Annotated in this window: 42 protein-coding genes and 1 pseudogene; 32 read left to right on the top strand and 11 right to left on the bottom strand. The window is 36.0% G+C overall.

Annotation, left to right across the window (positions count from 1 at the left end; all coding sequences use genetic code 11):
- Positions 1–111, top strand: a 111-nt coding sequence (locus ACTJJ9_RS20355; RefSeq protein ID WP_440768848.1) for an IS3 family transposase, incomplete at its 5' end; no start/stop codon positions are given.
- A 50-nt stretch (positions 112–161) separates the two neighbouring features.
- Here the strand turns inward: ACTJJ9_RS20355 and ACTJJ9_RS20350 are convergent.
- The 3 genes from ACTJJ9_RS20350 to ACTJJ9_RS20340 all read right to left on the bottom strand — a co-directional run bounded on the left by ACTJJ9_RS20350 (position 162) and on the right by ACTJJ9_RS20340 (position 1,880).
- The gene (locus ACTJJ9_RS20350) at positions 162–623 is read right to left on the bottom strand and encodes a hypothetical protein (protein ID WP_145584668.1); all 462 of its coding nucleotides are present in this window, start codon (positions 621–623) and stop codon (positions 162–164) included.
- A 334-nt stretch (positions 624–957) separates the two neighbouring features.
- Positions 958–1,572 carry a hypothetical protein gene (locus ACTJJ9_RS20345; RefSeq protein ID WP_145584666.1) on the bottom strand — a complete coding sequence of 205 codons (615 nt, stop codon included), beginning with the start codon at positions 1,570–1,572 and terminating at the stop codon, positions 958–960.
- 11 nt (positions 1,573–1,583) lie between these two features.
- Positions 1,584–1,880, bottom strand: coding sequence for a hypothetical protein (locus ACTJJ9_RS20340; protein ID WP_145584664.1), 297 nt, complete (start codon positions 1,878–1,880; stop codon positions 1,584–1,586).
- Between the two features lie 293 nt (positions 1,881–2,173).
- Here ACTJJ9_RS20340 and ACTJJ9_RS20335 point away from each other — a divergent pair, with 293 nt between their 5' ends.
- Positions 2,174–2,611: a GNAT family N-acetyltransferase gene (locus ACTJJ9_RS20335; protein WP_145584662.1), complete on the top strand. Its 438-nt coding sequence runs from the start codon at positions 2,174–2,176 to the stop codon at positions 2,609–2,611.
- Positions 2,612–2,765: 154 nt separating this feature from the next.
- Here the strand turns inward: ACTJJ9_RS20335 and ACTJJ9_RS20330 are convergent, their stop codons facing one another.
- On the bottom strand, positions 2,766–3,755 hold the full coding sequence (locus ACTJJ9_RS20330; protein WP_440768846.1) for a LacI family DNA-binding transcriptional regulator: 990 nt from the start codon (positions 3,753–3,755) through the stop codon (positions 2,766–2,768).
- A gap of 84 nt (positions 3,756–3,839) precedes the next feature.
- Between ACTJJ9_RS20330 and ACTJJ9_RS20325 the strand changes: the two genes are divergently transcribed.
- The 6 genes from ACTJJ9_RS20325 to ACTJJ9_RS20300 all read left to right on the top strand — a co-directional run bounded on the left by ACTJJ9_RS20325 (position 3,840) and on the right by ACTJJ9_RS20300 (position 9,326).
- The gene (locus ACTJJ9_RS20325; protein WP_095299642.1) at positions 3,840–4,691 is read left to right on the top strand and encodes an HAD-IIB family hydrolase; all 852 of its coding nucleotides are present in this window, start codon (positions 3,840–3,842) and stop codon (positions 4,689–4,691) included.
- Positions 4,692–5,025: 334 nt separating this feature from the next.
- Complete coding sequence (locus ACTJJ9_RS20320; protein WP_186324311.1) at positions 5,026–6,270, top strand: MDR family MFS transporter; 1,245 nt, start codon at positions 5,026–5,028, stop codon at positions 6,268–6,270.
- A gap of 24 nt (positions 6,271–6,294) precedes the next feature.
- Complete coding sequence (locus ACTJJ9_RS20315; RefSeq protein WP_145584656.1) at positions 6,295–6,708, top strand: DUF6892 domain-containing protein; 414 nt, start codon at positions 6,295–6,297, stop codon at positions 6,706–6,708.
- Positions 6,709–7,032: 324 nt separating this feature from the next.
- The gene (locus ACTJJ9_RS20310) at positions 7,033–8,046 is read left to right on the top strand and encodes a S66 family peptidase (protein ID WP_145584653.1); all 1,014 of its coding nucleotides are present in this window, start codon (positions 7,033–7,035) and stop codon (positions 8,044–8,046) included.
- Positions 8,047–8,150: 104 nt separating this feature from the next.
- Positions 8,151–8,435, top strand: a complete 285-nt coding sequence (locus tag ACTJJ9_RS20305; RefSeq protein WP_145584651.1) for a hypothetical protein — start codon at positions 8,151–8,153, stop codon at positions 8,433–8,435.
- Between the two features lie 66 nt (positions 8,436–8,501).
- Positions 8,502–9,326, top strand: coding sequence for a CbrC family protein (locus ACTJJ9_RS20300; RefSeq protein WP_145584649.1), 825 nt, complete (start codon positions 8,502–8,504; stop codon positions 9,324–9,326).
- Between the two features lie 77 nt (positions 9,327–9,403).
- Here the strand turns inward: ACTJJ9_RS20300 and ACTJJ9_RS20295 are convergent, their stop codons facing one another.
- The gene (locus ACTJJ9_RS20295; protein WP_255452012.1) at positions 9,404–9,898 is read right to left on the bottom strand and encodes an Imm6 family immunity protein; all 495 of its coding nucleotides are present in this window, start codon (positions 9,896–9,898) and stop codon (positions 9,404–9,406) included.
- A gap of 1,014 nt (positions 9,899–10,912) precedes the next feature.
- Between ACTJJ9_RS20295 and ACTJJ9_RS20290 the strand changes: the two genes are divergently transcribed.
- The 11 genes from ACTJJ9_RS20290 (at position 10,913) to ACTJJ9_RS20240 (ending at position 31,876) form a co-directional block, all read left to right on the top strand.
- A complete protein-coding gene (locus ACTJJ9_RS20290; protein ID WP_186324310.1) occupies positions 10,913–11,338 on the top strand; it encodes a lectin-like domain-containing protein in 426 nt (141 codons plus the stop codon).
- Positions 11,339–11,367: 29 nt separating this feature from the next.
- Complete coding sequence (locus tag ACTJJ9_RS20285; protein ID WP_440768847.1) at positions 11,368–22,410, top strand: isopeptide-forming domain-containing fimbrial protein; 11,043 nt, start codon at positions 11,368–11,370, stop codon at positions 22,408–22,410.
- A 245-nt stretch (positions 22,411–22,655) separates the two neighbouring features.
- Positions 22,656–23,612, top strand: coding sequence for a magnesium/cobalt transporter CorA (gene corA, locus ACTJJ9_RS20280; protein ID WP_145585171.1), 957 nt, complete (start codon positions 22,656–22,658; stop codon positions 23,610–23,612).
- A 499-nt stretch (positions 23,613–24,111) separates the two neighbouring features.
- The gene (locus ACTJJ9_RS20275) at positions 24,112–24,567 is read left to right on the top strand and encodes a DUF3574 domain-containing protein (RefSeq protein WP_249922030.1); all 456 of its coding nucleotides are present in this window, start codon (positions 24,112–24,114) and stop codon (positions 24,565–24,567) included.
- A 244-nt stretch (positions 24,568–24,811) separates the two neighbouring features.
- Positions 24,812–25,255: a hypothetical protein gene (locus ACTJJ9_RS20270; protein ID WP_440768845.1), complete on the top strand. Its 444-nt coding sequence runs from the start codon at positions 24,812–24,814 to the stop codon at positions 25,253–25,255.
- A gap of 174 nt (positions 25,256–25,429) precedes the next feature.
- Positions 25,430–25,972, top strand: coding sequence for a sigma-70 family RNA polymerase sigma factor (locus ACTJJ9_RS20265; protein ID WP_145585167.1), 543 nt, complete (start codon positions 25,430–25,432; stop codon positions 25,970–25,972).
- Positions 25,956–27,044: a DUF4179 domain-containing protein gene (locus tag ACTJJ9_RS20260; protein ID WP_145585165.1), complete on the top strand. Its 1,089-nt coding sequence runs from the start codon at positions 25,956–25,958 to the stop codon at positions 27,042–27,044. The genes ACTJJ9_RS20265 and ACTJJ9_RS20260 overlap by 17 nt, the downstream gene beginning before the upstream one ends.
- A 313-nt stretch (positions 27,045–27,357) precedes the next feature.
- Positions 27,358–28,266, top strand: a complete 909-nt coding sequence (locus tag ACTJJ9_RS20255) for a DoxX-like family protein (RefSeq protein WP_145585163.1) — start codon at positions 27,358–27,360, stop codon at positions 28,264–28,266.
- A 4-nt stretch (positions 28,267–28,270) separates the two neighbouring features.
- The gene (locus ACTJJ9_RS20250) at positions 28,271–28,882 is read left to right on the top strand and encodes a DUF4166 domain-containing protein (protein WP_145585161.1); all 612 of its coding nucleotides are present in this window, start codon (positions 28,271–28,273) and stop codon (positions 28,880–28,882) included.
- Positions 28,851–30,416 carry a YndJ family protein gene (locus ACTJJ9_RS20245; RefSeq protein WP_145585159.1) on the top strand — a complete coding sequence of 522 codons (1,566 nt, stop codon included), beginning with the start codon at positions 28,851–28,853 and terminating at the stop codon, positions 30,414–30,416. The genes ACTJJ9_RS20250 and ACTJJ9_RS20245 overlap by 32 nt, the downstream gene beginning before the upstream one ends.
- A 200-nt stretch (positions 30,417–30,616) precedes the next feature.
- Positions 30,617–31,876, top strand: a complete 1,260-nt coding sequence (locus ACTJJ9_RS20240; RefSeq protein ID WP_145584920.1) for a glycoside hydrolase family 18 protein — start codon at positions 30,617–30,619, stop codon at positions 31,874–31,876.
- 179 nt (positions 31,877–32,055) lie between these two features.
- On the opposite strand, the pseudogene ACTJJ9_RS20235 reads toward ACTJJ9_RS20240, so the two are convergent.
- The 5 genes and pseudogenes from ACTJJ9_RS20235 to ACTJJ9_RS20215 form a co-directional block, all read right to left on the bottom strand.
- Positions 32,056–32,271 (bottom strand): annotated as a pseudogene (locus ACTJJ9_RS20235) (IS3 family transposase); the annotation flags it as partial.
- A 171-nt stretch (positions 32,272–32,442) separates the two neighbouring features.
- Entirely contained in the window at positions 32,443–33,009 is a 567-nt protein-coding gene (locus ACTJJ9_RS20230) for a CBO0543 family protein (RefSeq protein WP_095301887.1), read from the bottom strand.
- A 491-nt stretch (positions 33,010–33,500) separates the two neighbouring features.
- Positions 33,501–34,541, bottom strand: coding sequence for a DUF4030 domain-containing protein (locus ACTJJ9_RS20225; protein WP_145584916.1), 1,041 nt, complete (start codon positions 34,539–34,541; stop codon positions 33,501–33,503).
- Positions 34,528–35,043, bottom strand: a complete 516-nt coding sequence (locus tag ACTJJ9_RS20220) for an RNA polymerase sigma factor (protein WP_145584914.1) — start codon at positions 35,041–35,043, stop codon at positions 34,528–34,530. The genes ACTJJ9_RS20225 and ACTJJ9_RS20220 overlap by 14 nt, the downstream gene beginning before the upstream one ends.
- A gap of 506 nt (positions 35,044–35,549) precedes the next feature.
- Entirely contained in the window at positions 35,550–36,680 is a 1,131-nt protein-coding gene (locus tag ACTJJ9_RS20215) for a CAP domain-containing protein (protein WP_095301884.1), read from the bottom strand.
- A 328-nt stretch (positions 36,681–37,008) separates the two neighbouring features.
- Here ACTJJ9_RS20215 and ACTJJ9_RS20210 point away from each other — a divergent pair, with 328 nt between their 5' ends.
- The 9 genes from ACTJJ9_RS20210 to ACTJJ9_RS20170 all read left to right on the top strand — a co-directional run bounded on the left by ACTJJ9_RS20210 (position 37,009) and on the right by ACTJJ9_RS20170 (position 42,493).
- Entirely contained in the window at positions 37,009–37,773 is a 765-nt protein-coding gene (locus ACTJJ9_RS20210; protein WP_412964586.1) for a VOC family protein, read from the top strand.
- A gap of 258 nt (positions 37,774–38,031) precedes the next feature.
- Complete coding sequence (locus tag ACTJJ9_RS20205) at positions 38,032–38,583, top strand: sigma-70 family RNA polymerase sigma factor (RefSeq protein WP_095301883.1); 552 nt, start codon at positions 38,032–38,034, stop codon at positions 38,581–38,583.
- Positions 38,568–38,978 carry a PadR family transcriptional regulator gene (locus ACTJJ9_RS20200; protein WP_145584912.1) on the top strand — a complete coding sequence of 137 codons (411 nt, stop codon included), beginning with the start codon at positions 38,568–38,570 and terminating at the stop codon, positions 38,976–38,978. Before ACTJJ9_RS20205 ends, ACTJJ9_RS20200 begins: the two co-directional genes overlap by 16 nt.
- 5 nt (positions 38,979–38,983) lie before the next feature.
- Positions 38,984–40,243 carry an FtsW/RodA/SpoVE family cell cycle protein gene (locus tag ACTJJ9_RS20195; RefSeq protein WP_145584910.1) on the top strand — a complete coding sequence of 420 codons (1,260 nt, stop codon included), beginning with the start codon at positions 38,984–38,986 and terminating at the stop codon, positions 40,241–40,243.
- 223 nt (positions 40,244–40,466) lie between these two features.
- Positions 40,467–40,604 carry a hypothetical protein gene (locus ACTJJ9_RS20190; protein ID WP_186324324.1) on the top strand — a complete coding sequence of 46 codons (138 nt, stop codon included), beginning with the start codon at positions 40,467–40,469 and terminating at the stop codon, positions 40,602–40,604.
- Between the two features lie 54 nt (positions 40,605–40,658).
- Positions 40,659–41,216 carry a hypothetical protein gene (locus ACTJJ9_RS20185; protein WP_255452020.1) on the top strand — a complete coding sequence of 186 codons (558 nt, stop codon included), beginning with the start codon at positions 40,659–40,661 and terminating at the stop codon, positions 41,214–41,216.
- A 34-nt stretch (positions 41,217–41,250) separates the two neighbouring features.
- A complete protein-coding gene (locus tag ACTJJ9_RS20180) occupies positions 41,251–41,499 on the top strand; it encodes a hypothetical protein (protein ID WP_145584908.1) in 249 nt (82 codons plus the stop codon).
- Between the two features lie 100 nt (positions 41,500–41,599).
- Positions 41,600–41,983 (top strand): YkvA family protein, encoded by a 384-nt coding sequence (locus ACTJJ9_RS20175; protein ID WP_095301878.1) that lies wholly within the window; start codon positions 41,600–41,602, stop codon positions 41,981–41,983.
- Positions 41,984–42,067: 84 nt separating this feature from the next.
- A complete protein-coding gene (locus ACTJJ9_RS20170; protein WP_145584906.1) occupies positions 42,068–42,493 on the top strand; it encodes a MaoC family dehydratase in 426 nt (141 codons plus the stop codon).
- A gap of 534 nt (positions 42,494–43,027) precedes the next feature.
- On the opposite strand, the gene ACTJJ9_RS20165 is transcribed toward ACTJJ9_RS20170, so the two are convergent.
- The gene (locus tag ACTJJ9_RS20165) at positions 43,028–43,585 is read right to left on the bottom strand and encodes a CBO0543 family protein (protein WP_145584904.1); all 558 of its coding nucleotides are present in this window, start codon (positions 43,583–43,585) and stop codon (positions 43,028–43,030) included.
- 240 nt (positions 43,586–43,825) lie between these two features.
- Between ACTJJ9_RS20165 and ACTJJ9_RS20160 the strand changes: the two genes are divergently transcribed.
- From ACTJJ9_RS20160 to ACTJJ9_RS20145, 4 genes are all read left to right on the top strand, one after another.
- The gene (locus ACTJJ9_RS20160) at positions 43,826–44,302 is read left to right on the top strand and encodes a GNAT family N-acetyltransferase (protein ID WP_145584902.1); all 477 of its coding nucleotides are present in this window, start codon (positions 43,826–43,828) and stop codon (positions 44,300–44,302) included.
- A 426-nt stretch (positions 44,303–44,728) separates the two neighbouring features.
- On the top strand, positions 44,729–45,301 hold the full coding sequence (locus ACTJJ9_RS20155; RefSeq protein WP_145584900.1) for a DeoR family transcriptional regulator: 573 nt from the start codon (positions 44,729–44,731) through the stop codon (positions 45,299–45,301).
- 12 nt (positions 45,302–45,313) lie between these two features.
- Positions 45,314–46,702 (top strand): PepSY-associated TM helix domain-containing protein, encoded by a 1,389-nt coding sequence (locus ACTJJ9_RS20150; RefSeq protein ID WP_440768844.1) that lies wholly within the window; start codon positions 45,314–45,316, stop codon positions 46,700–46,702.
- Between the two features lie 27 nt (positions 46,703–46,729).
- Positions 46,730–46,930 (top strand): hypothetical protein, encoded by a 201-nt coding sequence (locus tag ACTJJ9_RS20145; protein WP_440768843.1) that lies wholly within the window; start codon positions 46,730–46,732, stop codon positions 46,928–46,930.
- The last annotated feature ends 143 nt before the right edge of the window (positions 46,931–47,073 follow it).

Raw genomic sequence — 47,073 nt, 5'->3', positions numbered from 1 at the left:
AGAAAAATAGAAGATTATATTTACTGGTATAACAATATACGATCAAAAGAAAAATTGACTGGACTAAGTCCGGTTGAATACCGAATTCAATCCAGCCAATCAGCTGCATAATAAAAACTTTAACTTTTAGGGGTAAGCTCCAGAGAGGGCTATTTTGCAGTTTATTTTTTTGTTCTCATTGGTTCAACAATAAAGAGCTGATATACATAATTACAAATTGCAACAGCAACACTTAAAATGAAAAGCTGCTTTCTGCTCATTCGAATCATTCTATATATGCCGAGTTTTTCGGCTATCGTTGTTAATGGATAGGCAAATAAGTAATCAGCAAAAATATTTGTTAAAAGATATAACCATAATTTTTTGTATGTTAATTTAAAAATCCAAAAGTTAATGACAGAAAACGGACCAAATACAAATGAAACATCTGTTGCTAGCTTTGGGAAGATCGGATGTTTTACCTTCCACCAGTTATATTCTCTTGATAACTCACTTATCAAGGCTATCACTAAATCACTAAATACAATCGTTGGCATAAATCGAAAAAATGTATTTCTACCGAGTTTAAATATAGATAACCAAGGGATAATGAGCAGCAAATACATTTTCCATTTTTCTTTCATTTGTAATGCCCCCTATGTATGAAACGAATAGTCAATAATATAGTTTTATCGTATTTTTACCTATATTCATTTTTATATCCATTGATTTGGAAAGTTAATGTCAATCATTCTTCTTGGATATGTAACTATAAAAATGGTTGAGTAAAACGAAAAAGCAGGAGAGTTCAAGTATTCTCCTGCTTTTCCTTTATATTTTATATGGATGTAAGACAAATAAAATACCCAGTGCTTTTTATAAGGATAGACGTATTGATTTTTCTAAAATTATACTATGTCACTTTGTGGGAAAAGTGCATTTACTTTGGAAGCAATTGTATGAAAAGGATGTGCTCCTTTATTTTTTACAGTCATTTGAGTGGGTTTCTTGATTTCTAATAAGAAAACTTTTTAAGGTTTTTGAAAAAAGATAATGACATAATGCGATGATTCCTCCTATGAAATCGGCAATTAGATCGAAATCTGTATCCAATAAGCTAGGTTGATTTTTTATTTTTGGTTTAAATAGTATGTCTTGTGAAAATTCAATGATTTCATAAAACGCACCTAATGCTGTTGAGAGGATGATAAAGAAAATAATGACGAGTCTTTTTTGTGTGATCTTTACCTTTGCAAATTGTTGAATAATATAAAATGCCCATAGTGTCATTGCATATGTTCCAAATACGTGCTGAACGCGGTCATAAAAAGTGGATGTAACATACCAATTAAGTAATTCACCAAAAAAACTATTGCTCATTATCGCTAAGATAACAACGAGGCGAACATATAAAGGGATTACCCATTTTTGTTTAAATTCAAAAATCATATATACGACCCAAAAAAGAAGATCAGACAAAGCAATTCGCATATATTCGAAATTTTTTATCATAAAAAGTCCAATAATACAGGCAGATTGTAAGACGATAAAAATTGAATCAAGGATCAATCTTTTATGTGAATCCTGTTTCATCTATATCACTCCTATGAGCCTCGAATGTTATTTTCTTTTTCGCTCCTAAATGAGATGAGGGTCGTTTTTAATGAAGCATAGGATCCGATAGCAGCATAGCCATAAAACCATCCCATAAAAACACTTGCTAGCAAATCGTGGCGATGACTTATAAAGATTGAAATACTTAATCCTAATATAAGGGCGATTGTTGGGACATACTTTCTTTTTACTTTTAGAAAGAGTTTTATTAGTTGTGTGATGATCATCACAATTGGAACAGCAATTACAGCATCCCAAAAATTTGTATGAATTGTCGGAAAGTCCATTTTAAGCACACCTTTTTACAAATATTCTTCTTACGCTACAATTAATCTTTATAAAAACCAATCATATTTAAAAAACAGCCTTAAATTAAAAAGACTGTTAAAGCATTGATAACAGTCATGGTAATGAGAAAAGTATGGAGGAGCAAAGTCCTTTAGAGCTATTTATTAGAATGGATTAATAATAAGTTTTTATACAAAAGGGATAAAGCGGCAGGAATCTATATCAAAAGGAAATCGATTAAGATAGTATGCTAAACTGAATAAAAGGATTTTGGAAGGAAAGGATTTCATTCATGGATATTAGAAAACCTAGTGACTTGGAACTTAAACAGATTTTGTTGTTTTCACCAGAAGCTATATATGATGGTACATTGGGAGAGATAAAACCTACAAATGAGAAGATTGAACAACTAGTCATCCCCCTCCTTGAAAAAGGCTGCTATTACTTAATAGCCGTAGAAGATGATCGATTAATGGGGTGGATACTATTAGGTGCTAGTAAGGACCAGTTTACTGATAAGGAAAATGGTTTTATTTATGAACTATTTGTTTTAGATGAGTTTAGAGGAAAGGGTCTTTCTAAACAGTTAATGAGAACAGCCATTAACCAATTGAGTCAGGAAGGATACACTGAAGTTCGCCTAAGTGCTTTTGTTGAGAATCGGGCAATTAAACTGTACGAAAAAATGGGATTTGAAAAGAGGACAGTAACTATGAGCCTGTCGTTATGAAAAACTTTTAAGATTACGTATACGGTATTCTACTATAGCTGGATTACTAAATGGAAAAAACGTAATGGATTTAATCCATCACGTTTTTTAAAAATCTAAATAGTGAAAGTTGTGCCGTTATTTCATTCTTTTTCTCAGTGAAGAGTATAAACCACTAACTTGACCCTCTAATGATCACTTCTCCGTTGTAAATCTTTTTGATCGGAGTTTGTTTACTACCATTCATTTTCCTAATGACGTGATCGACTAAGTCATTAGACATCTCCTGAATACGGTTGCTGATCGTCGAAATTTGCGGGCTTGTTACAAGTGATATCGGGTGATTATCAAATCCAATAATTGAAAAATGCTGCGGAATTTGAATGTTTTTATTAACAGCCGATTTAATTAATCCAGCGGCAACGAAGTCACTGCCAGCAATTATCCCTTCGATTTCTAGATGCTCATGAAAGATTTTTTCACCTAGTTTGATTCCATCCTCTATCGTTGATATGTGATTGAAAAGAAAGTCTTTGTTGTAATTCAAGCCCTTTTTATCGTGAGCTAAAATAAACCCCTTTAACCTCGCTTGCTGTAAAGGAGAATCAATATGATCTGAACAGAAGCCTAGCTTTGAAATGCCTTTATCGAGAAGGTATGCTGTTGCTTTCATTGTTACCTCTTCCTCATTTAAACAAAACACATCAAAATATCTTCCACTGTAATCTTCATTACAGGCAATGAACAGCTTATTTTCTGTATACGCTGCGACTTCCTCCTCAGATAATGTAGAGGAGGAGGCTAAGATGATCGCATCAAACTCATTTCTTTGCAGCTGTGTGTATACGTCTATTTCTATCTGTTTGCTTGAAAAGGTTTGATGTACGACAGTTTTGAATCCTTTCGCATAACAAGCAGCAGATAGATAACTAACTAGCTGACTAAAATAAGGATGATTTAAATTAGGGACGAGTATAGCTATACTCTTTGTTTGCTTTTGCCGTAATTGTTTTGCAAGGGAATTCGGAACATATTGATGCTGTTGCATAATATTTAATACTTTGCTTCTTGTTTCAGCTGATACATGTGGATGATTGGAAATCACCCGAGAAACCGTTGATTTAGAAACACCGCTTAGGCGAGCGATATCATAGATTGTGACCATTTTGCACCTCGAAAAAAATTATATTGACCTGGGACCGATACCAGCAATTATAGTTTAAAAAAGTAAAAATTGGGGTGTTGAATAATGAATATTAAGCTGAAAAAACCTTTTTCAAGCTCTCATAAAGTGAACTATTTACTCTTTTTTGATTTTGATGAAACATATTTTCCGCATTCTTGTACAGATGACTTGTTAAAGCATGTCTATGAATTGGAACAATATCTAGAAAACCTTGCACAAAAGCATCATGTAAAAATCGGTTGGGTAACCGGAAGCGACATCAATCAAATTATGCAAAAAATGGAGCGGGCAAATATGTCGTATAGTCCCCATTTTATCGCAAGTAACTTAGGTACTGAAGTATATAACGTTAATGAAAATGGAGAATTGGTTACTAACGTTGAATGGGAAAAGAGATTAAGGAAAGCTGCCTTCTCAAACGACAACGTAAATGAATTAGTCAGAGAATTGTATAATCAATATAAAATAGAGCTTGTCGAGCAAACGCAATTTGGCCAAAAACGTACAAAATGCAACTATTACTATTTTGAAAAATCTGTGACGAAAAGCGAATATGATTTAAAAATTATTCGACATTTAGCGAAAATGAACGGGATAGGAATAAATATAAACCGATGCAACCCAAAAGCAGGAGATCCTGAAGGAGCATTTGATGTTGATTTTATCCCTCTTCATACTGGAAAAAAAGCAATCGTAGAGTTTATGATGAAATACGACCAAGTTCCTTACGATAACACTTTTGCTTTTGGGGATAGTGGTAACGATGTTGAAATGTTAAAAACAGTAAAACATGGCTATTTATTAGGAAATGCCACTGAGGAAGCTAAAGGCTTGCATGATAAAGTATCGATATCTCATTATTCTGAAGGAATATTAGAGGTACTAAAAAAATGTTTAGTTAATAGTTTAAATTAAATATAGGTTTAAAGGTTACGTTGCGGTCTGTATGAACTTTCGATTGCAATGGGGAATACAGCAACTATAGGAAGCTAAACATCATAACGAAAACAATACATCAAAAAAGACGCCTCTTAGTAGAAGCGTCTTTTTTATATAGAAACAAATGTTCGGTTTGTAGGACAATTAAATAAAAAGGGTATATATTCGATTTTCATATTATTAGTATAAACAATTCATAATTATAAGTCTATATCTTTTAAGGAAAATGCTTTAATATTTTTTGTACTCGGCCGAGAACTTAGTGTGTGCACCACTGGAAAGTACGATATTCGTTATGAGGAGGATTTTTGTGCAAATACGATTATGGGACAATAATTTGAAGGTTCGTTTAATCGGAGAGGGTATGTTCAATATGCTTTTTTGGATGTACTTTCCATTTATTACGGTGTATTTTAGTTATGAACTAGGCAATAGCATTGCGGGCATCTTGATGACAGTCCCACCGATTTTTAGCGCGATTGGAAGTCTGCTCGGAGGAGGGTTAACTGATCAATTTGGTCGGCGACCTGTCATGCTTTTAGGGGCTTTGCTTCAGGCGGTGATGTTTATCTTGTTTGCAGTGTCACCATCCCCTTGGATTGATTACATCGCATTCATTGGCATCGGATTTGGGGGAGCGATCTATCGGCCCGCAAGTTCCGCGATGGTAGCTGATTTGATTCCTGCCGAAAATCTTCGCGAGGTATTCGCAACGTTTGCAACAGCTAATAACATTGGTGCCGTACTCGGTCCAGCCCTTGGAGCGATTTTTTTCTTTCAATATCGGCAAGAACTGTTATGGACCTGTGCAGTTGTATTAATTCTTTACTTTATCACGATTTATTTCATCGTTCATGAAACAGCGGCACAAACGAGAGAGAAAAACTCGAAAATAAGCAGTGTATTTAAGGAGCAATGGAAAGGGTATGGAATTATTTTCCGGGATAAAGTATTCTTGATTTATATTTTGGCGGGGATTTTTGCCCTTATTCCGATTATGCAGCTTGATCTCTATTTACCGATCTATATTATCAACCATGTACCAGCGCAACAAATTTTTGCTTGGGAGAATGGTTCCTTCTTGCTATCAAGTACAGATATTTTTGGCTGGCTAGTCGGGTTTAACGGCCTTTTGTTCGTATTGTTTATTCTGCCGGTAACGAAATGGTTTAGACGCTGGAAGGAACGTGATGTATTCATCCTTTCATCGCTTTTGGCCGGTTTCGGTACATTTTTTGTCGGATTAAACTCGAATATTTGGTACTTATTTTTCGTAACCATTATCTTTACGTTCGGTGAAATTGTGCGCTCTCCAGTGACACAGAGCTTTATTAGCCGCTATGCACCTGAACACGCAAGAGGCCAGTACATGGGCGCTGATAGTCTGCAAAATACGATCGGGAAGTTTCTCGCACCATTCATGGTGTTCCTATCAAGCTGGGTACCACCTATTGGAGTTTTCAGTATCATTTTGCTGTTCTCCTTCGTCAGTATCATCCTATACATTCATTTATTTAAAAAATATGAAGAAAAGCCAGTGCAACATGAGATGTAAATTTATAAAAATGGAGGAAGAAAAATGGACAGAAGTGGAATGTTTGAGGATTTTAATTTTAAATTGATTGTGATTGATGCTTTATTAGATAAGGAACCGATTTTTCATGAGGAGCTAACAGCATTAATTAATAAGTACGAAGATGATTTTGAATGGTATTCTGGGGCTGGCCCAATTGCTGAAATAAAGGAATATTTAGAAACGCTTCATTTGGATTCAACTGATTTGGATAAGATAGACTCCCTTTGCTTTGATGGCGGGAATGAAATCTATCATATTGTTAAGCCAGATTGGGATGGGGAGGATGATCTGTTTGATGTCGTATCTGTTGAAGGATTTCAAAATCTGAAAAGTTTAAAAACAGTTGATTATATTTCAATGTGTGACCCCAAAGTGTTAGAGCCGTTTGAAAAGGCGGGAATTGAAGTTCAGTATTAATGAGTGGTAAGTGATGAAACTGTTTAATAGTTTTTGAGATGTAAAGATAGTAAAAGCATCTTCCTTTGTGAAAACATGGGCTATTCCTAAAGCTCCTACTATTTTATCTAGTTCAAGGAATTAAAGTTAATTTTTTTTGGAGGGCATCTATCGCTGAGTTGAACACGGATAGGTGCTCTTTGTTTTTAGGAACAGAGATTCTAAAATATCTCAAATTAAATATTCATAGTGTCTACAAAACAAGCAAAGTTACTTTTCCGAAATAATTCATTGTTCAACTACACTCCATTTGGTAAAATGATGTAAAAAATTGGTGGGATTCAGATGATTAACTATCCATTTTTAGAAAAACATGCAACGATAGGAGTTACAGCACCGTCATCAGGGGTAGAGCCTGTGCTACATGATATGTTTAAACAATCATGTCATCGTATGAAGGAAAAAGGATTTCAGGTCGTTTGCGGTGAAACGGTTTGGACGCAAAAAAAGGCGAAATCCGCTCCTGCTCAAGTACGTGCAGCTGAGTTTAATGAAATGATGCGTGATGATGCGATTCATCTTATAATTCCTCCATGGGGTGGAGAATTGCTTATTGAAACCCTTGAATATATTGATTTTAAACATATAAAAAATAAGTGGTTATTAGGTTATTCAGATACAAGTGCGCTGTTATTAGCAATTACCTTAAAAACTGGAACTGCTACTGCTCACGGAACAAATCTCGTTGATTTAAGAGGAGAATATTCAGATGATACGACTGCAATGTGGCAGACAGTATTATCGACGAAGACAGGTGAAGCTGTCCTTCAGCATTCCTCGGCTAACTTCCAAAAGGAATGGGATCATCAAAATCCATCTCCGTGTGTGTTCCATTTAACAGAACAAACTTATTGGAAAGCTGTTTCTAACGAAAAGGTGATGATACAAGGCCGTTTACTTGGTGGATGTATCGATATAATAAGACATTTAATCGGCACGCCATTTGGTGATGTGAAAAAATTTAGAAACGAATATATAAATGAAGAGCCGATCGTTTGGTTTTTTGAGAATTGTGACCTGTCCACTACAGACTTGCGGCGGTCACTCGTGCAAATGAAGCTAGCTGGCTGGTTTGAGCAATGCACAGGTATTATGTTTGGCCGAAGCAGTGCGAATCCTTCTGTAAATGATTATACGACCCAAGATGTTTATCATGAGCTTTCTGCTGAGCTGAACATTCCGATTGTTTATGATATTGATTGTGGTCATGTTCCTCCACAAATGACGTTTATAAATGGTGCATATGCCGAGATTGAAGTTGAGGAAGGGAAAGGCTCTGTTCTGCAATGCTTTAAATAATGGCTGGCTATGCTAAAGCTTATTGAATTGAATGTGTGAGGCTACTTGAAATAACCAATAGATGAATAGCTCCTGTACAGAGTCTCTATTTATAGGAGGTAAAAATGAGTGTATCGAAAATTATAGAAGTTTATCCAAAACCAAAGGAAATTGAAGTGAAAATTGATTTTACCTTCGATTATATTGCTTTTGATGATAGTGGAGAGGATATCTTACCATTTGAGGCTTACAAAAGGTATAAAAAGCGAGATATGTTAATTGCTGTGGCGAAAATTAAAAGCGATAGCTGTGAATCAGGGTATGGTTTTATTATCTTTGACGAGGAGTTAGAGGAAAGCGGTGTCGTTGATGTGAGTCTTTTTCAAGACGAGAACGCCAAAGGTGATTAGCTGTTTTTGCTAGTTTGAGAGTTTTATAAGAAGAAAATGAATATTTAATATGAAGGAAGATTCGTGATGTCTTATACGTTAACATTAGAAATTAATCTTGCAGAATTGGCTAATCAACAGAAAGGATCATTCTTTTCTGAAGTAAGTAAGTTCATTCCGAAAGAAGATTTCCAACCGTTTAGAAAAGCGGTAAGTAAAAGTACAGAGGTTTATACTGCATTAGATTACGAATACGACAAAATGCTGAACATGAGGAAAATCATTAAGCTTTTGGATGACATGACGACGAAATTTACAATCTATCAGGAAACAGAAAAGGAAAAAGTATCAATAAGCCTTCTTGACCTTGAATCGATCGTAGGAGAGTTTAAGCTTATTCACAAGCTGCCTTATTTTAAATATCATCCTAATGTATATGAAAGTGGGAGTATCTCATACTATAAAGATATATGTGAGGTGTGCAACCGAGAGAGTTCCTTCTTTCATGAAGGCTTTTATGGTGAAAGTGACTTAGAAGAAATTTGTGTTCATTGTATTGCATCAGGGAAAGCAGGGGAGGAGCATGATGTTGAATTTAATAATCAATCCCCAACCTCCTTTGAGGATGCTCATAAAGTTGAGGAACTTCATTTAAGAACTCCTTCGATATTGTCATGGCAGGAAATATCATGGCTAGAACATTGTGAAGATTTTTGTGCATATGTTGGATCAGTTAATTGGGATGAAATTAGCCATCTTGAAAAAGAACTTCATGATGATTTAATGAAAGAAGCATCAGATTATAATCTCGAGCAGGAAGAGTTTAAAAAAGCGTTGAATACATATATAGTTGGTCATTTATTTACTTGCATTCATTGTGGCAAGCACCGATTAACGACAGATTTACCATAATATCAAAGTTTGCGGGGCTGTCTTGAGACAGCCCCTTCTAATCATATAGAGTTATAATTTGATTCGTCCTTTTTCGTTCATTCGCTTCGATACTTTTCCTCAAGTAGCTGTAGTTTTTCGCAAATATCCGGAGATAAATATTGTTTTGCCTCTTTAGATAAATTATCAATGTTAAGCTTTTCATCCTCTGGTGGTAAATGACCATCCCACAAATCTTGAGGGAAATACCTTTCATTAGCCTCACAAGCACATTGATAAGTAAAATAATACAAAGTCCATATTAGTAAATTAGCGGGAACTTCATACTTCTCTTCAAGGCTGTAGATTGCAATAAAATTAAAGCATCCATATTCTACATCATCATCATTACACATTTCATAAATATCTTCCCAATTTATTTTTTTCCCTGTTAGCCATTCTTTCCCCATTTCAATCATCTTTTTGAACTTTTGAAACGCCTCTTTGTACTCGCTATCGTTAAATTCTGTCTCTAAATATTTTCTTGTTTCATCTGCATACGCCAAGCATATTGCTACTCTACTATTAATGCTTGTTTCCATGATATCTCTCATATATGCTAACCTCCCTTGGTCGTCTCTTTTTTATTGATAAAAAATATCTTCTCTATCTTTTAAAATTTTAGAAGATTTATAAATTTGATTTATATAAACTATCAATTTAACTCTACTATTCTTTCTACTAACCTCTCAAGCTATATTCATAACTTTTAGTATTTTTTGTATAAAAATGTCATTCTATAGCGTGAGATTTAGAATTTCTGCTTATCCAAAAGATAGAGCGATTTAAATAAGTCGAAAGTTGTAGTCGGAAAATTCCCCTTTTTGTGACAAAAATTTATTAGAGTTTGAAAATTTTCGCGAAAAAATTATGTAAAAAAGTTGAAGTTTTTGTAATATTAGTTCGAATTTCCCTTGTTTCGCTCGATAAATAAAATATATTATGGAAGTGTCAACGTATAAATATTTCCAATTACTTATATTGATTGTATTTTCAGAATACAGAATGTTATTTACAGCAGTGATTTTCCCTTATTTAAAAAGGGTTATGGTACAAAAGTGCCACAATCGATTTAGGATTATTTATATGTCTTAAGTCTTTATTGATGTCGATTCCCCCCCTCAAAACTTGTTTTTTTGAAAAATATTATCTAGGAAACTGATAGATGTCAGTTAGTAGACAGTTGAGTGCATTTAAAGGAGGTGAGGATTTTTTGTATAGGAAGTCGAGTCTTTTTGTTGCATGATGGATTATCGGGCTTACTGCTTGCAAGGTAGATGAACCAGTCTACTAATAAAAGTGAGGAAGGTAATTTTATCAAGTGATACATATTCAAGAAAAAAAGGTGCAGCAAAAGGCAAATTCTCCAACTGTCAAAGTAGATAAGTCACAACAGGTAAGTGCTAGTAAAAATCTTTCATTTTAATATTTTTATAAGTTTAGAGAATAAATAAAGTTTCCCTACCTGAGTAGAAACTTAGTTATTTTCAAGCTTTGTTACTGGCCTTATAAGATTCTATTCATAGTTGACAGAGAGGAAATTCAATATTGAGGGAGGGGGAAATATATTGAGATCAAAGTCGACAGTCAGTAAAATCTTTAAAATATTTTTAGTTTTTTTAATTGTTATCTCATATAGCTTAAATCAACCTCTTGGTCTTGGTCTCATAAAGACAGAGGCGGCTACTACAGATGATAATTGGCTGACGTATAAGCTTGATGGATTCTCTGGAGATACTGTAGATCAATTGTTTAATGTAATGGGTTCTGCAAGTGTTCCGGAAGGACAAAATTTTATACGATTAACACCTGCAACCCAATTACAAAGTGGAACAGTCATTACGAAAAATAATTTCTGTCCGAAAGACAATTATTCTTTTAGTACAGCATTTTCATTTAAAATTGCTAATACAAGCCCTAATGGAGCGAGTGACGGATTCACCTTTACTCTTCAGGCTAACCAAACCAATCCATTAACTAATGGGGGGGGTTAGGTGTTTATGGTACCGCACCGAGTTTTAGTATAAAATATGATACTTTTAAAAATGATGTTTATAAAGACCCGTCAGATAATAATATTGCGCTTACTGTAAATGGAGAACCGGTCAATCAATCCGGTTGGTATACAGATTTAGATCAGTACAATACGACGAACGGTACTAATTATGAATTATCTAACGGAACTCAATATTATACATGGATTGACTATGATGGATTAAATCAAAACGTTCAAGTCCGATTAGGTACTTCTCCAGATAGAGCGAGTTCTCAAGTAGTGCTAGATGTAAACAGCATCAATCTTGACTCGATATTTAATGGAGCAAAACCTTATGCGAGCTTTACTGCATCAACAGGGTCTCCTAACTATGAGACACACGATATTTATAACTGGTATTTTGTAAACCAATACGCACCTATTGATACGCTTAATCCGCAAAACGATTATAAACAAGCACCTAGCAGCTTGGAGTTAGCGGCATCAACGGATAATGGATATAATGCTGCCGTAACTTTATTAGATCCATTAGGTAAACCAGTTCAGGGGGCATCTCTGGATAGTTTTACCTCAAACGTAGGGGAGCTAACAGGGCCTAACGGAGAGGCTGTGACTGATTTAGTTTCAGATGCAGATGGAAAGATTCAAGCAGAATTGAATAATGCAGGTCATAATCAGGAAGTTACCCTTGCAGCTGCTTATGATTGCTTAACTGACTCTACATCTTTCACTTCTACAAACCAACCGCCAACTGCACCGGATGATACAAAAACGACTGCAGTAAATGAGCCGGTTTCAGGTCAAGTAGAAGGACAGGATCCAGATGGAGACAGCTTAACGTATCGTGCAGGTAATCAACAACCTACTAATGGTACGGTAAATGTAAACGAAGATGGTACATGGACATATACTCCGAACAAGGACTATGTTGGAGACGATACATTTACAGTCATTGTAGATGATGGTTATGGTGGGACAGCAGAAGCAACAATCACGATTCACGTTACACCTACACCAATATTAGAGTCTAAAAAATCTTCAAGCATCGAAAAGAAAGCTGATGGAAATACAGATGCGAGTAATCCGGAAGTTGGAGATACATTACTGTATACAATTGAAACTCGAAACACACTTGAAAATAGTTCGGTCACAAACTTAACAATCACCGATGATATTCCAGAAGGGGTAGAATATGTACCTGGAACATTGACTGTAGATGGTACAGCAGTGACTGATGCACAAAGTGATGATAAAGGTCATTTTGCAGATGGACAAGTAGTTGGTCAATTTGGCGATGTAACGGATACGGAATGGCATACATTGACATTCCAAGTGACTGTAAACGCAGATCAAGCTGGTCAAACGATTGCCAACACAGGCGTAGTAACAGGTGATAATATTACCACACCAGATAAACCAAACACACAAGTGACAATCAAGCCAGAAGGATCTACAAATGCATGTCCAGCACCAATAGCATTGATTAATGGTAGCTTTGAGGAATTAGCATATTCACCTGATGATCCAAGAACTCCTGCTGGACCAGGGTGGACTGGTATCCAGGATGAATATATACCAGGATGGACTACAACCGATTCAACCGGTAGATTTGACATTTTTGTTAAAAGTTTAATGGATAAACTTGCAGATGGTGCTCGTGATAAACATGAGGTTATTCATGGTCAGCAGTTTGCTGAAATGAATAGTTTTGAGAATGCAACCTTATATCAAGATGTTCAAACTACTCCTGGACAAACCATTTATTGGCGCTTAGCTCATAAAGGTAGATATGGCGTAGACACGATGGCGGTGAAGATTGGTTCTAATACAACTGCACCAAATAGTCTTCCGAAAGTTCAAACAATGTCAACAGATAAAGACGCTTGGAAATATTATACGGGAACGTATACAGTTCCGGCTGGTCAAACAGTAACACGTTTTGGTTTTGAAGCCATTTCTTCAGCCACTGGAGACATAAGAGCTGGTAATTTCATAGACGATATTTTCCTTGGAACAGAACCATGTGTCGTTGCAGAAAAAACAGTCTCACCAGATGGAGATGTTTTTGCTGGTGACGAGTTAACGTACGAAGTAAATGTGAAAAACAATGGCGGAGACGTCGCAGCTAATACTGTCTTTGAAGATGCAATTCCTGAAGGTACTGAATATGTACCAGGCTCGTTAAAAATTACAAACGGATCAGGAACAGTTGAATTAACAGACGAAAATGACGATGATGCAGGTCTTTTCGATGGAGAAAAAGTCATTGTTAAATTAGGTGAGTTACAAAATACAACCAATTTACCTGACGGAATGACCGTTCAGTTTAAAGTTAAGACACTTACAACTGATGCAAATAAAGTCGTTACCAACAAGGCGCTCATTAATTATGACAATCTATTAATAAATGAAAGCCAATCAACAGAAACAAATGTAGTAACGAATACAGTCCTACCAAAGCCGCAAATTAATGCATGTCTTAAACCGGTAGCGTTGATTAATGGTAGTTTTGAAGAGGGTCCAGCTTACGGTTCATATAATGGTTCTTTCATGTTCCGTGAATCCGAAGTACCAGGATGGATGACTACAGATGATTCTCAAGGTGAAAAATTAATTGAAATATGGGATTATCAACGGGGATATCCTGCAGGTGATGTAAGGAATTTTCCTGCACCGCCAGATGGGAATAGGTATGCAGAGCTAAACGCTTATGAAAATGGAATGCTTTATCAAGATGTAGAGACGACACCTGGTCAAACACTTTATTGGCGATTGTCTCACATGGGACGCGAAGGGGTAGACACGATGCAGGTTCGTATCGGACAAGCGACAAGTAATCCGTATGATACTGTGCCACAAACTCAAATGTCTACTGGAAATACAGCATGGAAAACTTATACAGGAACTTATACTGTTCCAGCAGGACAAACTGTAACGCGTTTCGGTTTTGAAGCAGTTAAAACTGCAGGTGAAAATCTTGGAGGTTTTGGTTCAGGTAACTTCCTAGATGATATTTTCCTCGGAACAGAACCATGTGTCGTTGCAGAAAAAACAGTCTCACCAGAAGGTGATGTTTTCGCTGGTGACGAGTTAACCTATGAAGTAAATGTAAAAAATAATGGTGGAGACATCGCAGCAGATGCAGTATTTGAAGATGCTATTCCAGAAGGTACAGAATATGTTCCAGGATCTTTAAAAATTACAAATGGACCTGGCACAGGTGATTTAACTGATGGAACTGGAGACGATGCTGGATACTTTGATGCAGACAATAATAAAGTTGTCGTTGAGTTAGGTGATCTGGCGAACACAACTAACTTACCAGACGGAATCACTGTTCAGTTTAAAGTAAAGGCACTTTCAACTGAAACTAATAAAGTCGTTGCCAACAAGGCACTCATCAACTACGACAATCTATTAGTAAATGAAAAGAAAACAACAGAAACGAATGAAGTAACGACTACAGTCTTACCAAAACCGGAAATCGATGCATGTGCGAGACCAGTAGCATTGATTAATGGTAGCTTTGAAGAAGGGGCAGCAAGAGGTTCCTATACTTCTGCGGGAATCTATTTCTATGAATCTGAGGTTCCAGGATGGAAGACGACGGATGATGCCCAAGGCGTAAAACTTATCGAGATATGGAATCATAAGGTAGGGCTACCTTCAGTTGCACCAAACTTTGCAGATCCAGTCGACGGTGACAGATGGGCAGAATTAAATGCCTATGAAAATGGCATGCTTTACCAAGATGTAGCCACAACTCCTGGTCAAACACTTTATTGGCGCTTATCTCATATGGGTCGCCAAGGAGTTGACACGATGCAGGTTCGTATCGGACAGGCGACAAGTAATCCGTATAATACTGTGCCACAAACTCAAATGTCCACTGGAAATACAGCATGGAAAACTTATACAGGAACTTATACTGTTCCAGCAGGACAAACAACAACTCGTTTTGGCTTTGAAGCTTTGAAAACAGCTAGTGGAAATATAGGTGCTGGTAACTTCCTAGATGATATTTTCCTAGGAACAGAACCATGTGTTGTAGCAGAAAAAACAGTCTCACCAGAGGGAGAAGTAAACGCTGGTGATGAGCTAACATATGAAGTAAACGTGAAAAACAACGGTGGAGACATTGCGGCTGATGCATTATTTGAAGATGCGATTCCTGAAGGAACAGAATATGTTCCAGGCTCATTAAAAATTACAAATGGCACAGGAACAATCGATCTAACTGATGCAGATGACAGCGATGCAGGTCATTTTGATGGACAAAAAGTCATCGTAAAATTAGGTGACTTACCAAACGCAACTGATTTACCAAACGGAATGACCGTCCAATTTAAAGTAAAAGCATTAGTGAGTGATACAATTACTCAAGTCAAAAATAAAGCGCAAATCGACTATACGAACTTGTTAACGAACGAAGATAAAGTAGTCGAATCAAATGAAACGACAACACCTCTTACTTATCAGAAGCCTGTTCTTGATTCCAAAAAATCAGCAACTATTAAACAAAAAGCTGATGGCAATACAGATACAGAACACCCTGAAGTAGGAGACACACTTACTTACACGATTCAGACACAAAACACAATCTCAAATAGTCTTGTGAAAAACATGACGATTAAAGACAAATTGCCAGAAGGACTTGAATATGTTCCAGGAACATTGAAGGTTGATGGAGTGGCTGTAACGGATGACGAAGGTGATGATAATGGTCATTATGTTGATGGCACATTCACTGGTCAATTTGGCGACATTTTAGATACAGATGTGCATAAAATCGAATTTGAGGTTAAGGTGCTATCTGGTCAAGCTGGTAAGGATATCAAGAATATCGCAACTATATCAGGTGACAACTTTGATGTACCAAGCAGACCAGAAAATGAAGTAAAAGTATATCCACGTCTTCCAGTGTTAGAGTCGGATAAAACGGCTACGAATTTGGAAGCAGGCAAGGAAGTATTTGAAGTCGGTGACACAGTCGTTTATACGATTAAAACGCGTAATAAAGTATCAGATGGCGTAGTAACTGCCTTAAAGATTTCGGACACAATTCCAGCAGGACTCACATATGTAGCTGGAAGCTTGAAAATCGATGGTCAGTCTGCGACAGATGCCGATGATACTGACAATGGTTATGTTGTCAATAATGCAGTTCAAGGAACATTTGGAGATGTAACAGATACAGAATGGCATACTGTGGAATTCCAAGCGAAAATAAATTCGGGTCAATCGGAACAAGCAATTAAAAATATTGCCACGGTTGAAGGTGGAAATATCACTACCCCGGATAAACCGGAAGAAACAGTTAACGTAACACCGAAAAAGCCAAATCTTGTTTCTGAAAAGTCGTATACAATTCAGGAAAAAGCAGCAGAAAATACAGATTTAGAGCATCCTGAAGTAGGAGATACACTTCTTTACACAATCAAGACACAAAATACGATCGAAGATAGTCTTGTGAAAAATATGGTGATTTCAGATAAATTACCAGCAGGACTTGAATATGTTCCAGGTAGCTTAAAAGTCGACGGAGTGGCTGTATCAGATGCCGAAGATAATGACGATGGTCATTATGTAGATGGCATATTCTCTGGACAATTCGGCGACGTAAGAGATACTGCGGATCATAAAATTGAATTCCTTGTTAAGGTACAATCAGGTCAAGCAGGTAAGGATATTAAGAATATCGCAACCATATCAGGTGACAATCTCGAGACACCAGATAGACCAGAAACAGAAGTAAAAGTATATCCACGCCTTCCAGTTCTTGAATCTGAAAAATCAGCAACGAATGTGGAAGAAGGCAAGAACACCTTTGAAGTTGGCGACACAATCGAGTATACAATTCAAACTCGTAATACCGTTTCTGAAGGTGTTGTAGAAAATCTTGTGATTTCCGATACAATTCCAGCAGGATTGGAATATGTTCCTGGCACATTAAAAGTCGATGGAACAGTCGTAACAGATAGTCAAGATGGAGATAACGGACATTCTGTTGATGGCAAACTAGCTGGACAGTTTGGAGATGTTACTGACACGGAATGGCATACTGTTACCTTCCATGCAAAAGTGAAGCAAGGACAAGCTGGTCAAGTCATTCAAAATAAAGCGACAGTTGACGGTGACAATATTGATACACCAGATGAGCCAACGAAAGAAGTTGAAGTCAATACATCTGAGATCAAATTGTCGAAAGTAGCGGATAAACAATTCGTTCATGTCGGAGACATTGTTACGTACACAATTGAAGCGACAAATGCAGAAACTGGCGCAACATGGAATGGTACGATCAAAGATACATTACCAGCAAATGTAGAGCTTGTTTCAGGTTCAACTGAGTTGAATGGAACAGCATTAGCTGATGGCGATGTATGGAACGAAGGTCAATTAACGGTGAATCCAGTGACTGTAAAAGCTGGTGAAACAGCCACAATTACCTTCCAGGTAAAAGTGCTCGAAAATGCGTTAAACACGACTATTGAAAATATCGCAACTGGACATGATCCAGATCAGCCAATGGTTCCTGAGGAGACAACACCTACTAAAACAGAAGTTGATCCAAGTGCAGGTGAACTAAAAAGCTCTAAAGCTGTATTTAATAGTAATGGCGATGCGATTGATGGCCAAAAAGTTAAAGTTGGCGATGAGCTGACATATAAGATTACAGCAGAAAACATCAAAGCTGCGACAACAATTGTCAACAATGTCAAAGTAATTGATGATATTCCTGAAGGCTTAAGCTACGTACCAGGCACGTTAACTGTGAATGGCGAAGCAAAAGGCGACAGCGCAGTGAATGGCCAAGTGGTAACAGTCGATGATATCGGCAGCCTAAAAGGTGGCGAAAAAGTAGAAGTAGCCTTTACTGTAACAGTAACAGAAGACGCGAAAGGTGAAATCACAAATATCGCAACGGTTGAAGGCTCAGTACCAGGTGAAAATCCAGGTGATCCAGATCAACCAGATGAACCAGAAAAACCAGGAACAGATGTCAAAGTACCAGCTGATATCACATTGTCAAAAGTCGCTGATAAGAAAACCGTGCATGTCGGAGACATTGTCACGTATACAATTGAAGCGAACAATGCGGAAACTGGTGGCATATGGAATGGGACAATCGAGGATTCGTTACCAGCAAATGTAGAGCTTGTTTCAGGTTCAACGACGTTGAACGGAGCAGCATTAGCTGATGAAGACGTATGGAGCGAAGGTCAATTAACGGTGAGCCCAGTGACTGTAAAAGCTGGCGAAACAGCAACAGTTACCTTCCAGGTGAAAGTACTTGAAGGTGCACTAAACTCAACGGTTGAAAATATCGCAACCGCGTATGATCCAGACCAACCATTAGATCCAGATGAACCAGGAAAAGATCCAGAAAATCCAATCACCTCTACACCAACTGAAACAGAAGTTGTTTCAAGTGCGGGAGAATTGAGCAGTAAAAAAGCTGTATTTAATGCCAATGGTGATGTGATTGATGGACAAAAAGTAAAAGTTGGCGATGAGCTAACATATAAGATTACTGCAGAAAACATTAAAGCTGTGACAACGATTGTCAACAACGTTAAAGTAATCGATGACATTCCAGCAGGTCTAAGCTATGTACCAGGTACATTAACTGTGAATGGTGAAGCAAAGGACGACAGCGCAGTGAATGGACAAGCGGTAACAGTTGATGATATCGGAAGCCTAAAAGGTGGCGAAAAAGTAGAAGTAGCCTTTACTGTAACAGTAACAGAAGACGCTAAAGGTGAAATTACGAACATCGCAACGGTTGAAGGATCAGTACCAGGTGAAAACCCAGGAGATCCAGACCAACCAAATGAACCACAAAAACCAGGAACAGAAGTCAAAGTACCAGCTGATATTACATTGTCAAAAGTCGCTGATAAGAAAGTTGTTCATGTCGGAGATAATGTGACATATACAATTGAAGCGAAAAACAGTGAATCTGGTGGCATATGGAATGGGACAATCGAGGATCCATTACCAGCAAATGTAGAGCTTGTTTCAGGTTCAACGACGTTGAACGGAAAAGCATTAGCTGACGAAGACGTATGGAGTGAAGGACAATTAACGGTGAGTCCAGTAACTGTAAAAGCTGGTGAAACAGCGACAGTAACCTTCCAGGTGAAAGTACTTGAAGGTGCACTAAACTCAACGGTTGAAAACATCGCAACCGCGTTTGACCCAGACCAACCATTAGATCCAGATGAACCAGGAAAAGATCCAGAAAATCCAATCACAACTACACCAACTGAAACAGAAGTTGTTTCAAGTGCCGGTGAATTAAGCAGTAAAAAAGCTGTATTTAATGCCAATGGTGATGTGATTGATGGCCAAAAAGTAAAAGTTGGCGATGAGCTAACATATAAAATTACAGCTGAAAATATTAAAGCTGCGACAACAATCGTCAACAATGTTAAAGTAGTCGATGACATTCCAGCAGGTCTAAGCTATGTACCAGGCACATTAACAGTGAATGGTGAAGCAAAAGACGACAGTTTAGTGAATGGCCAAGTGGTAACAGTTGATGATATCGGCAGCCTAAAAGGCGGCGAAAAAGTAGAAGTAGCCTTTACTGTAAAAGTAACAGAAGAAGCTAAAGGTGAAATTACCAACATCGCAACGGTTGAAGGAACAGTTCCAGGTGAAAACCCAGGAGATCCAGACCAACCAAATGAACCACAAAAACCAGGAACAGAAGTCAAAGTACCGGCAGATATTACACTTACAAAAGTGGCAGATAAGAAAGTTGTCAATGTCGGAGATACTGTAACATATACGATTGAAGCGAAAAATAGTGAGACTGGTGGCGTATGGAATGGGACAATCGAGGATCAACTCGCCGATCAAGTCGAGCTAGTCGCAAATACAACCAGATTAAATGGTAAGGCATTAACAGACGGAGACGTATGGAGTGAAGGTCAATTAACGGTAACCCCTGTTACTTTACAAGCTGGTGAAACAGCGACAATCACCTTCCAGGTGAAAGTGTTAGAAAGTGCAGTAAGTACAACTGTTGAAAACATCGCAACAGCGTATGACCCAGACCAACCATTAGATCCGACTGAACCAGGAAAAGATCCAGAAAATCCAATCACCACTACCCCAACTGAAACAGAAGTTGTTTCAAGTGCAGGAGAATTAAGCAGTAAAAAAGCTGTATTTAATGCCAATGGTGATGTGATTGATGGACAAAAAGTAAAAGTTGGCGATGAGCTAACATATAAAATTACAGCAGAAAACATTAAAGCTGCAACAACGATTGTCAACAACGTTAAAGTTGTCGATGATATTCCTGAAGGCTTAAGCTATGTACCAGGCACGTTAACAGTGAATGGTGAAGCAAAAGACGATAGTGCAGTGAATGGCCAAGTGGTAACAGTCGCTGATATCGGCAGCCTAAAAGGTGGCGAAAAAGTAGAAGTAGCCTTTACTGTAACAGTAACAGAAGAAGCTAAAGGTGAAATCACAAACATCGCAACGGTTGAAGGAACAGTTCCAGGTGAAAACCCAGGAGATCCAGACCAACCAAGTGAGCCGCAAAATCCGGGAACAGAAGTCAAAGTTCCAGCAGATATCACGTTGTCAAAAGTCGCTGACAAGAAGGTTGTCAATGTCGGAGATAGTGTGACATATACGATTGAAGCGAAAAATGGCGAAACTGGTGGAGTATGGAATGGTACAATCGAGGATCCATTACCAGCAAATGTAGAGCTTGTTTCAGGTTCAACGACGTTGAACGGAAAAGCATTAGCTGATGAAGACGTATGGAGCGAAGGTCAATTAACGGTGAGTCCAGTGACTGTAAAAGCTGGTGAAACAGCAACGATTACCTTCCAGGTGAAAGTACTTGAAGGTGCACTAAACTCAACCGTTGAAAACATCGCAACAGCGTATGATCCAGACCAACCATTAGATCCGAATGAACCAGGAAAAGATCCGTCGAATCCTATCACAACTCCACCAGCTGAAACAGAGGTTGTTCCAGGTGCAGGAGAGTTAAGCAGTGCGAAAGCAGTGTTTAATCGTGAAGGTGAAGCAATTGAAGGTCAAAAAGTAAAAGTTGGCGATCAGCTAACATATAAAATTACAGCAGAAAACATCAAAGCTGCGACAACAATCGTCAACAATGTCAAAGTAGTCGATAACATTCCTGAAGGCTTAAGCTATGTACCAGGCACATTAACGGTGAATGGTGAAGCAAAAGACGACAGCGCAGTAAATGGACAAGTGGTAACAGTCGCTGATATCGGCAGCCTAAAAGGTGGCGAAAAAGTAGAAGTAGCCTTTACCGTAACGGTAACAAAAGACGCTACAGGTGATATTACGAATATCGCAACGGTTGAAGGAACAGTCCCAGGTGAAAATCCAGGAGGTTCTGACCGACCAAGTGAACCGAAAAATTCGGGTACGAAAACAAAATTACCTGCAGACATTACGTTATCGAAGGTAGTCGATAAGGAAACTGTCAGTGTTGGAGATATTGTGACATATACGATTGAAGCGAAAAACGGTGAAACGGGTGGTAAATGGAATGGTACAATCCAGGATCAACTCGTTAAGCAAGTTGAGCTTGTCGCAAATACGACCAAATTAAATGGAAAAGCATTAACAGATGGTGACGTCTGGAGCGAAGGTCAATTAACGGTTAGCCCTGTTACTTTACGAGCTGGTGAAACAGCAACGATTACCTTCCAGGTAAAAGTGTTAGAAAGTGCAGCAAATACAACCGTTGAAAACATCGCAATCGCGTATGACCCAGACCAACCATTAGAGCCAAATGAACCAGGAAAAGATCCAGAAAATCCAATTAAGACAACACCGACAAAAACAAAAGTAGTACCAGTTGATGGTGATGTCCCTCCTTCAAACGACGGAGATAATGACAATGATGGTATAGATCCTGTAAAGCCAGACAATGAACCGGCAAGAGATCCGCAAAAGCTGCCACAAACAGGTGAAGACCAATCAAATTACATTCTGATTGGATTACTCATGATCGGAACTGCGTTAATTGGACTGTTAGTGAGAAGAAGATATTTAACAAAATAATCTAATAGATTATTAAAATAGCTTCTAATAACAATTTTGTAGTTTTTTCATACACCCCAAAAGATACCTAACTTTTGGGGTGTATTTTTTTGTTTTTAATTAGTTAGAAAAAGAACCTCACATTTTAATTATTGGCATTAGTTCCCTCAAGAAAAAATGAGTTCCTTTGCAAAAAAACAATAAAATAGTAGGAAAGATTCGTTATAATGGTAGTGCTAGAAGTAAATTTTAGAAGGTGTTAATGAATGATAAATTTTATTGGAGTGACGAATGAAAATACGCTTGAAAAAGAAATAGCATTAACTAATATAAATTTTTCAAAATATAAGTGGTTTTGGGTTGATTTTAATGAACCTACTGACGATGAGATAAATCATTTAGCAGACACTTTTCATTTTCACCCACTAGCCATTGAGGATTGTGTTCAGAGGCTTCAACGACCTAAATTAGACTATTATGATAACCATACATTTTATGTAACACATATTGTAAGAGAAGTGGATAAGGAAATTGTAAAGGAAGAATTAGACTTTTTTGTTGGCGCGAACTTTGTCGTTACCTTTCATCGTTCTCCTTCAAATGAAGTGTCTCAGGTTTGGGATAGATTATTGGCCCAACATAATATCGATAGATGGGACACCTTTTATGTGTTCTATCAAATTTTGGATAAAATAGTAGATAACTATTTTCCGCTTATTTATAAAATTGAGGATGAGTTGGACAAAATTGAAGATAATACGCAAAATAAATCAATGAATGCTTTATTAAATGAGTTATTTGATATCAGGTATTTGCTGCTAAATTTACGACATACGATTAATCCAATGCGGGATTTGCTTTATCGGATGTTAAATTCCCAACATTTAATCGAGATTAGGGATAGAAGAGAATACTTTTCCAATATTTATGACCATTTACTTAAGCTAACAGAAATGGTGATGTCGAATCGAGAGGTAACGGCTGATATAAGAGATAGCTATTTGTCACTAAACTCACATCAAACAAATAACGTCATGAAGGTTTTAACGATTATTACTTCAATATTTGCTCCATTAACATTTATTGCAGGAATATATGGAATGAACTTTGAAAACATGCCTGAATTAACATGGAAATATGGATACTTTATTTGTTTAGGGCTCATGGGGCTAAGTGGTGTATCGATGTTCCTTTGGTTTAAGAGGAAAGGTTGGTTTAAATAAACACTATTAGATGACCAATTAGTAGATATAGTTTTTTCTAATATGATAGAACATTTGGAGAAAGTCATTATCTATTAAAAAATGAAAGACTTCCTTGGGATTAAGGGAATCTTTTAAAATGTAAGGCAATGTTAAAGATTATTGTTGACTGGAACATATACATTAGTCTACTGCTTAGAGAAGGGTGAGGAAGGGAGAGTCCATAGGCGCGGAAATACGAGGAGGCTCCCGAACCGCCCGCGGAAGGTGAATTCCTGTAGTGGAAATCATCAACAAAGTTTAACAGAGCCAAATGTAAAAAGGATAGTCAAATTAGGTTTCTTGTATAAAACATGTCTGTAATAAGCATTAATTTACGCTGAATAATATGAAAAAGGACCCTAATTTATATTATTTCTTATAGAAGTAAGGAAGGCTTACCTATTCCTAAAAGAATTCCACTATTTTACATTATAAAGAGTAAGGCAATGGTTTATAAACAGTAAAAGGAGTGGTAGTCTTGAAAAGGAATAAGTTGTTGTATTGGGTATTATGTTTGGTATTAGTTGGCTTCTTAGGAAATACGGTATATGCAGCTGGCAAAGAAGAAACGAATAATGTTAAAGAAACGAACGCATTGAAGGGACAATATCATCTAGAGGATGTTGTGAAAATTTATGTCCCATCAACTTATGATATTGATCAGCCTATTGATAATACCCCATATGTAAATAAGACACTTGAGACCTTCTCTAAAATGTTCGGAGGAGCGACGTCTATAGAGGGAACTGGTGCATGGGTATCTGATAATGAAGAGTTGATTAAAGAAAAAGTAACAATTGTTTATAGTTTTGTCGAAAAGTTAGACAAGAAAAAAGTGAACGAAGTAGTAGCTTATGCAAAATCGTTAAAAGAAGAAATGAAACAATCTTCTGTGTCGCTTGAGGTGAACGGTAAAATGTATTTTATCGAATAAAGCGTTGCTATTAGAGCAAATCTAGTCAATAAGTATTTTAGAAATAGATCGTTCCCTTTTATCCTCCATCGAGCTGTTCATTCAGCTCTTTTTTATTGGTACAGAGTATTTCGTGTTATGAACAACTAAGTCCTAAGACTGATATGATTTTAGACTTTTTCTGTATAGAAAAAGGAGTTTGTGAATGTTAATATTTTCATATATTGGCAGTAAGTATTTTGCGAGGCTCTTTAGGAGGAAAGCGATGATGAAAAAAGGTAGTGTACTACTTATAGTTGTAATGAGTATATCTATACTATTAATTGGCTGTAGCATAGGGAAAAAAGATATGAATGAAGATTTTGGTTTTGAGAAAGCACAAAGGATTGAGGTTTTGTCAGAGGGAAATCCAAGCTTGGTTTTGAAAAAAATTGATAGTAAAGAGGAAATCATTGAATTCGTTCGCTCACTTAAAGTTGATAAATGGGTAAATGAGGATACTCCTACAAATGCAGAACAAGAGTATATTTATGAAATGTATCAGGAGGATACACACAAGCCTGGAGATTCTCAAGAAAAGAAGCTTGAAGAAATTGCTACAGTTATTACATATAAAAATAGTCCTTATATTAGTTTTACAGCAAAGGAATTAAACGTGAGCTTCAAGGTTCCAGAAGAAGTAGCAAAGGAACTTTCTAAAATTCCTTAATAACAAATTCTTAAATAGTGTAATAGATTGTGTAAGTTGAAATGGTGCTTTGCTTCAATAAGGAGCAAAGTATTTTTTTGTTTAATTGGTAAAAAAATTTTAAAAAAAATCAGGTGTTTTGAAACTTTTTTCATGTCCAGATAGCTCTAATTAAGTGAAAGGAGGGATTACAACGTGAAGCATGATCTACATACAGTGAAACGAGCGATTAAAGGGGACGCAGCTGCATTTGAGGAATTGCTATTTCTTGAAGAAAAAATGCTCTATTATAAAGCTCTTTCTTATGTTGGAAATAAGGAAGATGCTCTGGATGCGATACAAGAGGCTGCATGCAAAGCGTTTCTATCAATAGGTAAATTGAAAAATCCAGAGTATTTTTCAACATGGTTATTTAAAATTCTTATTCATGAGTGCTATAACCTATTGCGAAAACGAAAACAAATTATCCCATATGAAGAAAATGAACTGCTAAAGAAATTAGATAAAAAGCAAGACAAAGAGATAGAGTCCTTTCATTTAAGTGAGGCATTATCGACACTTAATACATCCTATCAAACATCTATTATCTTATTTTACTATCATGACTTATCAATTAAAGATATTTCCGAGGTAATGGAAAAGCCAGTTGGGACGGTAAAAACCTATTTACGCAGAGCGAAGAAAAAATTAAAAAGTGAGCTGGAAAGGAGCTATAAATTAAATGGAAAAATCACATAATCGGTTTGATGAGTTTCCAAAGGAACAAGTTCGATCAGCGATTCAAATGGGGATTGCTCAAGCAGAAGAACAAATGAAAAACAAGGTGAACACTCCTTATCGCAATCGAAAAAATAATAAAAAACGTAAGGTGATTTATGCTCTTGGTAGTGTTGCAGCTGCTTTTGGGCTATTGATTGGTTCATCTTACTATTCTCCGGTTCTAGCGAGTAATTTGGCGCAAATACCGCTTATTGGCTCTGTATTCGGTGATTCTGATTTAATAGGGTTACAGCAGGCACAAAAAAAGGGATTAACAACAGAGGTTGGAGAGACACAGACAATCAATGGAATTTCCGTAACGCTTGATGAGATTTTATATGACCAAAATAATATTACAATCGGGCTCATTATTGAATCTGAAAAGGAGCTTGGGGAGCATTATTTTGGTGCTGGTATGGATTTTACGATTGACGGTGAATTACCTGACGGCTCCTCTGGTGGATACAAGGAGGAGAGTCAATCTGCAACAACAAAAACTGCAATTCAGACGATAACCGTAACCGATGATATGCCGAACGCTTTCGAGCTAGGATTAATTTTGCATGGGGAAAACGGAGAAAATTGGTATTTCTCAACGCCAATCAAAAAAATAACAGACATGAAAAAAGTTCCTATTCACCATTCACAAAATGTTGATGGCATTCATCTTACAGTCACAGAATTAGCTGTAAGTGATACAGGTGTTAGCGTATCTTTCGAGAGTTCTGAAGAAAAAACGGATTTTGAACAGAGTCGTGCAGGTGATATAGAATTTCTTATGGTTGATCAAAACGGAAATGAAATCACAAGCCATTCTGGTGGAGTAGAAGGTAAAAAGGTAAAAGACCATCTTGTTTATAAAAGCAACAAGCAGTTTGATCCAATTGATTCTACTGTTACAGAATTAACGATTACACCTTATATCGAAACACCAACAGGTAAAGGTGGAGAAGAATATGATCAAAATGGTAAATCAAAAGAGATAGAGTTTAAAGGTGATTCATTACAGAAAGTTGAGTTTGAGTCGTTTAAGGTGAATATCCCAAAATAAGTTTAAGAGCTGATTTTTCAGCTCTTTTCTCTTTGCATTTAATTGTAAACAATTTAGGTGAGGCTTAAGAAGGAAATGTTAAATAAATGGAGAATTATTATTTGATAGGAGATTGTTTGCCCCGTCTCGATTCACGAAATAGTTTATTCTTAATAGGATTAAACGTAATAAATAAAATGGATGAGAGTAAGTAAGTGGATAAACTTAGGTTCAATTTAAATATACTTGTGAAGAGTTTCACAATTACAAAAGGGATATTGAAAATATTGCATTACAATCTAGATAAAGAAAAAATCAAATTCCAGAGGTTACTATGAAAAATAAACCAATATATGTTGAGATACCGATAAAAGCAAAAGTAAATGAGGTATGGCGAATGACTCAAACGCCTGAACTCCATGAACAATGGGATTTAAGATTTTCTTCTATTACGTATTTACCGAAAAAAACAGAAGATGAGCCACAATCCTTTTTATATGAGACAAAAATAGGCTTTGGTTTTACCGTAAGCGGCTGGGGAAGAAGTGTCGGTACCCACAATAAAAATGATGGCACAAAAACTTCTTCCCTTCACTTTGGTACAGAACAAAAAATATCTCCAATTAAAGAAGGGAAGGGGTATTGGCAATATATACCGACAGAAAATGGGACAACGTTCCTGACCCAATATGATTACGAAATGAGAAATGGCTTGTTTGGGCGATTTATTGATTTCTTTTTCCGTCCGATTATGGGCTGGGGGACTGCACTAAGCTTTGATGTATTAAAACGTTGGCTTGAAACGGGGGAACAGCCGAGAACACAGTATATACGTTTCTTTAGTAATAGCTTCTTAACATTTCTATTTTTCTTCGTTTGGTTATATCACGGTCTTATCCCAAAAATTGTTGCTACCCATCCTGTAGAACTCTCTTTACTCACAAGCATAACATCACTTGATGGGGGATTTGCTGTGAATTTAGTTAAGGTAATTGGAATGATGGAGATTATATTCGGGTTTGTCTGGCTGATTTATCGGAGGAAAAGATATTTGTTCGCCCTTCAGCTTATTGTATTTCCGATTTTAATGATAACCACTATTCTTGCAGACTCATCACTTTGGTTACATCCGTTTAACCCGATAACCTTTAATTTGAGTCTTTGGTTTCTATCACTAATTGGTTTCTTACTAGCTAAAGATTTACCAACTTCGACAAACTGTAAACGTACTAGAAAGGTTTGATAATGTGTCAATTTACCGTGAGCTTTTAGGTGAGAACTTTTCAAGACTACATCCTAAGCTGCAAGAACGTTATGATCTTACAATAAATAAGACTTTTTATGCTTCGGGAACGATGTTAAACATAGAGAGCGGAAAGTGGTGGATAAAGCCGTTCTTAAATTTGGCAACCCGTTGGAAGTTTTTATTTCCTGAAGAGGGAAAGAATGTCCCTTTTACAATTAAAAATAGTTGTAGAAAATGTATGAATGGTGAAGACGAAATTTATTGGGAGCGGATGTTTTATTTTGATAAGGCTATAAGACATTTTAATGCCTTTATGACAATTGATTCAAAGCGAAAGGTTGTAAAGGATTATTTAGGAGAACCGAGCCTGTTTTATTCAGATTTGCATTTTGAAGTCACAGATAAAGGTTATTTACGCATTAAATCTGGGAGTCAGCGAATCGTTATTTCTCAACTAGAAATTCCGATTCCCCACCTATTCCAAGGAGTTGTTGATGTTGAGGAAGGATATGATGACGTAAAGGAAGTATATACGATAAAAGTGACGATACGAAATCGATTGATAGGAAGGCTGATAGCTTATGAAGGGATTTTTAAGCCCGAAGATTTATAGTTCAATTACTCTAGGTGGAATGGGGCTATTTGTTACATGTAGTTTTTTAACAGATGAGCCTTATTTATTAATGCTTACGGTTGCTCAACTCGTTTTTATCCCAGTCATGCTTCAGATGATCCTGGATTTAAAAAAGCTACATGTTTTTTTCATATGGTTAGGAATGCTTTCCATAGTATTATTGCATGTCTTTACGTCGGATATTGGGCAGCTTGTCTTTTCTTCTTTGTATTTTATTTTTACCGTTTTTGTAGCATTATGTGGTTTATATCGATTTTTAAATCGCGGATTTGTAAACTGGGCAGAAATTTCAATTGATATAGGTATGATGTATTTATTTATAGGTGGTGGATGGTTATTTATTTATCAGAATGGAATTGATATGGGCTTTAGTCCTCTTATTAATTGGCTTACAGCTATTCATTTTCATTACTCTGCATTTTTATTGCCGATATCTATCGGATTGCTCGGTCGCATGCAAATGTCCCGATTATACCGTTGGATTGTATCCTTTGTTATAGCAGGGCCTTTACTAGTAGCTATAGGGATTACATTTTGGCCGTTTCTAGAATTTTTTTCCGTGCTGCTTTATATTTTTGCGATATATAGTCTAGTATATCTAGCATTTAAAACAAGATTTCCTAGTCTTTTACAGGCATTATTTGTTCGCTTATCATACAGTGCATTGAGCATTACGATTTTATTCTCATTTCTTTATGCAGCAGGAAGAGCGTTTGGGATATGGTATGTAGGGATTGATTTTATGCTAACCTTTCACGGTATATTTAATTGTTTACTGTTTGGACTTTTAGGTTTAATAGGTTGGGCAATTAAGGTACCAAAATCAAAGCAGCATGGTTGGAGTTTCCCAGTTAGTCAAATTCGTGGCAAATTAAAAGTAGATGACACATATGAGCAAGGGCTTGTTGAGCATTTAAATGTTTTCGTAGATACAAAGGTATTGCCAAGTACGATTATCGATTTTTATGAACATACTGAACGATATCGATTATTTTCTTCAGTAAGGTGGGCTGCCTGGTTTAAGCCCTTCTTACTAATTTATAAGCTGTTTAGTGTTCAAATGCAGCAATTAAATTTGCCGATCTCAAGTAAGACGACTGAGATGAAAGGGGAAATATTCGCAGTTGATCCATTAATGGATGGAAGGAAAAACCCTCGGGCATGGGTAAGAAAAGTTAGGCAAAATACTGTCTTTACAGCAATTTATTCCTATCACGAAAATATGGGACGGACATATATGAATATTGCCCTTCCACTTCCCTTTTCGACTATGATTGGGATTCTACAGCTTAATGAAATCAATGGTTCTCTCGTACTTTCAAGTGAGGGAGAAGGGGACCCAGGTATATATTTAGCAATAGGAAAGATGCTTTTTAAGCTACCGTTATCAGAATACTTTTTAATTGAAGAAATTAGGGAAGGAGAGCTTACAGCTACCCATAAAATGCGATTATTCGGAATCCCCTTTTTACTAATTCATTACAGTATAATACGAAGTGAAGTAGCCAGTTAAGTGTTTTAACAAATAATCGTTGAATTAGGGGTAGCTATAGCTACTCCTTTTTTTGGGATATAACAATTACATAAATGATTTATTTCCATTCTAAAACGAAAAATAAATCATATAAATGAAAGGAAATTACTTCTTTTTTCAATAGATAAAACTTGATAAAGGGTATGGAATTTTTCGGATCCTTTCATGGAGGGACGACAATGTTTTATCATGAGGTTCAAGCTGGTGATTCCTTATTTACAATAAGCAGGAGATACGGGGCTGCGATCGATCAGATTCGTCTTGTGAATGGTTTAGCAGAAGCGAATATTGTTCCGGGTCAAGCTTTGCTCATTCCTTTATATACGTATATCGTTCAACCGGGGGATACTTTGACGAGGATTGCAAGAAGGTCTTTCATATCTGTAGAGCGGCTAACACGAGCAAATCCGACTGTTACCTCTGCTACATTACAACCAGGGATGAGATTAACGATTCCTACTATGAATTATCTTGCCTCTACATTAAGCTTCTACGTTGTTCGAAGCCCAGAGCTAGACCGGGCTTTAATCAGTGATTTTGCCCCATATAGTACAGCTATATCTATTTTTGAATATCATTTTGCTAGTAATGGAGATATTGCCAATACGTTAAATGATTTAACAGCCATACAAACAACATGGAGCCATCGGGTCAGACCTCTTGTGACGATCACGAATTTAACAGCAGAGGGCTTTAGTCCTGAACTTGTTCACCAAGTATTAAACAATCCAACAGCAAGGACGAACCTTGTGAATAATATTGTTTATTTAGTGACAAATAGAGGGTATGGTGGTGTGAATATCGACTTTGAACGCGTTATGGCTGAAGATCGAGATCTCTATACAGGATTTTTACGTGAGTTGAAGGAACGGTTGCAGCCACTTAGAAGCACGCTTACAATTGCTGTTCCTGCAAAAACGAGTGAAGATATTCCATGGCTTAGAGGATATGATTACGGAGGAATAGGCTCTGTTGTCGACTTTATGTTTATCATGGCTTACGATTGGCACCATGCGGGAAGTGAGCCAGGACCTGTTGCTCCCATAACTGAGGTACGGAGAACAGTGGAATTTGCGATAAGATATGTCCCTCGTAGAAAAATTATTGTTGGCACACCTTTATATGGATACGATTGGATGATTCCGTACATACCGGGAAGGGCTGCGCCAGCAATTTCAAATCAAGATGCGATCGATACCGCAATGAGACATCAATCACCGATACAATATTCAACTGAATTTGAATCACCATTTTTCCGTTATACCGATCAACAAGGAGTCACACATGAAGTTTGGTTTGAAGATGTGAGAAGCATGGGGGCAAAAATGTCCCTTATTCAAGAATATGGATTAGAGGGGTTAGGGGCATGGCAGCTAACATTGGGCTTTGCACCAGGACCTTGGCTTTTAACGAAATTTTTTACAATTAGAAAGGTATAAAAATGAGAAATCGTTTCAAGGTGCTTTTCTAAAAAATGTATTGAATAGACAGTCGTTGTATTGTAATTAGCATATAACAAAGCAAAACTCGCTATAGTCTGAATTGAACCAAAAAAGAGTTAGACATATATATTTACTTTATGACCTGATACGGTATTCTACTACTGGTCTCAGGTCATTTAATTTTTTCTTTTATAATTGATGTAGTAATAAATATAATCGTACAATCCCTGTATAAAATGCTCAATACCCACAAATTCTCTGAGATAAAGGAATTCTGTCTTAAGGATGCCAAAGAGGTTCTCGATAACGGCATTATCGAGACAGTTCCCCTTTCTGGACATGCTTTGTATAATATTCCTGTCTTTAAGAGTTTTCTGGTACTTAGCCATCTGATCTTAGTGTGGATCATCTTAGCCTCTGGATTTAAAAACTCTAGTGCTAGTTCAAGCATGTCTCCTGCTAGATCAAAAGAGGGCGAAACGTAACAGTTTATGAGACGACACCTCACTATTAGAGAGAGATTGAGTTTCTGACCGAAAAGAATAAGAATAACTTCCCATGCTTTAAGAGCCATTTCGTAATTTTTTAAAACTATCCATGTTACTAAACCAATAGGCTACAAAGTAAATGACTAAAAAAATAAAAAAGTCATAAATTGTGGACCATCCTTTTGGATTATAAAAATCAATCAATGCAAAAAAATTCATCCCTCCGAAAGCTGCAATTGCAGCAAAAATTAACCCTTTTAAAAGTGGCCTATTTCTTGGTTTAATTTGAAGAACTAACATAACTGAAACAGGAGCTAAAGATAAATGATAGGGGAGAAATAATACAGGAGATATTGGTAAGAATTTCATCGGGTAAGACCACAACCCATAGGATAAGGCAATAAGGTCAATGATTAGTGATAAAATGATGGTTGCAAAGCCTCCCATTAGAAGCCGACCTGTACTTTCCTTATCTCTTAAAAGAAACCAAACTATCCAAGGAATAATAAACAGTCCGAGCCCAAACCACCATTGCCATGTAAACATAAAGTCATTAACGACTGCTTCGGACATCAATTTATTCGCTTTAATTAGTTGTTCGTAGCCAATTTCAGTTTGTTTTATTCCTTCTTTAAAATCCATTCTTCAAATCAACTCCCTTACATCTTAAATATATTTAATTTTTTTAATCCATCTCTTTATCCCTGTATTTGTTTGACTTTATTGTATCTTTTGCGAATTATTTTCTTTTTATGTATATGACAAACTTGGAAACAGGCAAACCTTCTAACCTTCCAGACTGGCTCTTCAATCTTTGAATCGTTTCTCTATGTCATTTAGGTATTTTCCAAACTTAAAAAAATACTAATAAAATTACAACAAGGAACTGGGACTGCAAGCATTCAATAAATGGTTTCAGAAAAAAAGTGAAAAAGCAAAGAATAGTGTTATTATTCTTTTTCAACCCAAAAGTTATTTTCTTGTTACACTAAACGGCCACTTAGTTGAACTAGAATAAGCGATACTTCTTAATTGAAGTATCGCACCCTATAGTTAAAGTAAACTGCATCACAATCTCTATTTTCATAACAACACCAAACGCTTCCAATCAATAGGAGTGTTTGGTTTTAAATTCAATTTTGTATTGTTAGAAAGGTTTCTCCATTCTTTAACAAGAACTGAATTGTATATTTATCATTTTGTATCTGTTCTTTTGTTTCCTGTAAAGATAAATATTCCTGTATCTTCACTTCAATGTAACTTCTAATTTCTTCAGATGGCTGTTTCTCAAAATCCGTTTTAATATCAACATAAGTATGCCCTTTCTTTACAATATAAGATAATCCTGTCAGTTGATAGGTAGATTTCCCTTCCATTGAATCATAGATATCAGTTGCTATAGTCCCCCAGCGTTCATCTTGTCTGCGATGTTCAAGGTTAAAAGTATTTACTTCAATATCCTTTATTGGTAAATTTTGTGCCTCTATTTCTTTTTTGATATCCGAAATGATGTCAGTTGATTCTTGAATATGGTCTGGCATATCAAGTATAAGAATATTTGTAGACTTAAGTCCTGCTAATTCATAATCAGCTTCTTCAGCATATCCATATGATGTAAATACATTCTTTACAATCTCACGTGCATTATCAAAAAGACGGTTTATTTCTTCATCTGAATGTGTTTCAGGTATTTCAGGTGCTTCTGAAACCTTTAATTTAAATTCGTCGTAGCCATTATCATATAATAAATTTCTTACTTTCGGTTCGAGGTCATCTTTAGCTTGTTTCAATGTTGAGTCCTTCAAAATGAGAGAAATTTCAATTGTATATGGAGACAATGTTGTCCCTACAGAATTAACCGTATATCCTTCCTTTTCTACTAATTCAAAAAGTTGTTCGTTTATATCGGGATTATCTTGACCATTTGAATAACTAGAATTGATTGAAATTGGTAAGATTTTTTCTACTATCTTTGCCATTGTTTTCGAATAGAACGGTGATGTGATGATAAGCAGCATACATATAGCGGCAGTAATCCATCTATATGGTTTGAAATTTCTTTTTTTCCTTTTATCAACGTTTTGTAAAATTCTACTTCTAAGTTGAGCTTTCGATTTTTCTGTTATTTTAAGTTCTTCCTCTAAGCCCCTAAATTGTTCATCAGAAAAGTTCATTCGTAACCCCTCCTTTTATTAATTGATTCTTCAATTCAACTAACGCCCTTTTTAGCGTCATTTTCACTTTACTTTCTGACCAATTTAGGATGAGGGCTGTTTCTGTTGTTGAAAATTCTTTTAGCTTCCGTAATATAATTACTTGCCGATAAGAGGGTTTTAATTGTTGAATTGACTTATATAATTGCTCGTTTTGAACATTCATTGTTACAATTTGTTCTGGGATGGGCTTGTCGTCTGCCTCTCTCATTGTTAAACCTAAATAATGTCTTAATGGGTGTTTTTTCCGAAAATAGTCTTTTGTCACATTATGTGCAATGGAATATAACCACGTTTTCACTGATGATTTTCGTTTAAATTGGTGTTGATTTCTAAATGCCTTTATGAAAGTTTCCTGTGTTAAATCCTCTGCTTGTTGATAGTCTCGCACCATTAAAAGTATAAAGGTAAGAATCGCTTGACCATATTTATCAAACCATTCCGTTAATTCCTCCTGTTCCAAATCTCTTCCCCCTTTTTTACACACTTAGACGCGAATTAAAATAAGTTCGTCACGTTTTTAATAATTATAGATTAAAAAATATACAGTATCCTAAACAAAAAGCGATTCACAATCTGTGAATCGCTTTGATGGATTTCAACTATTAAAAAATAATGTTAAATGTTATGTTGTAATTCACTAAAGCTCGAAGAAATATTTTTTGTGCAGTTTATTATAAATGCATCCGAAAACGAAATCCTTTAGATTTCATTCAAGACTTTTAATTGCGTGAGGTGGGTTTGTATTTCGATGGAAGTTAAATGAAGGTGGTTGTAAAATTAAGAGACTTTATAACCACCATTTTGGTTTATATAATAACTAGTTTATTTAATTGTTTAAGCAAGCTTCTCTTAAAAAGATACTATTTCTAAGGTACATTAAAAACTTCAAAAAACCAACTAACAGCCAGTTAATAGCGATTAGTTGGGTAATCGTTCAAATTCTATTTTACACAGCGTAACAACAAATCACTTCGTTAAAAAGTTTTCTGTATAATACGGACGAGCCTCTGAACTAAACGCGACACCGACTCCAAGCCGTTCAAAATCTTTTTGCAGTATATTTTCGCGATGACCAAGTGAATTCATTAAGCCTTCATGGGCAAAGATGCTGCTAGTTTGCCCTGTGGCAAGGTTTTCGCCAGCCATTCGATACGTAATATTGTCTTCAGTCATCCGATCAAACGGAGATTTTCCATCTAAATTGGTATGGCTAAAGTAGTTGTTATCTGCCATATCCTGACTATGGTCACGAGCGGTTTCTCGTACAGATTCATCCCAGCTAAGTACGGAAAGGCCATGTGTCACTCTTGCAGCATTAGTCAAATCAAACAATTGGTATTCAAAGCCTTCCTTTAACTTTTCACTTGGAACAGGATAGAAATTTTCTCGTTGGTTTTCAAGCTCCTCACTAATAATTTGTATCGCTGTCACAGTATGATTCTCATGCTTATCATAAAAGATGGTTACATAATTTTGATCGATCAGGAATGTATCATATTCTTCATTGTTTTGAATTTGATAAGATACGAATCCTTTCTGAATGCTTGTAAGTGGTTCATTTGTTTTCGCTAGAACCGCGTCTCTTGGGCTTTCGAAGGAAATTCCCAGTTTCGTTGATACTAAATCCTGGTTTGTATATAAGCCGGCTACCTTATTTTCATCATCATAAGCGACCATGAAGAAATTCTGGTAATTTTCATGATATGCATCCCAATCTACCCCATATTCATTTAGGGATGATCGTTTTGCTGTTCCTACTTTCTGTTCAACTTCTGAACGTGTATCACCAATTTCTACATTATGAACAGAAAAGGACTGTTCGGTCGGAGCTTCTAGCTTAGGAGGATCGACAACTTGTTGTTGTTCCTCTTCCTTTTCCGGTGAAGCTTGCATCAGTTCCTGAAACATCAGCTGAATTCCATTACTCACTTTATTTACAGCAGAGATTACTTCAGGATTTTCCTTTATCTCTGTAATATCAGTACGTATCTCATTAACGACTCCTTGAATCCCATCTTGTTGAAAGGGTCCCCCATAAAAATACCAAAAACCACCCGCAACCAAAAGCAATGCAACAATATTTTGTACTTTCGGCAATCATGACACTCCTGTCTTATATTTTAATTCATTACGAATTTAGAGAATATGTTATTCGAAACTAAAAGTAGTTCAATTCAATAACACCTTTATAAACTTCGACGTAATTAATGCTTATTATAACGTCTATTTATGAAAATTTGATGAAAAGACTTCAAATGTTAGCCCTGCACTTTCGTTAATACTATCCAAAAAACAAGTAGATCTACAACTATTTCGCATTTCTCTCTATAAAAAATTCTTGAAACAAAGGTTGGCATAATTAAGAGAGGACTATTGCTTTTATTGCCTTTTTTTGTGGGATTTATTATATTTAGGTGTTGTGAGTTTGGAATTGGAAAAAATTTCAGGTTATGAATTGGTTTTAGAAAGGTGGAGATTTACCTTGAAGGAGTCAGGAAATTCTAATGAGTTTGATACGATAATTCATGCAATTGACCAATTAATTGAAGAAGATGCAAAGGCCTTTTTAAAAATAATATACGCTAGATTTAATCTATTTGAAAAAGGTAATGGAGCTTATACGAGTGAACGACTAATTGATGATGTACTAGCTACATTTAAAAAGATACCTAAAGTAAATGAGATAAGAGAAAAAAGGAATCTGAAAAACGAAAAGAATGACATCATAAAAGGTTTATATGAGGCTCATTTGCCTGTGAGCAATCTTACAAGTTCAATAGAATTTTATAAAAAATTAGGGCTAGAAATAGCTTATAAGAGTGATAAGCTAGCCTTTTTCTGGATTGAAAAAGGAGAAAGCTGGTTAGGACTTTGGGAAACTGATAAAGTGAAAACACCTTATCATGCCTCTTTAAGGCATATTGCGTTTAAGGTTGAGTTTGAGGACATAAAAAAAGCAAAGCAATGGCTAGAGCAGAGAGGCATTTTAGTACGAACCGCCTTTGGGTTTACACCTGAGAATCAACCACTTGTTTTACCGAACAATCCTCAAGCACATGCTGCTATTTACTTTGATGATCCCGATGGAAATTCAATCGAACTAATCACACCGTTAAGATTAGACTTTGACGAAGATTTTAGCATGATGACATTAGAGGAATGGATTAAAAAGAAGAATGAACTAGAGTGAAAGTTTATGTCATTAATTTCGTAAAGAAATATAAGGTTAAAGCTTGGTTTTATTTATTTTTACTATAAAGTAATAGAGCAAAAGAGCGTTATAACAAATTTGTTCGCAAAATGCTTTAGAGGAAGGCTTTTTATTTACACTATACAATCTAATAAGTGTTAAATCAGAGCATGGCGCTGTCCAGGCTCTTTTACTTTAAAGAAAGCAAAAACCTTTATTGCTCTCTAATCGTCTAATGTATGAAAGGAGCAGATTGCCTTGGAAGAGAGTATAACTCAGGACATTATCATAAATGACAGAGAAAAAGTATTAGATCAATTAATGGACAAATACGGTAATTCAATATTGCACCTAGCCTATTCCTACGTTGGTAACCGAGAGATTGCCGAAGACCTTACTCAAGAGATCTTTGTGAAATGTTATCAAAAATTAGATCAGTATCAAAAAAGGTCTTCTTTAAAATCGTGGCTATGGAGAATCGCTATAAACCATTGCAAGGACTATCTAAAAAGCTGGCATTATAAACATATCATTATTTCTGATGAACAAGCAAAACGTACATCAAGTGGAGAAAGAGTGGTTGAACATGAAGTTATTCAAAAATATGAGGATGAACAATTAGTTCATACAGTAATGGGTTTACCAGATACATATAGGGAAGTTTTGTATTTATACTATTTTGAGGAACTAACAATTAAGGAAATATCCAATTTAATAAATGTGAATCAAAATACGATTAAAACAAGGCTTAAGAAAGCAAAGGAAATTTTAAAAGATCGCTTGGAGGGAAAAGCATGGAAGAGCGTTTAAAGCAGCTAAAAAATGCAATGCGAAGTACAGTATTGAAGGATTTAAATTTTACCGAAGAACAAAAAAAAACGATTAGACAGCAAATAAGACAGCTACCTGAAGCTACTGAAGATGAGCTCCTTTTAGCCGTATTTCAGCTATTAAAGCAAAAGCGATCAGGTTTTGAGTTGAGTAGACTAATCCGTGCAAGGGGGATTGGAAAATTCGAAAATGATGAGGGCTTTCTATATATGTATTTGCATAAATTTGAGCATAAGGGTTACTTGAATACATACTGGGAAGAACCTGATGTTAAGTATTATCGGCTTAATAACAAAGGGATGCAATTACTGAAAAAGCTTGAAATTAAAAGCGATGGCAAAGCCTATTTTTTAAAAGAGATATTGGAGAGGTAAAGAAGATGAGTCATTTTAAGGAGCGTTTTTTAGCGGAAGTATTGCAAAACATAAAATCAAAAGAAGCGAAGGAGGTCGTATACAAGGAGTTAAACTATCATGTGAAAATGTCCAAGGCAGAATTAGTGGCAAAGGGAGAGAGTGAAACTGATGCTGAAGAAAAAGCTATCAAGAAAATGGGGAGTCCTACAGATCTAGGAATTCACTTTAATAAGCTATATCGTCCTATTTTTGATTGGAAACTTTTTGGACTTTTTATCATCATTATTTTAATGGGTTTGCTCCCACATGTAAATGTAGATCATTACTCGATAAATCTACTGTCTAAACAATTGATCTTTATTGTATTAGGGATTATCACAACTATTATCGTTATGTTTATTGATTATAGAAAAATAAAAAGCATAGGCTGGCTTTTTTTAATAGTGGCGTTTGGATTATTGCTTGTTCTTAACTATTTACCAAATGTAATAGTTAATGGAGTTGGGTATTTTAGCCTTGTTGTCATTATGATTAGTGGGAGTTCACTTTTGCCGCTGTTTTTAGTATTTTGGGCTTTCTATTTATCTAAGGAGAAGCCTAAGCTGCTCGTAGTATTAGGTGTTTACCTACCCTCTGTATTTTTGTTTTTGCGCTTACCAAGTTTTACGGATGCATTTATTTACTCAGTCATGGTACTAGCTTTATTGTTTTGTAGTTCAATTAGTAAGAAGGCAATTTATTCAACCATTGTCGCTTTTTTAGGTCCAATTTTGATCGGTGCATATTTCTATTTGTTTGCCGGTGGATATCATAAGCAAAGATTACTCGGATTTTTAAATCCTTATGATGACACCAAAGGCTCGGGTTATATGTATATCATGTTAAAGGATTTACTATCAAAGGGTGGTTTGTTTGGAAATCAAGAGCAACACGGTTTTACGGCTGACATGACAACAGATTTCGCTTTTGCTAATATTACGTATTTTTATGGGTGGATTTTAGCAGGGTTCCTCTTGGCTCTAATTGCGTTATTATTATTTAGATTAATCGTTGTTTCAACGGAAATAAAAGACCCATTCGGTAAACAACTGATACTAGGAATATGCTCATTACTCTCCGTCCAATTTGTGTACAACGTTGGAATGATTCTTGGTTTTTTACCGATTATATCGATGTCACTCCCTTTTATTAGCTATGGATTAAACGCAACTCTCTTAAATTCTCTTCTTATAGGAATTGTATTAAGTGTGTATCGGAGAAAGCATTTAGTTGTTAATTTATAACAATGTTTTGACATTATGTCCAGAACGGTATTCAAAAGCGAATGCCGTTTTTTGTGTTTCTTTTTGAATTTACCAATCAGATAAATTTATTCTATATGGTATAATAAGGAAAAAGGTATGTTTTTGCTAAGATGATAAACAATGATTTTCGATTTATTGCATAAACGCTATCCATCATTTAAAAGGTCAATTAAGCGGCTATTAAGGGAATGGGGGAATAGGTGTGAGGAAAGGGAAAGAAAATCGTGAGAAAAGCAAAATTGATACTGATGATGCCTGGAATCGAACCTTTTATGGAACCCCGACAATAGGTGGATTTCTTGTTGTCATCATTGTTGTTCTTTATCTGTTATTTAATTAATGACATTCAACTAGTATGGCGTTAATCTATCTTGATTGACGCTATTTTCATAGAGTGATTGTAAAAACTTATAAAAGGAAACAAGGTTTATATACGGATAGGTTAGGAGGGATTCGTTTCTATTTATATCATGCAGTCATCGAGCAAAATAGCGATATTCACATAAGTCCACAAAATGCTCTAGATAGCGGCTTGAGCATTCGTACTGCAACGTGGAGGTACACAAATGGTGGCGATTTATTTCCTGAAATCACTGAGCTTTTGAGACCAGCAACCTCTCCAAAATGGCTTGATTTTAAAATCGCATTTGGTGCTGAGCTCGTCCCATCAGCAAAACCTTATTTTAGATTTCCACTATTTAGTGACAAAATTTTCGTATTCAATCAGGAGCTATCGGATGATTTATTTGCTTATGTTGAGGATGAATATATGAAAGCAGAGACTGGTGGTGGCTACTTTACTAAGGGACTACCTTCAAAGGAGGAGCTAGTAAAACAATATTGGGAAAGCATGATGACTGTTGATGGCTACTTGAAGGAAAAGCCATATAAGGAACCTGAAATATTAATTTTTGAACAAGTCCCAAAGACATTACTTGAGTATATAAAATAGATGACACCGGACATAAGGAAGAGGAGTATGTTAGATGATGAGATTATCATTTCCATTATATTTCTGTGCAATGTATCTGTTTCAGGTCGTAGGTTACTTTTCTCTTTTTGATAGTTTAGGATTCTGGCAATATATAATTGCCCCAATACCGCTTATCCTTTTATTCTGGTTATTTGAAGGATCAAAGCTTACCGAGAAGGAAGTTGGAAAAGGAACAGGCGTTTTAATCATAGCCTCTGCGCTTATCGTTGGCTTAATTATAGATACGATTACTTTCGTGTAATTTGCTTATTTAGCTAGTTATTTCTACAATAATAAGAGATGGATTTTTTGAAAAATATCAGTTTTTAGAAATGTACTCTTGATGCTAATAGGGGTTAAATATGATAAACAAAATAAAGGCTTGGGCGAAAAGCTTAAAGCGGCAGATTTTTATTCTTTACTTTGCTTGTAAGGATGAAAGAATGCCTTTGTATGCAAAAGTCTATACTGCTTGTGTCGTCGCATATGCGTTCAGTCCGATTGACCTCATACCGGATTTTATCCCGATCCTTGGGTATTTAGATGATGTTATTCTCATTCCGCTTGCGATATTGCTTGCACTAAAAATGATTCCGAAGAATGTATTATGGGACAGTGAAGCTTTGGCTGAACAAAGGATGAAGGAGGGTAAGCCGAAAAACTGGATAGTTGGCTCAATAATTATCATGATTTGGCTTGCTTTTGCAGTATGGGGTGGAATGAAACTGTATTTATTTTTTAGCTAATACATCTGTTTAAGCAAGAGGGTTTGCTTATTCGATAGATTGAGATAAGCTAAAGCACTACAATGAAAAAGTGAAGGTGTTATGATGAAGCTAGAAGAGTTTGCAATTGGTCAGGAGTTTAAAACAAAATCAATCCAATTAACAAAAGAAACTATTATGGAGTTTGCGAGAGAATTTGATCCGCAATATATGCATGTAGATGAGGAAAAGGCAAAGCAGGGAAGATTTAATGGAATCATTGCATCAGGTATCCATACTTTAGCGATTTCTTTTAAGCTTTGGATCGAAGAAGGTAAGCATGGTGAAGATATTATTGCTGGCACGGAAATGAATCAGATAAAATTTCTAAAACCAGTGTTTCCAGGGAATGAATTATATACGATCGTAAAGGTTCTTGATAAGAAAGTAAATCGAAGTCTAACAGGAATTCTTACTGTATTGTTATCCACATACAATGAAAAAGATGAAAAAGTTTTTGAAGGTGAACTGTCAGTATTAATTAGGAGATAAAGGTGCTGGTGCTTTCTCGAAATTACTGTACATAGTTGGAAAAAAGTTTCTTAATAAAGGTTTCCTGCTTTTCCGAAAAATAGTTCTGAAATGACAGTTGATTTGACTATTAATTGGCTTATAAGTAAAGAAAACTCGCTATAGTTGAACTGCACCCCAATTGTTAATTGTGTCTAACAATTGGGGTGCAGTTCATAGTATTAGCGAGTTTTCTTTATTAGAATACTGGATTTTTATTCAACAAATGAACCCGTTCTTGTAGGTACATATCTTCACAAACTCAAAATTGTATGTCCCTATTAAGAACAAAATGATACATACAGATACCTGTAATTTAATTTACATATGATTAGGATGAATTCAATTCAATTAAATGTCTGATATAGCTACTTTAAGATAAAAAAGCTCTCTATCTAACCCATATTACAATAGATTTTTTGGGTTGGTTAAACAAATTTAAACCAATATTCTTAAACTTTCCTTTAAAATAGCGTTCCATATTGTAGGAAAGATAACTAATATACTTCAGAGAATTTAAAAAAGAGGTTTTGTAGCATGACTATGGACCAATTTATGACTTATTAAATAAATAACTAGAAAGAAAGGGAAGGACCAAATGGAATTCCAACCTCGGTATTCGTAATATCCTAGCCAAAAAAATAAGGGTTCAGCTAGGAATGCTGTCATAGCCGCAAAAATTAAACCTTTAATAATTGGACGAACCTTTGGCTTAAACTGTAGAAAAAACATAATCGTAACTGGCATAAGTGAAAAATCCCATGGAAAATAATCTGGCATAATTGGAACCAGTTTATTATAGTATTTCCATAAGCCCAAGGTTACCCCGATGTAGTCTAACCATGAAGATACTAGCATTGCCCAAAGCCCACCTAATAGTAGACGAGTTTGGCTATCCTTATTTCTAAATATAAACCATACTATCCACGGAACGACCGTTAAAAATAAACTTGTAAACCAGCCAAAAGAAAACACAATATGATCCGCCCATATTTGACTCAACTTTGTATGGGTATCGTCCAGTGTTTTGTATTTTTGGTCAATTAAGTTTTGTATATCTGAAGGAACTATCATTACAACAACCTCCTTTCCCTTATTATGTCCAACTTTTAATTACATACTTGTCATATTTGGATAACCACCCAATATATACAGTTAGTAAATAGGTACTGAAATCTATGTTTAGACTTACGGAAAATTCTGCATATGGTATTTGAAACATCCTTTCTAGCATTACTTATATAAGAAATGTCCTCTAAAATGTTATAATATTCAAAATATATATGAAGAATTACAGCTTGGAGGATTGAGAGGATGAACACAAAACTATGGTTAGCAACTGAGGAAGAGATTCCGATTGTTCATAGAATTATGCTAGAGGCGTTTGAGGAGTATCGGTTTCTAGATGTTCCTTCAAGTGCATTAAATGAACCGATAGAGATGCTCCAAATTTCACTTAATAGCGGTATTGAACAGGCGTTACTGTGCGCGGTAGATGGAGTGCCACTTGGTTCTACAAGATTTACAAAAACTGAGGATTCCTTATATTTTTCTAGAGTATCTGTAACACCTATTGCAAGAGGAAAGGGAATCGCTAAGGCAATGCTATTGTGGCTTGAAACATATGCTAAAGAAAATAGGATGATGAAGCTGGAATGTCGAGTTCGAGCATCATTGCCTAAAAATATTCGTTTATATGAATCTTTAGGTTATAGAGTTACAAAAGAGGAGGCAGTAACAAACCCGAATGGATATTTAGTTAAAACCGTTGTAATGGAGAAGCAGCTTTAAAAAAGTTTTTAGTTAGGCTATATTGAGACTTCTGTAAAGAAGCGTTTCAAAGTGAGAGCCTACCTCGAAAGGCGAATGTTACAATAGGAATTAATTCAATTTGTAACATAAAGTATATCATCTAAAGGTATTGATTACAAATCAGCAAAGGACTTTATTGATGAGCAATGTAATGATACATTTAGCTGATTACTGGAAAATGCTATTGGAAGAAAAATAGTATAGACGATCGGCAGTATACTAAGTTCATCTAATTTATCAAAATCACCCTTTTGAAGCGATTGCTTTAAAAGGGTGATTTTGTTTACACATAAAAACCATCCGGTTGTTAAAGTTCAACATTTTTTCACACATTCTATCATGTGTAAGTCTATTTTTATTTTATACTTAATAGCAGGAGAATTTAACGAGGAGTGAAGGGGTAAAATGTTACCAATTGAAAGACAACAACAAATTTTAACATGGCTGGAAAACGAGGGAACTTTGCGAGTTTCAGAAATTAGTAAAAGACTAGAAGTATCGGAAATGACTGTTTATCGGGATATTAAACCTTTAATTGCCCAGGAAAAGATTTTAAAAACGTCAAATGGTATTACCCTTGTTACACAGACAGATCTTTCTTCAAATCGATGCTCTTACTGCTATAAAGATGCACGGTCAAGATTTTCCGTCCAATTGATAAAAAAGGATCAGCGAATAGAGCAAGCGTGTTGTCCACATTGTGCTCTTCTACGATATAAGGCTATCGAAAATGATGTCTCACAGATGATTTGTCATGATTTTTTAAAGGATACAACAATAAGTGCGAAAACAGCCATCTTTCTTTTGGATGCAGATCTTCATTTGAATTGCTGCAAGCCACAGGTCATTGTTTTTGAATCAATGAAGCAGGCAAAACAGTTCCAAATGGGATTCGGTGGGAGAATCTATCATTTTGCCGAAGCTATACAAGTGCTTATGGAAGATATGCAAAGTGAAACTTGCTGTCATAAAAAGTAAGGAGGGAAAAGCATGGAGTCTATGAAAGTTGATGCAGCTAGTCATAATCAAGAGAAAATGAATAAAAATCATGCAAAAGCCTCCCTATACAAAGTGGTGTGGAGATGGCATTTTTATGCTGGAATTATTTTTGCTCCATTTCTTATGATTCTAGCAATTACTGGTTCTATCTATTTATTTAAGCCGCAGATTGAACAAGTCCTATATCAAGATTATTACGAAGTTACCCCACAAGGAGATCGAATAACGGCTGCAGAGCAAATTGAAGAAGTAAAAAGGCTATACCCTGATGCAGTTGTAACAACATATCGTCCTGGTGAAAATGCTGAACGTTCAAGTGAAGTAGGAATCATTTCCAATAACGAGTCATTGACAGTCTTTATGAATCCATATACAGGGAAGTCTCTTGGAGAATTAAATAATGAAGATCGCATCATGGATAAGATTGAAGAATTCCATGGCGAGTTAATGGCAGGGACGATAGGTGATCGAATTGTTGAATTAGCTGCCTGCTGGGCGATTGTCCTTATAGTTACCGGTCTTTTTTTATGGTTTCCAAGGAAGCGAAAGGATTTATCAGGTGTTCTGTACCCAAGATTAAAGAAAGGGAAAAAGATTTTTAGAAGAGACCTTCATGCTGTACCTGCATTTTGGATAACAGCAGGAATGCTATTTCTGATTATGACAGGATTACCTTGGTCTGGTCTTTGGGGGAATCAATTCCAAACAATTGTCACCAATTCTGGAGCAGGATATCCACCATCTGTTTGGATTGGTGATGCACCTGAATCAATCGTAAAAACAAAGGATATAGCTGATGTTCCTTGGGCTGCTGAAAACTTGGAAGTGCCTAAATCAGACATTCAAGGCTTTGTGCCAATTTCAATTGATGACGTTGTTGATATCGCTGACCAAGAGGGGATGCATCCAAGCTATACGGTGATTTTCCCAAGTGAAAAAGAAGGTGTCTTTACTTTATCTGCTTTTCCTCCAAAAGCACAAGATGAGGCGACTATCCATATTGACCAATATTCTGGTGCCGTTCTCGCTGATTATCGATATGACAACTACGGTTTAATAGGAAAAATCGTTGCTTGGGGAATCACGCTACATAAAGGCACTCAATTCGGTTTCATTAACCAAATCATTAGCCTGCTTATTTGTTTAGGGATTATTCTTGTTGCAGTTAGTGGATTTTATCTCTGGTGGAAACGAAAGCCAAAAAAAGGATTAGGTGCACCAAAAGCTATAAGTGCAAAGAAAATGAAGCTCTTCCTCATATTGATGATCATTCTCGGAATCGTGTTTCCTTTAGTTGGTTTATCACTTCTCGTTGTTTTTGCGATAGACTGGCTAATCATTAAAAGAATCCCTAAAGTTAGGAATTTTCTAAATGGATAATTTCATATGGAAAAGGTGGCTTTCGCAGTGAATAAAAAAAGATGTATTCTGCTAATCGTTATCATAAGTACTTTGTTTTTAAGTGCTTGCTCCCTTAAACAGGATGTTGAAAAGCTATATAAAGAAACGTCTAAGTATACTAACCTTTCAAAAGAGGAAAGAAAAGAAATTGTTAGAAAGATGAATGATAGACGATTGGGAATAGATAATAAGGGTAATGAAGGATAATATAATTTACTCCCTAATAAATAAAGGGAGTGTAATATTAACTGTGTAAGTAAGGAATGCGTACGGTTCCTTACTCACACAGTTTTTTATTTGATAGAATAATAAGTATAAAGCTAAAGGAGTGGTTTCAGTGGGGAAATTGA

The sequence above is a fragment of the Metabacillus sp. 22489 genome, from assembly GCF_052044855.1.
Taxonomy (GTDB): Bacteria; Bacillota; Bacilli; order Bacillales; family Bacillaceae; genus Metabacillus; species Metabacillus niabensis.
This window is presented reverse-complemented; position numbering and strand designations above follow the sequence as displayed.

Bases quoted from the DNA above. Each gene is read 5' to 3' on its own strand.
- ACTJJ9_RS20350 (WP_145584668.1), bottom strand. From the start codon at position 623: ATGAAAGAAAAATGGAAAATGTATTTGCTGCTCATTATCCCTTGGTTA.
- ACTJJ9_RS20345 (WP_145584666.1), bottom strand. From the start codon at position 1,572: ATGAAACAGGATTCACATAAAAGATTGATCCTTGATTCAATTTTTATC.
- ACTJJ9_RS20340 (WP_145584664.1), bottom strand. From the start codon at position 1,880: ATGGACTTTCCGACAATTCATACAAATTTTTGGGATGCTGTAATTGCT.
- ACTJJ9_RS20335 (WP_145584662.1), top strand. From the start codon at position 2,174: ATGGATATTAGAAAACCTAGTGACTTGGAACTTAAACAGATTTTGTTG.
- ACTJJ9_RS20330 (WP_440768846.1), bottom strand. From the start codon at position 3,755: ATGGTCACAATCTATGATATCGCTCGCCTAAGCGGTGTTTCTAAATCA.
- ACTJJ9_RS20325 (WP_095299642.1), top strand. From the start codon at position 3,840: ATGAATATTAAGCTGAAAAAACCTTTTTCAAGCTCTCATAAAGTGAAC.
- ACTJJ9_RS20315 (WP_145584656.1), top strand. From the start codon at position 6,295: ATGGACAGAAGTGGAATGTTTGAGGATTTTAATTTTAAATTGATTGTG.
- ACTJJ9_RS20310 (WP_145584653.1), top strand. From the start codon at position 7,033: ATGATTAACTATCCATTTTTAGAAAAACATGCAACGATAGGAGTTACA.
- ACTJJ9_RS20305 (WP_145584651.1), top strand. From the start codon at position 8,151: ATGAGTGTATCGAAAATTATAGAAGTTTATCCAAAACCAAAGGAAATT.
- ACTJJ9_RS20300 (WP_145584649.1), top strand. From the start codon at position 8,502: ATGTCTTATACGTTAACATTAGAAATTAATCTTGCAGAATTGGCTAAT.
- ACTJJ9_RS20295 (WP_255452012.1), bottom strand. From the start codon at position 9,898: ATGAGAGATATCATGGAAACAAGCATTAATAGTAGAGTAGCAATATGC.
- corA (WP_145585171.1), top strand. From the start codon at position 22,656: ATGATAAATTTTATTGGAGTGACGAATGAAAATACGCTTGAAAAAGAA.
- ACTJJ9_RS20270 (WP_440768845.1), top strand. From the start codon at position 24,812: ATGATGAAAAAAGGTAGTGTACTACTTATAGTTGTAATGAGTATATCT.
- ACTJJ9_RS20260 (WP_145585165.1), top strand. From the start codon at position 25,956: ATGGAAAAATCACATAATCGGTTTGATGAGTTTCCAAAGGAACAAGTT.
- ACTJJ9_RS20255 (WP_145585163.1), top strand. From the start codon at position 27,358: ATGAAAAATAAACCAATATATGTTGAGATACCGATAAAAGCAAAAGTA.
- ACTJJ9_RS20245 (WP_145585159.1), top strand. From the start codon at position 28,851: ATGAAGGGATTTTTAAGCCCGAAGATTTATAGTTCAATTACTCTAGGT.
- ACTJJ9_RS20240 (WP_145584920.1), top strand. From the start codon at position 30,617: ATGTTTTATCATGAGGTTCAAGCTGGTGATTCCTTATTTACAATAAGC.
- ACTJJ9_RS20230 (WP_095301887.1), bottom strand. From the start codon at position 33,009: ATGGATTTTAAAGAAGGAATAAAACAAACTGAAATTGGCTACGAACAA.
- ACTJJ9_RS20225 (WP_145584916.1), bottom strand. From the start codon at position 34,541: ATGAACTTTTCTGATGAACAATTTAGGGGCTTAGAGGAAGAACTTAAA.
- ACTJJ9_RS20200 (WP_145584912.1), top strand. From the start codon at position 38,568: ATGGAAGAGCGTTTAAAGCAGCTAAAAAATGCAATGCGAAGTACAGTA.
- ACTJJ9_RS20195 (WP_145584910.1), top strand. From the start codon at position 38,984: ATGAGTCATTTTAAGGAGCGTTTTTTAGCGGAAGTATTGCAAAACATA.
- ACTJJ9_RS20180 (WP_145584908.1), top strand. From the start codon at position 41,251: ATGATGAGATTATCATTTCCATTATATTTCTGTGCAATGTATCTGTTT.
- ACTJJ9_RS20175 (WP_095301878.1), top strand. From the start codon at position 41,600: ATGATAAACAAAATAAAGGCTTGGGCGAAAAGCTTAAAGCGGCAGATT.
- ACTJJ9_RS20170 (WP_145584906.1), top strand. From the start codon at position 42,068: ATGAAGCTAGAAGAGTTTGCAATTGGTCAGGAGTTTAAAACAAAATCA.
- ACTJJ9_RS20165 (WP_145584904.1), bottom strand. From the start codon at position 43,585: ATGATAGTTCCTTCAGATATACAAAACTTAATTGACCAAAAATACAAA.
- ACTJJ9_RS20160 (WP_145584902.1), top strand. From the start codon at position 43,826: ATGAACACAAAACTATGGTTAGCAACTGAGGAAGAGATTCCGATTGTT.
- ACTJJ9_RS20155 (WP_145584900.1), top strand. From the start codon at position 44,729: ATGTTACCAATTGAAAGACAACAACAAATTTTAACATGGCTGGAAAAC.
- ACTJJ9_RS20150 (WP_440768844.1), top strand. From the start codon at position 45,314: ATGGAGTCTATGAAAGTTGATGCAGCTAGTCATAATCAAGAGAAAATG.